A 46,945-nucleotide genomic window follows, 5' to 3' on the forward strand; every position below is an offset into this window, starting at 1 on the left:
GCTGAGCAGCTCGGATTTTTCAATTGAAATTGTACCAATTAGAATCGGTTGTCCGGTTGCATGGCGTTTCTTGACGTCTTCCGTAACGGCCAGGAATTTTCCTTTTTCGCTTTTATAGATCAGATCATTCAGATCCCGTCTGATCAATGGTTTATTCGTAGGAATGGTGATAACATTGAGGTTGTAAATCGTCTGGAACTCATCTTCTTCTGTTTTGGCAGTCCCGGTCATACCGGAAAGCTTTTTGAACATTCTGAAGTAATTTTGGAACGTTACTGTCGCCAGTGTTTTTGATTCCCGATTAACTTTTACGTTTTCCTTTGCTTCAATGGCTTGGTGCAAACCGTTGGAATAGCGACGCCCCGGCATTAATCGTCCGGTAAATTCGTCAACAATAATGATTTCGCCATCTTTTATCACATAATCTTTATCTTTTGACATTAATGTGTTGGCATGAAGCGCCTGGTTAAGATTATGAGCGATTTCCATATTTTCCATGTCGGCCAGATTCGTCAGATTGAAATATGTTTCTGCCTTGACAATTCCCTCATCCGATAACATGACCGATTTTGCCTTTTCATCTTTGATGTAGTCATCTTCTTTTAGGGTTTTTACAAAGCTATTGGCTAAAGCATACAGCTTGGTACTTTTATCGCCACTGCCGGAGATAATAAGCGGTGTTCTCGCTTCATCGACTAAAACACTGTCGACTTCATCGATAATGGCATAGTTTAATTCCCGTTGAACCTGCTGAACTTTAGTGCCCGCCATATTATCTCGCAGATAATCAAACCCAAATTCATTATTGGTTCCATACACAATATCACAGGAATAAGCATCGTTTTTTTCCTGGAATGACAAACCATGAACAACAAGACCGACTCTCAGGCCTAAAAATTCATGCAGTTTTCCCATCCACTCGCTATCTCTTTTGGCGAGGTAATCATTGACGGTAACAATATATACCCCATGTCCATTCAATGCATTAAGGTAGGCTGGCAATGTTGACACCAGAGTTTTTCCTTCCCCAGTTTTCATTTCTGCAATGTTTCCCTCATGCAATGCCATTCCGCCAAGCAGCTGTACCGGAAAATGCTTCATCCCAAGTACTCGGTCTCCGGCTTCACGGACCGTTGCAAAAGCTTCTACCAACAAATCATCCAGGTCTTCTCCCTGGGCAAGACGTTCTCTGAGTATCAGCGTTTGGCCCTTTAATTCATCATCGCTCATCGCTGCATAATGACTCTCAAGTGCTACGATCTGATCCACTTTTTTTTGCATGTGTTTTAATTCTTTTCTGTTACTATCAAATATCTGGTCTAAAATTCCCAATCTATTCTCTCCTTCTTAACTTTCTGTCAAATAATCATATATTTTAACAATACACTAATCTTCATTATAACATACTCCCTTAAATGATACTTTATAAAATTTAAAAAGGGACTGTATTTTTTTATATACAGTCCCCATCGTTTATTTATAAATGTTCAATTATTACTTTTTCTTTCGCCAAAACGCAACATCTTTGCCATCTAATTTCAATTCAACTAACTCATATCCCGCTTTTTTTCGTTCTTCAATCGTTTCCTGAAAAGTCCGTCGCTGTTCATCATTCATATTTGCCAGGAGTTTTTTTTTGTCCTCTTCTGAACTTTTATAAACTTTTCCCACAACCGGCTCTGTTACCTCTTCAATCTCCTTGAAGGGGATAGCCATTTCCTCATCATGGGTTGGAACTAATAAGCTTTCCGTTTCCTTGTTGCTTTCTTTAATGGACTGCTTTCGTCGCTGAGCTTTGCGTTTTTCATCCTCGATATTGAGCCGTTGCCAAACACTGAGCATTTCAACTTCAGAAAATTCTTCTTCCTCTGCGCCTTTACTCATAACAATACTTTGGTCTTCATTTTTTTCACTGCGTAATAAAAATGGTTGATCCAATTCGGTCAGCTTAAAACTCTCAACAATTCTTAAATCTGATCCCGGTACTGATTGCGGTGAAGTTAATGGATCATGGAGTGATTGAGCCGTCCGGTTTAATTCCATTTCCCGCATTTGAAGTTCTAGTCGTTCTTTTTCAACAGCTAGTTTTTCTTCGTAATACTTCTTTGTGAAAAATCCAGCATCTTCGCTGTTGAGAATCTCTTCCATATCAGCTGCTTCTAATTCATTATCATCTTTACCTGAAACGTAAGTGCCGACTTCTTGTATATTACTGATTACCTTTGTGCTGCCATCATCAATAACATCCATGATTCGTGTTTCCTGAGTCATTTCGTCATTCACAATAATTTCTTCGGTTTCAGTTCCAATCTCTGACTCAATTTCACTTAAGTTGGCTGGAACAATACCTGTTTCATAATCACCAACGGGAAGAACCATCGTTTCATCTGGACTGGCAATCGCTTCATTTGGCAGGACCATCGTTTGATCCGCACTGGCAATCGCTTGATTTGGCAAGACCATCGTTTGATCCGCACTGGCAATCGCTTCATTTGGCAGGACCATCGTTTCATTTTCATCACGATCCCCGTGAATAGCACCAGTCGCTGCCATATCCCGGTAAAAATCTTCAATATCCGTATCCTCTTGACTATCATGCAGGGTAACGCCTTCAATATCTTTTTCGTCATCGCCGAATATTCCTTCATCGTCAGCATTTTCCATGCTCTCATCGTGAATGAAGGATACCTTTTTATTCATAACATACTGAATAAAGCCTAACAGCCCTAGCAATGCTACAATTGTTCCAGCACTGACACCTGCAGCTGTTCCATAAAGACTCATGACCATCGGCACATAGGGTACTGGTAAAGGCAGATTAATTCCTAAAAACCACAATAGCGTATTTGGTTGGATTAATGAATAGATTGGACTTATTCCCTGCGTAATCTGCTGACCAAAAGCTGTTGGTAAAAGATCTATCACACCTTGAGAAACCGGCATATGTCCGCCATTAATAAAAATGACCACAAAATTAGCGGTTACGCCCATCGCCATAAGGATGACCCAAAAATCGTCTAAATTAAAGACAAGCATCACTAGAATCAGTATATAACTCGCAAAATTTACAATTTCCAGATACGGTTCAATGACTGGAATTCCACCCGTGTAGATATAAAACCGTAGAGCAATTTGTAACACCAACCCTAAAATTCCTACCGGTAATAAAGAAATTTTTCTTACCTTAAAACCATGGAGACTTCCTCTTCGTATTTTTCCAATTAAAAAGCCTAAGATAATTGCAATAAGTATTAACATATTTGTTTCAACCCCACTATTTATTCATAATTCTTTCTATTATATTATTAGGTATACTTCATCTGCTTTTTTTAATGAAATAAACAAACCCTGTTATACGCATAGGTCTATTTTAAAGCAAAAGAAAAGTTCTGTCAAAACTTTATGCCCAAATTCGAAAATAATTTTCTATTTTTAAATTAACATCATCAAAAGCACCCCTTAAAACAACTTTTCAAGGGGTGCCCATCATTAATTTCAATTTTTTTCTTAAGAAAGCTTTAGAAAGTGGGCTCGATTAAACCGTAATTCCCATCTTTACGCATATAAACCACATTAACATCATCAGTATCTCCATTTAGAAATACAAAAAAGTCATGACCAATCAGCTCCATCTGTAATGTGGCTTCATCCACACTCATTGGTTTAACTGCAAATTTTTTCGTTCGCACAACTTTTGCTTGAAATACATCCTCTTCTTCAAGGGATTCAATTTCTTCAAAATTAAGTTTTACCGCTTCATCCTGATTTCGTTTTTGTAATTTTGTTTTATGTTTTCTGAGTTGACCTTCCAGTTTATTAACAGCATTCTCTATGGAAGTGACCATATCCTCGGATCTTTCTTCCGCTCTCAAAATTGTTTTCCCAACCGGAATCGTAACCTCTAACATTTGATAATTTTTTTCCTTGCTAAATGTTGCATACACTTCCGTCTCTTGTCCAAAGTAACGATCAAATTTTTCGAATTTTTTCTTTAATGTTTCTTTTAAACCTTCTGATACATGCATATTTTTCCCGTAAATTGTAAATCTCATAACGACAACTCCTTTCAAAAGGTCAATCTCATTCGTTTATACGACACCATATCGTGGTATACGAATTCTATTCTTATTATACCTAATTATATCCCCTTTAGTCAAAATCATTTGTGTCAAATTCTTGTCACAAAATATCATCAAAGAATACGCTTTCATTCATTTAACAAAAAGATCTTGTCTCAGTTGACCTGGTCTTTTCCCCCACACTCGCCAGCAGGAAGTTTAGCTCAGTGTTAGCATCACAACTCCTCCTCTCGGCATTCGCCGGCTGGACTTACTTCTAAGATGCACCATGATCAACAATTCGCTATTGAATTGTCTTACGTGGATCGCTTCGCCTGCATCTGGCTTCGACTTTCAACCACAAACCTGAGACTTCATATATTATAAGATTAGATTCGCGAAAATGTCAAGTGAAATCCATACCGTAGTAAAATACCGTTCGATTGCATTGCAGCTATCAAACGATCCATAACCTGAAGAACCGCCGATCCTTGGTAATTTGCCACTCATGATCTCTAAAACCTGCGATAATCTTAAATTTATGTTATAATGTTAACCATTATATTTGAGGAGGTTTCCTGATGTCTTTTGGTTTATCAGTAATCATTTATTTGCCTATTTTTGTTATTAATATTTCACTAACCTTTACCATTATCTTTTTAGAACGAAAGAATCCACAAAGCACCTATGCGTGGCTACTATTTTTATGGATGTTTCCGATTATCGGATTCCTTTTCTACCTATTTTTTTCACAGAATCTGACTAAGCGAAAAATTTTCAGGTATAATACCCCTGAAAACATTCGATATCATCATTTGCTGCGGCAACAGCATGATTTACTTTCAGAAATTATTTCTATTAATCCTGAAAGTCCTATTGAAAAGTATCAACATTCCATTGAGTTTCATTTACGTGTCAGTCAGTCACTCTACACAAACAATAATGATGTTGAGATTTTTACCGATGGGCACAAAAAATTCGAGGCGTTATTTAATGCCATGGAATTAGCCACTTGCTCCATCCATGTCGAATATTATATTATTAAAAACGACTCCCTTGCTCTGAGAATGATCGAAATTCTGACGCGTAAAGCATTGGAAGGCGTCGAAGTCCGACTTCTTTTTGATGCGATGGGCGGCCGATATCTCCCTCATTCAATCATTGAAGCTTTTAAATCTGCCGGCGGACAAATCGGGGCATTTTTTCCGTCGCTATTTAAAATGCTCAATCTGCAAATCAATTATCGTGATCATCGAAAAATTGTGGTCATTGATGGGAACACCGGTTTCGTCGGTGGTTTCAATGTCGGGAATGAATATTTGGGCCTTAACTCCAAAATGGGATATTGGCGGGATACCCATCTGAAAATAACCGGCTCTGCCGCCTACGAACTGCAACTTCGTTTTCTTTTGGATTGGCGCGCAAGCTCCTGTGAAGAATTGCTCATTGACGATGAAAAGCTCAGTGCCTATTTTCCTCAGATCGCCCCAAAATCTGGCGTCGGAATCCAGATTGTATCCAGTGGACCTGATAAAGTCAACCAGCAGATCAAACAAGGTTTTTTAAGAATGATCACTAATGCCGAAAGCTATATTCTCATCCAGTCCCCCTATTTTGTACCAGATGAAAGTATTCTCGAGGCCTTGAAAATAGCTTTATTGTCAGGCATTGATGTGCGCATTATGATTCCCAACAAACCTGACCATATCTTTATTTATTGGGCAACCCTCGCCTATGTAGGTGAACTGATTGAATATGGAGCTAAAGTTTTCATTTATGAAAACGGATTTTTACATGCCAAAACCATTGTCGTGGATGACGCTGTCTGTTCTGTCGGTTCCTGTAATTTTGATATTCGCAGTTTCAGGCTCAACTTTGAAACCAATGCTTTTATTTATGACCGGAAAGTCGCGACTCAACTAAAAAACATTTTTGTTAATGATATTAAACAATGTACCTATTATGACAAAGAACTTTATCACCACCGCAGCAGAACCATAAAAATAAAGGAGTCTATTTCACGATTATTTTCACCGCTGCTCTGATCTTAGCAGCCAGCACTCTGTATTGCCTTCTAAGCTATCAGTAAGGCTTCGCACTTCTTCAACTTAAAATATTGGTAAGCGCCTGCATTCAGAAATAAAGCCACTTCACAATTCACCTCTAATCAATATAAGGCCAGTTATTTATCTAATTGTATGCAAGTAGTAATGACCTACATACAACCAGAATGAATAACTGACCTTGAATTTTGTGTGCCGTTAGGATCTAATTAGAAGCGGAAGTCTCGTTTACCTTCATTCAACTCCGTTAAATGAGCCGATGCAATACCACGAACTTTATCATTCGGAATCGATGCGAGCTCTCTCTGAATCGTTATTTCACCCTTTGCTTTTGTGTCAGGAGAAGCGTAGTCCTCCAAATATTCCTTCAATGTCATAATGGCATTTGGCTGACAGCAATTGGCAATCTGTCCGGATTTTACCAATTTCATGAAACGGTCTCCGGTTCGTCCCTCTCGGTAACAAGCGGTACAAAAACTTGGTATATGTCCCATGTCTAACAGCCAGTTGACAATTTCATCCAGTGTTCTGCTATCACTGACATCAAATTGAGCTGAATTTTGATCTTCCGGTTCCGGTACATCGTAACCGCCGACACTGGTACAGGAAGCCCCACTGATTTGAGAAACGCCCAATTTTAAGACTTTTTCTCGAACGGCCTGGGATTCTCTTGTTGATATGATCATTCCGGTATAAGGTACCGCAATACGAATAATGGTCACAATTTTCTCAAATATTTCATCCGAAATAGCATTGGAGAAATCAGCGGTATCAATATCCTCTGCCGGGCAAATTCGGGGCACACTGATGGTATGAGGTCCAACACCCTTGTATGCTTCCAGATGCTCAGCATGCATCAGCATTGACACAAAATCATAGCGATACATATTAAGTCCAAAGAGAACGCCAATCCCGACATCATCAATTCCGCCTTCCATGGCCCGATCCATGGCCTCAGTATGCCAAGCGTAATTATGCTTAGGACCGGTTGGATGAAGTTCCTCGTAATTTTTTTTGTGATAGGTTTCCTGGAAAAGGATATAGGTGCCGATACCTGCTTCTTTAAGCTGATGATAGTCTTCCACAGTTGTCGCCGCAATATTGACATTGACTCGACGAATATCGCCATTTTTATGATGAACACCGTAAATTGTTTTGATACTTTCAAGTATGTACTCCAGAGGATTGTTCTTTGGATCTTCTCCAGCTTCAATAGCTAAACGCTTGTGACCCATATCCTGAAGTGCGATAACTTCCCTTTTTATTTCTTCCTGGGATAATTTTTTACGTGTGATGGTTTTATTTTTACGATGATAAGGACAATAAACACACCCGTTTATGCAATAGTTTGATAGATATAAAGGGGCAAACATAACGATGCGGTTTCCATAGAAATTTTTCTTGATATCTTGTGCCAGCGTTACCATGCGTTTGTTTTGATCCTCAAGTTCACAGGCTAATAAGACTGCTGCCTCGCGATGACTGACACCTTTGAAATCATAGGCACGGTCGATAATACCGCTGATTAAAGCTTCATTTGTTTTATTTTCTTCTGCATAAGCTATTGTATCCAAAACTTCCTGATCATCAATAAATTCTTCAGCTTTGCTTGATTTTACGTTATACATTTTTTCTCCTCTTAAATTATATTTTATTAGGATAATCGCCACGATTATTAACGATTTCATAACCAATCGATTTCATTCTTCCACTTAAACAGACTCGGCATTCAGCTGCCTCATCACCGGTGCAAATTTTATTATCATATAGACTATAATCTTTTCTAACCTCTACTGGAGATAAATTAGGCATGACAACATTGGCTCCGGCCAAAATACCAAATTCCCGGCCTTGCGGGTTAATAGTTCCCAACGCGGTGGTTGCCGGAATAAGTGCTTTGGGCAGCATCAGTCTGAGGATTGAAATAAGTAACAGCGTTTCTTCTAAAGTACCAGGCTTAATATCCTTGTAAGGTGTTTGCTGATGGGGGATGAACGGACCGATGCCGATCATCTCAGGATCTAATGCTTTAATGAAAGCTAAGTCCTCAATAATATTTTCCACTGTTTGATGCGGAGATCCAACCATGAATCCGGTACCAACTTGAAACCCGATCTCTTTAAGATCTTTTAAGCATCTTTTCCGATTGGCTGAGCTCAGCTCTTTAGGATGGAGCTTCCGATAATGCTCTTCATTAGCTGTTTCATGACGAAGCAAATAACGATTCGCGCCTGCTTTGAAAAAGGCCTGGTAAGTTTCTTTTGATTTTTCGCCAATTGATAACGTGATTGCACAATCAGGATATTCTTTTCTGATCTTTTGGATAATGTCAACCATTTGATCATCTGTAAAATCCGGGTCTTCCCCGCCTTGCAGCACAAACGTCCGAAATCCTAATTCATATCCGATTTTACAGCATTCTAAAATTTCAGTCTCTGTCAATCGATACCGATGTGCTTCCTGATTGCTTTTTCTGATTCCACAATAATAACAGTCATTTTTACAATAATTAGTAAATTCGATTAGTCCCCGGGTATAAACATCATTACTGTAAGTTTTGGTCGAAACCTGTCGCGCTCTTTGCGCTAGTTCCTGTCGCAATTCTTCGGTGTTGTTTTCCAATAGCCACTTCAGTTCATCACTTTCCAGGTTTCGCTGTTCTTCCAGCTTTTCGATAATCTTATTCATTTTTATCATCTGCGGCTTCTTTTTTCGGTAATTTTGAATAAACTGTTTTTATACTGACACCATCGATCATTCCTAATTTACCGGACAGAGAGCTAATCACATCTGTCGAAGCATCAATCACAACACTGATCACTGACACATTACGCTGATGGTATGGGATTCCCATTCTTCCGACAATATATTCGCTATAGTCATGAAGAATGCTGTTTAATTTTCCGGCTGCCTCTTTTTTTTCTACCACTATCCCGATAAGACCAATTCTTGTTTCCATTGTTTCCTCCTTCTTCTCGACAAGTCACCTTCTCTTCAAAAGCCACCATAAGAAACACGCTTAGCGAACTTCTTATGGTCCGTGGCCATTCACCAATTGAGTGCAAACACTCGTTTGGTTCATTGCCTTCACGAAAAAAATCCCTGCACCGCAAGGGCACAGGGAAAACACGTAAACACCTAAACCACTGTCTATAGTGGCTTTGTGTGTAATGACACATGATTCTCTCGCCTTTCCAATAGGGACTAACCCTCATGGTATCAGTACGATAGCTTTTTAATTATTTATCAATTTTTGTTTGCTGTCTGAATCAGGGTCGCCCTCATCTTCCAACGCACTTTACATGAAAAGGATATCATATTTATCTTTATTGCACAATCACTATGTAGGATAAAATTTTGTATAAAAAAAGAGGTGCGCGATTTAGACACCACCTCTCAGTCTGTTTTATTTACAAATAATTATCTTTTTAACACCTTATTTAAGAAAGTTTATGGATAAACAATCCACTTCTTAATTTGGGCTCAAACCAGGTTGATTTTGGCGGCATCAGCAAATCAGCATCGGCAATATTCATCAGCTCTTCAATGGATGTTGGATACATCGAAAAAGCCAAGGTCATGTCGTCATTCACACGGCGTTCCAGCTCTTTCAAGCCGCGAATCCCGCCGACAAAATCAATCCGCTCATCCGTCCTGATATCACCAATTCCTAAAATTGGAACAAGAACATTATTTTGAAGGATTGCCACATCCAATGAATTTACCGGATCAGCCAAATCATAAACACCTTCTTTAGCCGTCAACAAATACCATTTGTTATCAAGAAAAAGGCCAAAGCTCCCTTTTTGCTGGGGTTTGACTGCTTCTGCCCCACGGTCTTCAATATCAAATTTTTCGGAAAGGGCGGTTAAAAACTCATCAATGCTCAATCCATTTAAATCTTTTACCACGCGATTATAGTCCATAATATAAAGCTGCTCATCCGGGAATAAAACTGAAAGGAAGTAATTGAATTCCTCTTTTCCGGTATAATCCGGGTTTGCTTCGCGTCGCATTAAACCCACTTTTACCGCCGAGGCTGAACGGTGATGCCCATCTGCTATATATAAACTTTTCACATCTTTGAATTTTTTGACAAGTTTATTAATCATCGCATCGTCATCAATCACCCAGGCGCGATGGATAATCCCATCTTCTGAAACAAAATCATAAACAGGAGCATTCTCTTTTCGCCATTTATCCACAATGACATTGATCGCATCTTCTCCTCGATAGGTCAGAAAAATAGGGCCAGTATTGGCATCGCAGGCATTCACATGCTTGATCCGGTCTTCTTCTTTATCCGCTCGGGTTAACTCATGTTTCTTGATCGTGTTATTTAAGTATTCATCAATGGCGGTGCAGACGACCAAGCCGACCTGACTTCTTCCATCCATGATCAATTCATAAATATAAAGGCAATCCTGATTATCCTGAGTCAGGGCGTTTCGATAAAAAAGCTTATCCAAATTTTTCCTTGCCGTTTCATAAACAAAAGGATCATCCATTTTCATTCGATCATCCAAAGTGGTTTCCGGGCGATCGACCCTTAGAAAAGAGTCTAACTTCCCTCGAGCCGCAGCTGCCGCTTCTTTTCGATTATACACATCATAAGGAAGTGCTGCTACGTCCTGAGCCTTTTCCGGGAAAGGACGAACAGCTTTAAAAGGTTTTATTGTTGCCATTTTTTCCTCCGTTTTTTAATAAAGAAGTGGTCTTCATTGATCTGAAGCCACTTCTTTGTTAACTGTTTTTATTTATCATCTTGATTACTTAATAATACGAACTCGGGTAACGCCCTCAATGCCTTTTAAAGCAGTCTTCACATTTTCCCCAACATTACTGTCAACATCCATCATGGTATAAGCCCATGATCCTTTATTTTTATTGGTCATAACCGAAATATTAATATCATTGTCTGCCAAAACTTTTGTAATTTGTCCTAACATGTTTGGAATGTTGGCATGATTGATCGTAAGACGGTTGGTTGTTTCACAAATGCCCATACTACAATCCGGATAATTGACTGAATTGATAATGTTCCCATTTTCCAAATATTCTTTCATTGAATTGATCGCCATGTCTGCACAATTTTCTTCACTTTCAGGGGTTGATGCTCCTAAATGAGGAATACAGATGACATTTTTCATTTTAAGAAGACGTTCATTTGGGAAATCAGCGACATAGGTATCAACAATGCCTTCTTCAATAGCCAATTCCAATGCATCATAATTTACAAGTCCGCCGCGGGCAAAGTTAAGTAATCTCAACCCTGGTTTTGCATCTTTTAATAAATCAGCATTGACAAAATCTTTTGTTTCATCCATATAAGGAATATGAAGCGTAATATAATCACAATTTTTAAAAATGGCTTCTTTGTTTACCGAACGTTTTACTTTTCGGCTCAAGCCCCAGGCATTGTCAATGGAAATAAATGGATCAAAGCCATAAACCTTCATTCCAAAATCAACGGCCATATTCGCAACAAGAACACCAATAGCACCTAAACCGATGACGCCTAATTTTTTACCGTACAATTCAGGACCTGCAAAAGTACTTTTTCCTTTTTCTACCAGTGCTGGTACATCATCACCTTTATCAGCTAAAGTCTTGGCCCATTCGATGCCATCCACAACTTTTCGTGAAGACATCAGCATTCCGGCAATGACTAATTCTTTTACTGCATTGGCATTGGCTCCAGGAGAGTTACAAACAACGATTCCTTTTTTTGAACATTCTTCCAATGGAATGTTGTTTACTCCGGCTCCGGCTCGTCCAATAAATTTCACACTATCCGGAATATCCATATCGTGCATTTTAAAACTTCTTAATAAAATAGCATCTGGATTTTCTGGCTGATCCAGCACTGAATATTTTTCATTCAATGCTCTCAACGCTTTTTTAGATATATTATTGAGTGTCTGTACTTTATAATTCAATGTATTATTTCCTTTCTAAGCGAAAATGCCTATGCATTTTCTTTTTCAAATTTCTTCATGAAATCGATCAATGTATCGATTCCCGCCATCGGCATTGCATTATAAATACTTGCGCGCATCCCACCAATGCTTCGATGACCTTTTAAGTTTTCCATACCAGCTTTCTTACTCCCTTTAACAAATAACGCATCTAATTCATCAGAACCGGTAACAAAGGTTACGTTCATGATTGAACGGTCTTCTGGTACAACCGGTGCTGTGAAAAGTTTACTGTTATCGATAAAATCATATAATTTTTTTGCTTTTTCTTTATTTATTTTTTCCATTGCTGCTACGCCGCCCTTTGCTTTAACCCATTCATAAACGAGTTTACATATATATATGCTATAGCATGGTGGTGTATTGTAGCAGGAATCGTTATCTGCATGGATCTTATAATTAAGCATCGTTGGTGTAATATCTTTGGCATGGCCGATGAGGTCTTTTCGAATGATCACAGTTGTTACCCCTGCAGGTCCCATATTCTTTTGGGCACCGGCATAAATTAAGCCAAATTTTGACACATCATATACTTCTGATAATATATTTGAAGACATATCCCCAACTAATGGAACATCTCCGGTATCCGGTAAATTATCCGGTCTGAACCGTGATCCATAAATTGTATTATTAACACAAATATGGAAGAAATCAGCATCTGGCGTAAAATCTTTAGAATCTACCTTTGGTATATAAGAAAAGGTTTTATCCTCGGAAGATGCAATAACCTTTGCTTCTCCATAACGAGCGGACTCTTGGTAAGCCTTCTTTGCCCAGCTACCGGTAATCATAAAATCAGCTTTATTGCTTTTAGACAAAAGATTCAATGGAACCATTGCAAACTGTGTTGAAGCTCCGCCTTGTAAAAATAAAATTTCGTAATTATCTGGAACATTCATCAGTTCTTTATAAAGACTTTTTGCTTCTGCAAGAATATCCTTAAAATAAGACGAACGATGGCTCATCTCCATTACGGACATTCCTGAATCCCCATAAGATACCATTTCATCGGCAGCTCTTTGCAACACTTCTACTGGTAGACATGATGGACCAGCTGAAAAATTATAAACTCTTTTCACGTTTAATTTCCTCCTTAAAATAATGTTTTGGTGTGAGTAGCCCTTTTCTTAAAAAACTACTTCGGACTATTATATGTTAAATTAATATCAATTGCAAGATCCTGATGTAATTTAATGCAAATTTTTGCAATTCTCTTTTTTTATTCGATCGTTACCGTTGTTTTTGCTGGCGTGATTGATTTCACTAAAGCTTGCGATAAGTTAGTCTGAATTGGCAACTCATATTCACCCGGGCCGAGATTGGAGCAGTCAACAAATGCATCCATCTGAGAGGCATTTTGACTATTTATGATACTGTTTGCTCCTTCCAATTTCAGTACGACCTTTGTATCTTTAATTTTTGAAACAACTAGGCCTGCGCCTAAATTAGTCACATTTACTTTATCCAAGGTGAAACTTTTTGCTACTGAGCTTTCAATATTTACGGTTACTTTCACTTTACCGCTGCCATCTAAAAAATAACATCCCGTTGGCGGCGTCAAATTAACATCTTTGGTAAATGTTTTCGATTGTTCGGATACATCAATGGCATCCATCGGAATCGACTCAATCGAAGTGAGCAGATCTTCTTTTGCACCAATCACTACCTTTGAAGGTTCTACCTGAACTCCAGCAACACTATAGCCACTGGCAGGATTTCCGGATATTGATGGACTGATGCTGATGGATTTTGTTTTTCCGAGAACAATCTCCACCGGAACAACATTTGGTAATATATCCACATCATCAATGGCATTTCCCGAAGCATCATAAGCTGTAGCCGTCAAGTGTTGCGTTGTATCCTTGGTTAAGCCATTAACATCGGCGGTTCCCGTTATTTTATCAATTCTCGCCAGTGAATCTTCTGGGCCTTCCACTTCAACCTTTTCAGTAGATTCTGCCGATATGACCGAAAGATCATTTGCCGGAGTTCCTTCCAGCACAATCGCAACGTCCAGATCCTCTTTGATAATATTGTCTACCTCAATTTGAAGCGTTGTCGGATTCATACTGGTGACGATGACTGAATTCGGCAAACCCTTTACAGCAATTTCCAACTCATAGGTGCCTTTTGCACCAATGTCACTTAAGTCTGCCTCTGCTGTTATATCTTTCATGCTGATGTTTCTAAGGTTTTTATCCGTTCCTTTTACCTGCAAATTAAGATAATAATTTTTATCTTCTGCTAGAACCAGGTTTTTTCCAGTTAATGTATCCACATTTGTGAGTGTTATCGGTATGCTATTGTACTCCTGGGTGATCAGCATATCTGAATTTCCATTAACTATGAACCAAAGTGTAATTGCAATCCCGATTGCAATAAAAAGACGAATGAGTTTTTCATATAACGGGATTTTCTTTTTATTTACCATCTTTTTTCTCCCATAATTTATAAAACCATCCGTAGTTATTGCCTTCTTCTTTTACGCTAAAGTTTTCTAAAATAACCTGTTTAAGCATATCCGGGATAACATCCTGATAAAGTGTCCCTTTTAGAGCATAGGATATATGGCCCGTTTCTTCAGACACAATAACAACAATTGCATCTGATTTTTCCGTCATTCCCAAACCCGACCGATGTCTCGTTCCAAGTTCACTTCCAAGGTCCCGATTATCAGAAAGTGGCAATAAACACCCGGCAGCCCGAACTTGACTGGACCATAATTTAAGAATCACAGCTCCATCATGCAATGGGCGATTGGGTGTGAAAATATTTTCAAGCAACTCGCTGCTGATGTCGGCATCCAGTTCAACGCCCGTCTCCACAATATTGTTAAGGCCCGTATTTTTCTCTAAAACAATCAGTGCACCAGTCTTTTCTTCTGCCAGGGCTATAACTGATTTAATCACCTTATTAACGTCTTTAATTAAAAAATCCATCGATGGCTTTTTTAACAATCCCTTGAATAGTCGGTTATTACCCAGTTGTTCCAAAGCTGAACGAAACTCAGGCTGAAATACAACCACAACCAAAATAAAAGCCCACGTAAATGCACTTGTGATAATTAAATTTAAAGTTGTAAATCCCAACCATGAACTGAGCGGTGCACAAAAAAGCAACAGGATCAAGCCTTTAAATACTTGTTCTGCCTGTGTTCCTCTAATCCACAGCAATAGCTTATATACTATTAAGGTGATGATAACCACTTCTATGAAACTGTTGATTGTTATTCTTGATTGTATATATAATAAAAATTCCTGCATATTGTATTCCCCATTTATTCGTTATGTTAATTATACACTAACCATCCCTTCACGCGAAAATAAAAATATTTTTTTTCATATTATTACAGTCATCGTTAAGAAAAATCATTAAGGGATTTTTTAAAGAATCATGTTAGAATGTTTGAACAACATATTTCTAAAAATATTTAGTAAAGAATAAGGAGCTCTTTTCTATGAAAAACCATTTATTCTATTTATTACCAAAAAGTGATACTGTCTTTTTAACCAATACCGATTCATTTCAGCAAGCGTATAACATGTTTATTATTACCAATTATACTGCGCTGCCAGTCATCAACAAAAAAGGACAGTATATTGGCACCATTTGCGAAGGTGATCTCTTAAGATCCTTAAACTTAAGTTTAACACACCCTGAAATTGATTTAAATTCTTTTAGAATTAAAGATGTTGAATTCAAAACAAAAGTTGAAGTCGCTCGAATCAATGAAAGTTATGAACATTTAGTTGAACTCGCGGTAAGCCAAAACTTTATTCCTTTGGTTGACGACTTGGGTACTTTTATCGGAATTTTACGCCGTCAGGAATTAATTAAAGAATTAATCACTTTATTACCAAATAATGATTCCACTCTTGAAAAAGCTGAATAAAAAAAGGCTGTCGCCTTTTTTTATTCTATCAAGCTTTTCATTTTCTTTATAATCTCCTTACAACTTCTCGGACAGGGCAACGCTTCTACTTTCAATATCTTTTCCAGGCGGTTGCAAAACTTCATTTGGGTCTCTTCATTTAACAAACTTTGCTTTAAGCTTGCTTCTAAACCAAAGCATGCCAATACTTTGTAAACATCCTCGTTTTTATCTTTTTGTTCATTTATAGCGGGAAGAATCCTTTGCCGGATTGCCAGATCAATGACTTCTTTTTCACTAAACAAACTTTCTACACCACTATTTATCCCAAATGCTAAAATCTCATTTTTCCCGCGGTACCCCATTGGATGATCAAAGTTTGCTAAAATATTTTGAAGTTCATTCAATAAATACATGAGTTTTTCGATGATTTCCGACAAACCTTGAGCTTTGTTTTGAAGTTTAAACTGATTGTTATCCCAATTACTTTCCCCGACTGAACTTCCAAAATTAGGAAAAGCACTTATTTCAACCATTGGCATTTCAAGGGTATTTCCGCTATCAATAACTCTGGCCTCTATCGGAAAGCTAGCAGGCCCCCCGTTAATCGTTCCAACAACATATAGATTATCAGGGAAATGAAGCTCGCCATATTCTCGATACGCAGCAACATCCGCCCCAAAATCTTCCCGTGACAGAAATGGTTCATCATTTCCATTGATACCTTCCAGTAATAATCGCATATAATTTTCCGGCAAAGATCGATCCATTTCATCAAAAAGAAAAAAATGCGGTTTCTCGGGGTTTTCTTTTGAACTTTTTAAAATCATCATGATCGGCCTTGGAATAAAATGCCCTCGACTATCTAAGGTTCCGAAAATACTTTTTTCGTCCTCCCAATTTTTCCCAACTAATACCCTAAGGAATCGTCCATTTTCAGCATTAGCACCAATGGATTCAGCAAATAGACGCGGCAAGCTTGTTTTTCCACTGCCGACATATCCCTTAATCATCACGAAAGGTTTTGATTTTAAAGAAAGATAATAGCTTTTTACGAGTTCTGAAGGATAAATGAACCCCTTGTTTGCCATTTTTGCCAATATTAATTGAAGATAGGATGTCAGGGTTTCATTTTTTACTGGATAATGTTTCAATTCTTTAATAAAATCTCTTTCATCCTGAACGCTTTTTTTCACATTTTCTTTTTGATACTCACTACCTTCATTGGGTTCATTTACAATATTATCATCTTCCTTTTTTTCTTCAAAAATAAAGTTTTCTTTCGATTTTATCGATCCTGACTCTTTTTTTATTTTTTCTGTTTGTCCTACTTCTTCAATATTAGGCATCTGAATTTCTAAATCCATTGCATCTGATTCATCATCAATTTCGTTGTATGCTATTCCCTTTTTGAAAATCCGTTGGTCTTTTTGTTCCGGCTCTGCCACTTCATTTTGAAGCAACTCCGAAGTATTTTCTTCCACCAACTCTTGATGATTTTCTATTGACGCTTCCATAAATTCATCATCGCTGGCGATTTCCATCGGTTCTGAATCCATTGCTAAACAAGCAGCATATATTTTTCTAAAATCTTCGAATTCGGTTTCCAACACATTATCTTCCGGCATATCCTCTGTGTATTCACGATAGCAAAGAATCCCTGAAACCAATGTCGCATTCGCCAACAGCACTTCTTGATGATTTGTTTTATAATTTTTAGTATCAACTTTCTCTTTCAGTTCATTCACTTTCTCCGAAAGACTTCTTATCCCCAGACCGCTTTCTGTGTAAATAATTGATAAATATAATTTTCTGCTATCCATTGCCAGAAAATAAACGAGATGAAGGCCATTATCAATACTGTTTTCGATCCGTTTATCCGTCACCATAACCCAGGGAATTTCTGCCCACTGTGTATCTCCGGCAAATCCTTGAATATTGTAATTTCCGGTTTTAATATTTTCAAGTCCTTCCAAAGCACTTGGTATTTCTTCATTAATAACGTCCTTAAATGAAAATCTAAAGTCTCTGGGATAGTAATTCGGGTAGTCGATAATCCACTTTTTTAACAAACCTTGTAATCTTGATTTTTTTTGTTTGGGTTCCTCCTTTTTTTCTTCAATAATTTCCTCTTTATTACCGTTCATTTCTTCATTTTCAATTAGTAATCTTATATTATAGTGATCACTTTCTTTTGTTATTTCAATACATGGGGTCTTTTCCGAATCTTTAATATCCTGAAACCAAGAATTATATTGCGGAAATACTTCTCCAAATTTTCGGATCAGTACTTTACTCAATTTTAGTTTTGGGTTTCCGCCTTCAGTTTCAACATATGCCGGATATTCACGACCATTAAACATTAATGCCAGCCGTTCTCCTTCTTTTCCAAAGAAATTCAAAAAATCATCCGGCACATAAGACTCTGTATTAATAAAATCAGACAATTCTGTCGTTTTTATTATTTTATCGGTTTCCAAGAATTTCCAGCTCATTTTTTACTGCCTTTCTGTTTTTTTCATCGTTCATCCCTTGTTTTTACACCATTTATGTATCTATCCGCACTATTTATTATTCTTCTGATTGCTCTATTTCCTTTTCCTTTTCCTTTTCCAGCAATAATCGTTTTTCCTCACAAAGCTTCCATTCATTACGCATTTCTTCTTTAATTTTTTCTTGTTCGGCTTCAAATTTTTCGCGTGTTTTATATAGTATCTTCAGATCGTTTGGCATCTCTGGTTTTTCATTTTCTAACAATGTCGTCCCCACGGAGCTCATAAAATACTGTCGTTCTCCCGGACCCTGAAATTCAACAAAATAAATACTTTGATTTTTATCGAGTATCAACGTTCCATCCTGAACCATGATTTGAATCGTCATGCCAAAAATGCTTGCTTTAACATTTGCAGTTGTCCAACCGGTAAATTTCATGCCATCATACTTCGGCAATAGATGATTGATCTTATTGAAGAATTCCTTCTCCAAACGCCAATTATCGTTAACCGAAAGGGAAACCGCTGATGTTCTTTCCGGAATTTGAATATGGACAAAGCCATCTTTTAACCGTATTTCAGAGATATAATCTCTGACGCTTTGGGTAATATCAAGCAGTTGTTCATTGCTGGTAATTTCAATATGAGTTGTTTTCATTTTATGGTCTCCCTTTATTATGTTAATTAGTTTTATTTACACCATTATAAGTGTTTGTTGACGACTTATTTCTTTTATTATAAACGATATCGTCTTAAAAAACTAAAACATATCCATTGATCTTGGATAAATATTTGTATTTAACAACTATTTATCCAGGAAAACAGATTTATCTATGAGACATCAATTTGATATGTTAAAATGATTTAATAATAGCAGCCGGAAAGGAAGTATTTATGTACTATGCACTAAGTCTTCTCTTTATTTGTTTTATCCTCTATTCCTTCATCGGTTGGGTCTGTGAAGTTGTTTATTGCTCAATCCTTGAGAGAAAAATTACCAACCGCGGTTTTTTAATCGGACCTTATTGTCCCATATATGGTGTTGGTGCTCTATTTATTGTTATGTTTCTGCTGCCCTTCACCAGCGATGCCCCGGTAGTATTTTTACTGGGTGTTGTTTTTACCAGCATTCTAGAATACATCACTAGTTGGGGGATGGAAAAACTATTTCATGCCAAATGGTGGGATTACTCAAATAAAAAATATAATATTAACGGTCGCGTCTGTTTGCTTAATTCATTTTTCTTTGGCATCATGTCCCTAGCCCTGATGTATTTTATTTATCCTTTTGTCCAGGGAATTATTACCAGTTTTTCTTCTTTGTGGATTCAAATTATTGCAACCGTCATGGCTGTTTTTTTTCTCTGCGATGTGGTTGAATCAACCCATGAAACTCTCGTCTTTAATAAAAAACTGGTCAGCATTTATGATGCCACGATCGAATTCAAAGACAGTTTAAAAGATAAAGGAATCTCAACCGCTCATGAATTTACTGCGAAGATTCAGGAATTAAAAGATGGTACGCTGGCAGATGCCATCGATTCCGCCCAAAGCAAGGTCCAGGAATTAAAAGATAGTACCCTTGCCGAGACCATGGATTCCGCCCAAAATCTGGTCATTTATCTGGTTAATCGTATTAATGAAACCAGAAAAATCAACCGTTATGCACATAAACGTATTATGAAAGCATTTCCCGGCATGTCCCACCATAACTTTCAATCATCATTAGAAATATACAAAGCAATTTTAGCAAAAAATAAGACCAAAAACAATCCTGATTCAAACCAGAAAAGCGTTAAAAAATAATTATTTTGAAAACATAATTAATAGGAAGTAAAAGACATGTTATATCACAATGAGCTCAACTTACTCAGTCAACTTGCGGCATTGGATCTTCCAATCGCCGCATCGGCACTTCATGATTATACGGTTGGTGAAATGGTTACAGCGCTCTTAAAAAGGGTTAAATTCTTAGCAGGAGATTGTGCCATGTCTTCAACCGAGTGGTCAAATTCCCTACATTTAATTCAAACGAATTCGCATCTCACTTCTTTAAAGGTCCTTGCTTATACCAATCATCCAAAAAGTGCTCTTGTCGCATATTGCTTTTTTGAACAAGCTGAGAATACTGGAATCATTGCTTTTCGCGGTACCACAGGTACTGGATGGCTTGATAACATTAAGGGCGGTTTTCTTTGTGATACCCCGCAACAAATAAAGGCACTGGAATTTTTTCATGAGGTAAATGATACCTTTAATATTAACGACTACATCATCACCGGCCATTCCAAAGGCGGAAATAATGGACAATATATTACCATTGTTGATGGCAATAAGATATCTCATTGTATTACTTTTAACAGCCAGGGCTTTTCGGCCGAATTCATTCGCAAATACACTCTCCAAATCAAAGAAAACCAGGACAAAATAATAGCTTATGAATGCGCCTGGGATGTCGTCAATATACTATTCATTAACATTGCCACAAAACGAATTGTTGTCGGGACAGAATCAAGACTTCCCCATCGTAATCACCCACCCAATCGATTATTGAATCAAAATGGTGATATTCGTGATTTTGACAATCGTCATCCTCTTTATTCTGGAATTCAAAATTTCACTGCAAGCCTTTCTCTGCTTGTCTCTAAGGTAAAACAACGAATTGAAAAAAATAAATTTAAAAACAAATAAATTCAACTTAAAAAAGGACTTCGGCAAAACTGCCGGAGTCCCTTTTTATTTTACTCAATATCACTCATAGTCTTCTTGATAATGCGTTCGTTTGTTATTTTTCTAAATACTGCATAAATAACAGCAAAAGTAGGTATTCCTAAAATAGTCCCCAGAATACCGAACAGACTTCCACCGATAATCATTCCGATTAGCACCCAAAGACCTGATAGGCCAACTGAACTTCCCACGACCCGTGGATATATCAAATTGGTCTCAATTTGCTGGAGTACAACAATATAAATTACAAAAATCAGACAATAGAATGGATTGACCACTAATAATATAAAGCCACTGGGAACGGCACCAAGAAATGCTCCAAATACAGGAATAACACTGGTCATCCCGACAAGAACCCCGATGAGCAGGGCATAGGGAATTTGCAGAATCGCCAACCCGATAGTGCAGAGAGTTCCCAGAATAAAAGCTTCTGTCAATTGGCCTGCAATAAAGCCATGAAAGACCTGATTAGCAGTAATGCTCACATCTTGTATAAAATCGGCTCGATCCTTTCGGATATAAGCATAAATGAGTTTGTCCTTTAAAGCCAAAAGTTTTTCCTTGTCTGCAAGAAGGTAGATTGAAATTACGATCCCCATTATGATATTAACGATCCCGGTTGTGACGCTTTTCGTAACATTAAATATTTCTGGTACTGAATTGATCACCATCCCTCCAAATTGACCCCATAGTTCATCCCATTGAATCGTGAGATCATTCCACAATGTTGCCGGCAGTCCAAAGAATGCTAGTCCCTGATCTACCAAAGTATTAAATGAATCAATATATCCTGGTAATTTATCAATAAGTGTATTTACACTTTCGCTTACTTGTGGAACAATAAATGTAATAATAGCGGCAATAATTCCCAGCACCATAACAAATGTAATGGTTATCGCAATAATACGTTTAGTCTTACTTAAGTCTTTATTTTTCTTATTCTTAAATTTTCCCATAAAAGTCAAGAAATGTATTTCGATAAAAGACATGGGAATATTTAAGACAAATGCTATTCCTAATCCAATCAATACCGGTGTAATGATGTTCATAAATATGCCTAAATAACCGACTAAGTAATTAATGTTTAACAACGCAACAAAAAGACAAATGGCGAAAGAAATCAAAAACAGATAATTTCTAAATGTCATTTCACTCATCTCCGGCTTATTTTTTTTTCCCTTATCACTATTTTCCATTTCTTTACCACCTTTTTTAATGTTATAGCATTCACAAACAAATTTTGCTAAATACCTTTTGCTTCATTTCTATAATACAGTTGTATTTATAGCCAACTTTCCAAAATTATTATGTAAAGTAAAAAAGCACTACTATTTTAGTAATGCTTTTTATTATGATCAACTTTTAAATGAATGACTAGTAGGATTTTATTAATGTAATACTACCAAGAACGGGAAGAGGTTTTGCATCAAGATTCACGACATTTATTATTCCAATAATCATAAGTGCCAAAATTCCCAATGAAGCGACAAGATAAACTAATCCGATGATCATGCTAAGAATACCGCCTAAAATCCCGAAGGGTAAAAAGAGCAAATTTAAAATTGAATACACAATCCACATTGCGAAAGATGCCAAACACAATACCAAGCCCTGATTTGCATGAAACTGTGCAAATTTATTATCTTTTCCGGCCAACAATGGAATTAAAAATAAAATACCAAGGTATGCAAAAATAGAAATTACTTTGCCTTCTTCAGCTTCCTGCTTATCAATATCAATCATTTGTTGTTAACCTCCTAGCTAAGATTTTACTCATCATAGCACATAAAAAGTTTAATGGTCAATCTATTTTGATTGATTATTTAAATTAATATGAATTTCTTTTTATTCCCTTATTTTAACAACCTCAGAAACACCGATCGTGCGTTCCTGAGGTTGTCGATACAAACATAGAATTCAAAATTATTTTGAAGCAATTAACCTGCTTAGCGTTTAGTTCTTTTCCGGTCTAATTCAGATAGTACTTTCTTTCGGATTCGAATATCACTTGGCGTTACTTCTACCAACTCATCATCATTAATAAACTCTAAAGCCTGCTCTAACGTCATTATCTTGGGTTCAATTAATTTCAAAGCTTCATCTGTTCCTGAAGAACGAACATTTGTCATCTTTTTATTCTTAGTTGGGTTAACGGTCATGTCATCGCTACGATTATTAATCCCAATGACCATACCTTCATATACCTTGGTTCCTGCAGCAACCATCATTTCCCCACGATCACTTAAATTGAAAAGTGAGTATGCCATGGTTTCGCCATTGAATTGTGAAATGAGTACGCCATTTTGTCGTTGCGGAATATCCCCTTTATGCTGTTCAAAAGAAGCAAAGCGGCGAACCATGGTTCCTTCACCATGGGTATCATTGATAAATTCACTTTGATACCCTAATAAGCCACGAGTTGGCACTAGAAATTCCATTTTCGTCCAGCCTTCATCAGAGTACATAGTTTCCATTTGTCCTTTTCGAACATTTAGTTTGGAAATAACCGCACCAGAATATTTTTCAGGAACAGAAATAATGACACCTTCAACCGGTTCCATTAGTTTTCCATTTTCATCACGATGCATAATGACTTCCGGTTTTGATACGGCAAGTTCATAGCCTTCACGACGCATATTTTCTATCAGAATCGACAGATGCAGTTCCCCTCTGCCGGAAACCTTGAATCCATCAGTCGTATCATCCATTTCTTCTACCTTTAATCCAACATTTACTTCCAGTTCTTTTTCAAGACGAGCTCTAATATGACGAGTCGTAACAAATTTTCCAACTTGTCCTGCAAATGGCGATTTGTTTACCATGAAGTTCATTGACAGTGTCGGTTCCTCAATTTCAATCATTTCCATCGGTTGAACCTGGTTAACTTCACCAATGGTCTCACCAATCGAAATATCTGAAATACCGGAAATTACAACAATATCACCGGCTTTTGCCTCTTTGACTTCAACTCTAGCCAAACCCTTGTAAACAAATACCTGATTAATTTTTTCTTTTTTAAACGTGCCGTCTTGTTTACAGACTTCTACTTGATCCCCGGCATGAATGGTACCAGTGTATATTTTTCCAATTCCCAAGCGGCCAATGTAATCATCATAAGCAAGTGATGAAACCTGAATTTGCAAAGGTTCCAGACTCATATCATCGTGTAGTCCAACGTGTTCAACGATGGTTTCAAAAAGTGGTTGTAAATTGACTCTTTCATCACTCATATCCCGAATTGCAATGCCCTCTTTTGCGATACCATAAAGTACCGGAAAATCCAATTGTTCGTCAGTCGCTTTCAATTCTACGAAAAGATCAAAAACCATATCGACCACTTCTTCGGCACGTTGATCTTTTTTGTCAATTTTATTGATAAACAGAATTGGGTTTAAGCCCTGTTCCAATGATTTGTTTAATACAAAACGTGTTTGAGGCATCGGCCCTTCACTGGAGTCGACTAAAAGAACGACAGTATCGACGGTTTTTAAAATACGTTCAACTTCTGATGAAAAATCGGCATGCCCTGGTGTATCGACAATGTTGATTTTAATATCCTTGTACATGATTGAACAGTTCTTTGAATAAATAGTGATACCACGTTCACGTTCCAGGTCATTACTGTCCATAACACAGTCTACAACCTCCTGATTATCCCTAAAAACATGGCTTTGTCCTAAAAGGGCATCTACTAGCGTAGATTTCCCGGCATCGACGTGGGCGATGACAGCAATGTTTATAATGGGCTGTTTGTTGTTCATAAATTCCTACTTTCTTAATTAACTATTGTAACACTTAAAAGTCCTGCAACATTGAATGTCGCAGGACCCTGTGAAAAGTCTGTTATTAACGTTTTGAAAACTGTGGTGCACGACGGGCTTTTTTAAGACCGTATTTCTTTCTTTCAACCATTCGAGAATCTCGGGTTAAGTAACCGGCACGTTTAAGTGCAGGTCTCAGGTTGATATCCGCTTCAAGCAATGCACGGGAAATCCCATGTCTGATTGCTCCAGCTTGTCCTGTAAATCCGCCGCCATGAACATTAACGATCACATCATATGTATCCAGGGTTTCAGTTAATTTTAAAGGCTGTCTTGCGATTACTTTAAGTGTTTCCATTCCGAAAAATTCATCAATATCACGTCCGTTAATTGTAAATTTTCCACTCCCGGGTAATAAACGAACTCGGGCAACCGAGGTTTTTCTTCTTCCAGTTCCAAAATATTGTACTTTAGCCATTCTCTATATCCTCCTTCTCAGCGTTAAAATTCGTAAACTTCTGGCAATTGCGCAGCGTGTGGATGTTCACTACCAGCATAAACTTTAAGTTTTGTAGCGACCTTATCCCCTAATTTGTTATGAGGGATCATACCCTTTACTGCTTTGAAAACCAAAAGTTCTGGTTTCTCAGCTAAGAATTTTCTGTAAGTCATTTCCTTTAACCCTCCGGAATAACCGGAATATGTTTTGTATAATTTCTGATCCAATTTGTTTCCTGTCAATACAATTTTTTCAGCATTGATAATAATTACAAAATCACCGCAATCCATATGTGGTGAATAAATCGGTTTGTTTTTACCTCGCAAAATATCAGCAACTTCTGTAGCTAATCTTCCTAATACCTTACCTTCTGCATCAATAACATACCATTTACGGTCTATTTCATGAGATTTGGCCATTTTTGTAGCATTCGCATTCATCTCAAAAGTCCTCCTCAGTTTATAATTTCTTATTTGTTTTATTTTTGGTTTTCCGATAAGTGGGAGTTATCGGAAATCGTATTTTCTCGTATCTGGGCTAAGGATACATTAACGTCCATCATTAATTTTATAGCATCTTCCCGGGTGTGTCAAGTTATTTGTTCTCATTTAAGTCTAATTTATTCTCATAATACACTTCTTTAAGATAAAGCCCGTATGCAGGTGCTGTAATCCCCGCTAAACTTCGATCCTTGCTTAAAATGATCTTTTGTATATCAAGGGCGGCAATACGATGACGTCCAACTTCATAGAGGGTTCCCACCATAATCCGAACCATGTTGTATAAAAAGCCATTTCCTTTAAACGTAATTTCTCGAAGACTGTCATTTTTCTCAAAAGAAATCTCTTCAATTGTTCGCACCGTGCTTTTGACCGAACTTCCACTTGCCATAAATGATCTAAAATCATGTTCACCAATAAAATGCGCTGCAGCTTCTTTCATCGCTTTCCAATCAAGGGAATCGGCAACATGAAATGCCAAATCTGTTGTAAAAGGACTAACCACCTGGTCTTCACATATTTTATAAATATAGCTCTTTCCTTTTGCATCATAACGGCTATGAAAACTTTGATCACACCACTGGCTTTCAAGAATACGAATATCATCCGGCAGCTTTGTATTAAGCGCTTTATAAAAAGCATCCGGAGGGATTGTGGATTCAGTTAAAAAATTCGCACATTGTGCAATTGCGTGAACTCCGGCATCCGTTCTTCCGGAACCGATAAGGTTTATTCGTTCACCAGTTAATTGTTTAATCGCTTTTTCAATAGTTTCTTGAATCGTAATGCCGTTGGTTTGAACCTGCCATCCAGAGTAATGGGTTCCGCGATAACTGATAATCAATTTTATATTTTTCATTTTTTCTCTCTATATAGGAAATATCAGCGGCATCTTTATCATCGTTGTTAAGATCAAACCACCGATCATCATAAACATTAGGACAAAAGAGACGCGATCTCTATTTTCAAATATCAGCTGGTTCATCCGCGTTCTGTTTTCACCGCCTCGATAGCACCGGGCTTCCATTGCTGTTGCTAGTTCATCGGCTCTTCGAAATGCCGAAATAAATAGCGGTATCAGAATCGGAATAAGATTTTTTGCTCTTGAAATAATGTTGCCTGTTTCAAAATTTGCACCTCTCGCTTTTTGTGCTTTCATGATCCGATCAGTTTCTTCCATTAAAGTTGGGATAAATCGCAGTGCAATTGACATCATCATGGAAAGCTCATGCGCATAACGACGAACAAATGGAATAAATCGCATACACCATTCCATGCCATCGGTTAAATCTAGCGGCGACGTGGTTAGTGTCATGATACTGGTTCCAACAATTAGAAATATCAATCGCAAAGCCATAAATGTCGCAATCTTCAATCCTTCCAAAGTTATGTTAAAAGGACCAAGTGAGGCAATCACGTTTCCAGGTGTCATAAACAAATTTAACGTCACCGTTAATAATATAATGAGTACCAACCCTTTAATTCCACGGATAATATATCCCACAGGAATTTTTGATATCAGCGTAACAACAACTAATACTAAAAAAGTAGCTAAATAGCCCCATAAATTGTTAATACAAAATAACATCACAATATACGCGGTCGTAAACAATAGCTTAGTCCGGGGATCCAATTTATGAATAACCGATCCGGTTGGATAAAACTGTCCAATAGTAACATCTTTTAACATCTTGTTACCCTCTTATGACTTTGAGAATTTCGTCTTTTGCTGCTTCCACGGTAAAAATATCTTCTCGTATTTCGGGATATTTTGTTTTAAGTCGTTTCATAAGGTATGTCACCTCCGGTACAGCTAGTCCAATGCTCTCAAGTGTCTCTATTTCCGTAAATACACGATTAGGCGAGTCATAAAATACAACTTCACCGGCATTCATTACTAATATTTTTTCAACTAATCTTCCAATGTCTTCCATGCTGTGTGATACTAAAATCACCGTCATTTTTTTTTGTGTATGCAGCGATTTAATTTGTGCCAGTATTTCTTCCCGGCCTCTTGGATCAAGACCTGCTGTTGGTTCATCAAGGATTAATACCGATGGTTCCATAGCCAAAACACCTGCTATGGCAATTCTCCGCATTTGTCCTCCTGAAAGTTCAAAAGGTGATTTATCCTTAACTTCATCATAATTCAATCCAACCATTTTTATTGATTGCCGGACTCGGTTGTTCACGTCTTCTTCAGATAAGCCTTGATTCTTCGGACCAAAAGCCACGTCCTTTTGGACAGTTTCTTCAAACAGCTGGTGTTCCGGATACTGAAAAACCAAACCGATCCGATGACGTAGTTGAATCATTTCTGATTTTTTTTTATTGAAGATATCCTCGCCATCAACCAATACAGTTCCTGATGTCGGTGTTAACAATCCGTTAAGGTGCTGTATCAATGTCGATTTTCCTGAACCGGTATGCCCAATAATCCCGATGAAACTGCCGTCTTCAATCGTAACATTGATATTATTGAGTGCCTGAAATTCAAAAGGCGACCCTTTTGAATAAATGTGTGAAAGATTTCTAATTTCTACCGACATAAAGCATCCACCATTTCATCAATACTGAGAATATTATCTCTGATGTCCATTCCCGCATTTCTCAGTTCATAAGCAAGTTCCGTCATCTGCGGAACATCTAAACCTATTTTTTTAAGGGCGCGAACATTTTTAAATATTGATTCCGGTGACCCTTCCATTACGATTTTACCTTGATCCAAAACAATAATACGATCTGCATTTATAATTTCACTCATATAATGTGTGATATGAATCACTGTCATATTTTTATCCCGATTCAATTTCTTGATGGTTTCCATAACTTCACGTCGTCCTGAAGGATCTAGCATTGCAGTCGGTTCGTCAAAGATAATGCATTCAGGTTCCATCGCTAAAATTCCGGCAATTGCGACACGTTGTTTCTGGCCTCCAGATAATTGATGTGGCTTTTGATGTGCATATGCCTGCATTTCCACTGTTGCTAGTGCCCGATCAACTCGTTCTCTGATTTCCAAAGAAGGAACTCCAAGATTTTCTGGGCCGAAAGCAACATCGTCTTCCACAATAGTAGCGACCAATTGGTTGTCAGGATTTTGAAATACCATTCCAGCCGTCTGGCGAATATCCCACAAATGTTCATGATCCTTTGTGTTTAATCCATTGACAATTACATCGCCTTTTGTGGGAAATATAATGGCATTAAGTAATTTAGAAAGTGTTGATTTTCCAGATCCATTATGACCAATAATCCCAACAAACTCGCCTTTATCAATATGAAAATTCACACCACTTAAAGCATTAACAGATTCGTTTTCGTTGTTACCAGGATATACAAATTGAACATCCCGTACTTCGATCATTTTTACTTTTTGTTCCATAGTCACTTGTTTATTCCTTCTTTGGTGTTAATCATGAGAATTTTACAGGTCGAAACTACACGCTTGTTTCGACCTGTTCCCGGACAGTTGCCAAAATGCAATATCTGCTTCTTCTCTTTATTGACCTGCAAATGCAAGAAAGGGACTAAGCATAAATAACATCTTAATCCCTTTCTTTTGCATCATAAATTATACTAATTCAATTATAGCCATTTCTGCGCCATCGCCGCGACGTGGTCCAACTCGATAAATTCGAGTGTACCCACCGTTTCTTTCAGTATATTTAGGTGCTATTTCGTCAAACAACTGTTTAACTACAACTTCTTGTGTTATATATGCAATTGCCTGCCTTCTGGCATGTAAGTCGCCTCTTTTACCTAATGTGACCATTTTATCTGCTAATCTTTTAACTTCCTTCGCTCTGGTTACGGTAGTTTCTATTTTCCCGTGTTCTAGAAGGGCTGTGGTAAGATTACGCAATAATGCTCTTCGCTGATCAGAGGGACGGCCTAGTTTTCGATATCCCGCCATAGTACTATTACTCCTTTGCCTTTTCTTCTTCTTGACTCAAGGACAACCCAATTTCTGCGAGTTTGTGCTTGATTTCATTAAGAGATTTACGTCCGAGGTTACGTACTTTAATCATATCCTCTTCACTTCTTTGTGTTAATTTTTCGACTGTATCAATATTCGCACGTCGCAAACAATTACTGGATCTCACTGAAAGTTCCAATTCTTCAATCGACATTTCACGAATACGTTCTTTTTCACTTTCTTCTTTTTCAACCATGATTTCCACAGTTGTAGCATGTTCGGTTAAATTGATGAACAAGTTAAGGTGTTCACTTAATACCTTAGCTGCCAAAGACAAAGCTTCTTCCGGTGTTGTCGTTCCATCCGTCCATATATCGATCGTTAGCTTATCAAAATCGGTGATTTGTCCAACGCGGGTATTTTCCACTAAAAAATTAACTTTTAAAATGGGAGAAAAAATTGAATCCATTGGAATTGTCCCAATCGGCATTCCTGGATACTTGTTTTTATCTGCCGCTACATAACCTCGACCTTTTTCGATCCGCATTTCCATATTGAGGGTTCCACCCTTAGCTAAAGTAGCTATATGCATCTCAGGGTTAAAAATATCTACATCAGAATCTGCTATAATGTCTCCTGCTGTAATTTCGCCTTCTTCTGATGCTTCAATATAAATTACTTTTGGTTCGTCTGAATATATTTCCGCCGCTAGACCCTTGAGATTTAAAAGGACTTCAATAACGTCCTCCTTAACTCCTGGGATGGTAGAAAATTCATGTAAAACGCCTTCTATTTTAACTGATGTTACTGCCACACCCGGTAAGGATGATAACATAATTCTTCTTAGACTATTACCCAGAGTTGTTCCATATCCTCTTTCTAAAGGTTCAATGACAAACCGCCCATAGGTTTCGTCGTCTTTTTTATCAACAATTTCGATAATTGGTTTTTCGAATTCGATCATTTATCAAGACCCTCCTACTTATTTATAATCCATTCATTAACATGAGGGTTAATTGGTTCCCGAACATGTAGCCTATTTAGAATACAATTCAACAATAAGATGTTCAGCAATTTCGACATCAATGTCTTCTACTGCCGGTCTTCCAATGATTTTACCTGATAGAGTTTCAACATCTTTAGACAACCAAGGTACAACTGTTCTATTTTCGGTCACTTCTATAATGTCTTTGAATTTTTGAGACTTTTTACTCTTTGGTCGAACTTCAATTGTATCTCCTTCTCTGGTAATGTATGAAGGAATATTTATTTTTTTACCATTAATAAGGAAATGCTCATGATCTACTAATTGTCGAGCTTCCTTACGAGAAGTAGCTAAACCCAATCGATAAACTACATTATCTAAACGTGACTCTAAATGGATTAATAAATTATGACCTGTAATTCCCTTTTGTTTTTCAGCAATTTCAAAATATGATCTAAACTGTTTTTCCAATATTCCGTAAATACGTTTTGCTTTTTGTTTTTCACGTAATTGAAGTCCATATTCTGATATTTTTGTTCTTCTTTTTCCATGTTGGCCAGGTGGTGTTGGACGTCTCTCAAACGCACATTTATTCGTTGAATAACAACGTTCTCCCTTAAGGTACAATTTTGCACCTTCACGTCTACACTGTCTGCATGAAGCTTCTATATTTCTTGACATTTCTTCGCCCTCCTATTATACTCGTCGTCGCTTAGGTGGTCGACAACCGTTATGTGGAATAGGCGTAACATCTCGGATAAGGGTAATTTCCAATCCGGCCGCCTGTAAAGCACGAATAGCTGCCTCACGTCCTGAACCAGGGCCTCTGACTAAAACCTCAACAGTTTTTAATCCATGCTCCATGGCTCCTTTAGCAGCTTCTTCTGCTGCCATTTGGGAAGCAAAAGGCGTACTCTTACGAGAACCTTTAAAACCTAAACCACCAGAACTAGCCCAAGATAAAGCATTCCCGGACATATCTGTAATGGTAACAATTGTGTTGTTGAAAGAAGATTGAATATGGGCTTGACCACGTTCGATATTCTTTTTAACTTTTTTTACTTTTCTTCTCGATTTTTTTACTGCCATTATTAAGCCCTCCTATTTCTTTCTTCCAACTGTTCGTTTAGGGCCCTTACGTGTTCTGGCATTTGTCTTTGTCTTCTGTCCTCTGACTGGAAGACCTCGACGATGACGCAACCCTCTGTAAGATCCAATTTCGATCAATCGTTTAATGTTTAAGTTTACTTCTCGACGAAGGTCTCCTTCAACAGTGTATTTTTCATCCAAGATATTTCTAAGATCATTGACTTCAGTTTCAGTCAAATCTTTAACTCTAGTATCAGGGTTGATATTCAAAGCTTTTAAGATCTGTAACGATCTAGAATGCCCAATACCATAAATATAAGTTAATCCAATTTCTACCCGCTTATCTCGGGGCAAATCGACTCCGGCAATTCTTGCCATAGGGTGTGTACCTCCTAAATTGTTTTCTAAATACTGAGGATTAAGTCGTGTTAGTGACGTAACTCATTAACTCTCAGCGATTTGTTTCACTTTATCTCATGAACATGACTAAAATTGCCGCGGCCATGTTCTTTTTTTCTGGTTTCGACGGATTTAACCTTGTCGTTGTTTGTGTTTTGGGTTTTCGCAAATTACCATAACACGGCCATTCCTTTTAATGATTTTGCACTTTTCACAAATTTTTTTTACTGATGATCTAACTTTCATTTAAATGCCTCCTTTATGATTTCCCTTTCCCACGCCATACGATACGCCCGCGGGTCAAATCATATGGGGATAATTCAACAACTACCTTATCGCCAGGTAAAATACGAATATAATTCATACGAAGTTTTCCCGAAATATGTGCAGTTATCTGATGTCCATTTTCCAATTCTACTAAGAAAATAGTGTTAGGTAATGACTCCACAACAGAGCCTTCAACCTCGATAACATCTTTTTTGGCCATTGATCAAACCTCCTCACGATTCTCATCCCCAACACCATTAGGCATGTGATAGGACTCGAGTATTTTTCTAATCTCAGCGTTACTTATCTTTTTTCCATCTAATATTTTATCACGAATATCTGTGGCAATGTGATTCGTCTTCGCTAAGTGTTTGATCTTCTTTTTTTTTGGATTACTCACTTTACGAAGTTTTCCATTGCATACATAGATGAACTGATCATCCAACACTTCAATAACCACCATAAACTGACCCTTATCACGACCAGCTACGGAACGAACCACTTGTCCAACTATAAAACCATTCATTTGTTCACCAACCTAGATCACTGTTAAAAGCTCAGGTTCGGCAGTTCCAGTTATCAATATCGTATGCTCAAAATGTGAAGAAAGTTTGCCATCTGTGGTGACAACCGTCCAGTCATTATCAAGCACAACGACATCATAGGTTCCAACATTCACCATTGGTTCAATAGCTAATGTCATTCCCTGACGCAAACGCGGTCCGTGTCCTTTTAATCCATAATTGGGGATCGGGGGATCTTCGTGCATTTTCTTTCCAACGCCATGTCCAACATAATCGCGAACGACTGAGAAACCATTTTCTTCAACATAAGTTTGTACTGCATTTGATATATCGGATAACCGATATCCTTCTCTTGCATAAACTATACCTTTGAAAAAAGATTCTCTGGTAACATCAATTAGTCTTTGTGCCTCTTTAGAAATATTTCCAACCCCATGGGTCATGGCTGCATCTCCGACGTAACCCTTGTAAGTTGCCCCAATATCGATACTGATAATATCACCTTCCAGTAGCTTGCGCTTGCCTGGAATACCATGAACGACTTCTTCGTTAACTGAAGCACAAATTGATTTTGGAAATCCTCCGTAACCCTTGAAAGTTGGAATCGCATCTGCATCCTTAATGAATTTTTCAACAGCGTGATCCAATTCCAGAGTTGTTATTCCCGGTCTTATCAATTTCCCCACCAAGGCATGGGCACCGGCGACAATACTGCCTGCATGCCTCATAAGTTCAATTTCCTTGTGAGATTTTATGGTTATCATATTGTATTAACTCCGTCTAAAACTCTCTTTATGTCTTCAAAAACATCATTCATATTTTGGAGTCCATTAATATCAACAATCTTTTGTTTTTCTTTATAAAATGCTATCAGTGGTTCTGTTTGTTCCTGATATACCTGAATTCGTTTTTTCACCGTCTCAACCTTGTCATCTTCTCGTTGATACAAAGAAGCACCGTCTAAATCACAGACTCCTTCAACCTTGGGAGGATTAAAAATTACATGATAGGTTGCCTGACAGCTTGGACAGATTCTTCGTCCAGAAATCCTCTCGACTAAAACATCTAAAGGTACTTCTAAATTAATCGCAAAATCCAATTCCAAATCTCTTTTCCTGCTGATTCCATCTAAAGCTTCAGCCTGAAAAACGGTTCGTGGAAATCCATCCAGTAAAAAACCATAACCTGCACTCACAACGTCGTCATGAGTGAGACGATCCTCTACCATATCAACTACCAGGTCATCCGGCACCAAAAGGCCCTTTGCCATAAAATCTTTTGCTTTTTTCCCGAGGGGAGTATCATTGTTCATATTTTCTCTAAAAAGATCACCGGTTGAAATATGAGGGATATTGTAGGTTTCACAAATAAGTTTTGCCTGCGTCCCCTTACCAGCCCCCGGAGGTCCTAATAATACAATTCTCATTTCTCATTCATCTCCAGTTTATACTATGATTTTAAAAATCCCTGATGGTTTCTCATCATCATTTCCGACTCAAGTGTTTTAACTACTTCAAGAGCTACACCAACAATAATTAGAAGACTAGTTCCTCCAAATTGAAGATTGACTCCCATAACATTGCCTACAAAAATAGGAATAATGGCAATAATCGCTAAAAATGCGCCACCAAATAATGTTAATCGATTCGTAATTCTTGACAAATAATCAACCGTTGGTTTTCCCGGTCGAATTCCTGGAACATAACCACCTTGTTTTTTTATATTGTCCGCTACATCATACGGATTAAATGTTACAGCCGTATAAAAATAGGTAAACGCAATTATTAATACAACATAGATGATCGTTGCTGCAACTGATCCCCATGAAAAATAGGTTGTTACCCAATTTGCAAAAGCCGATGTCGGAAAAAAGCTTGAAATTGTTGCTGGAAATAATGTTAATGAACTTGCAAATATTACTGGAATAACTCCTGCCATATTTACTCTTAGTGGAATGTGAGTACTTTGACCACCATACATTTTTCTTCCCACAACACGTTTTGCATATTGTACGGGAACTCTCCGTTGACCTTCATTAACTGCAACTACTCCAAATACAACAACAACTATAAAAACAAGGAATAATATTAAGCTAATGGCGGTCATGGTTCCAATTGTAATATAATTATACATCTCAGAAATTCCTGACGGAATTCTAGAAATAATACTGACAAAAATAATCAGTGAAATACCATTACCAATGCCATTTTCGGTGATCTGTTCACCTAAGTACATAAGAAAAGCTGTTCCTGCAGTGATACATAAAACAACTGTAAAGACAGTTAGTGTTGTCTTCTCAGTCAGTAAATTACCAAAGGATAAACTCATTCCCAGAGCCTGGATTATTGCTAATAATATTGTTAAAAAGCGCGTGTACTGTGCTAGTTTCTTACGCCCTTCTTCACCTTCTTTTTGCAATTTTTCCAAAGCCGGAATAGCAAATGCCAGTAGATTCATGATGATCGATGCATTAATATAAGGAGTTATACTCATCGCAAAAATTGTGAAATTTTTAAAGTTACCTCCAGAAATAATGTTAAACAATCCAAACATTCCATTGTCATTGACAAGTGAGCTTAACTGTGTAAGATCAACAAACGGGACCGGTATGAAGGATCCCAATCGATATACAAACAGCAATGCTAGGGTAAATAATATCTTCCGTCGCAGATCTGGTATTTTCCAAGCATCCTTCAAAGTAGAGACCATATTAGATCACCTCTACCTTTCCTCCTCCAGCGAGAATCTTCTCCTCAGCCGATTTGCTGATTTTATGCGCTTTTATTGTAAATGCCTTTTCAACTTCTCCGTTTCCAAGGATTTTCACGCCGTCTCTTAATTTTCTAACAAAGCCATATTCCATTAATAACTCTGGCGTAATAACTGTGTTTTCATCAAATGCATTAAGATCTCCAACATTTACGATAGCAAATATTTTTTTGAATCGAGCATTTGAAAATCCGCGTTTAGGTAAACGTCTTGCCAACGGCATTTGTCCACCTTCAAAACCGACTCTAACACCACCGCCAGAACGAGATTTCTGTCCATCAGATCCACGTCCAGCTGTTTTTCCAAGACCAGAACCGGTACCACGTCCTTTACGCTTGGGTGCTTTTTTAGAACCTGGGGCTGGACTTAAAGTATGTAACTTCATATTGACGCCTCCTATACTTCTTTTACGTCGAGCATAAAATCTGTTCGATGAATCATGCCGCGAATTTGAGGGGTATCATTATGCGTTACGGTCTGTCTAATTTTCTTTAAGCCTAAAGCCTCAATTGTTGCACGTTGTTTTTTATTGCGCCCAATCAGACTTTTCTTAAGTGTAATTTCTAATTGTTTAGCCATAATGACTCCTCCTAATCTATTATTTCTTCAGGTTTCTTACCACGTTTTGCTGCGACTTCTTCTAGTGTCGTTAATCCAGCCAGGCCTGCCATTGTAGCATTAACCATATTACGTGCGTTGTTTGATCCTAAAGATTTAGTACGAATATCTCTTACTCCAGCTAATTCTAGAACTGCTCGAACGGGTCCACCAGCGATAACACCAGTACCTTTTCCAGCAGGTTTTAGTAAGACATGACCAGCGCCAGCTTCACCATTAATTGCATGTGGAATGGTTGTTCCAACCATTGGCACTTTAATTAATGATTTCTTTGCTTCATCAATGCCTTTACGAATAGCATCTGGAATTTCCATTGCTTTTCCTTTACCGACGCCAACATGACCGTTTTCGTCTCCAACAATCACAAGACAGCTGAATCTGAAGTTACGACCACCTTTTACAACCTTTGTAACTCGGTTGATAGCGACTACTTTTTCCTTCAATTCTGGCAACGTACTTGGATCGATTTTTTTGTTTTGCATCAAATGACCTCCTTTACTTAGAATTTCAGGCCGGCTTCACGAGCGCCATCAGCCAATTCTTTTACTCTACCATGATATACATAACCGCCTCTATCAAATACAACGGCTTCGATTCCTTTTTCAAGGGCACGTTTTGCTACTGCTTGTCCAACTACTTTCGCAGCAGATTTATTTCCTCCATTTGATAACTGACCTTTAAGATCAGAGTCATTGGAAGAAGCGGAAACCAATGTGATACCTTTTGTATCATCAATAATTTGAGCATAAATATTTTTATTACTTCTAAACACGTTCAAACGTGGTTTCATTTCAGTTCCAGAAATCTTATTTCTGACCCGATAATGACGTGCGACACGTAATTTATTTTTAATCGGTTTCTTGATCATCGAGTTTCACTCCCTTCATTATCTTTGACGGGTTAGCAGGCTATTTCCCTGTTTTACCTTCTTTACGTCTAACTACTTCATCAGCATATCTTACGCCATGACCCTTATAAGGTTCAGGTGGACGTTTTGCTCGAATGTTGGCGGCATAAGCCCCCACTGCTTCTTTGCTAATGCCTTTGATGACGACTTTTGTATTCGTCTCCGGAACAGATTCGACTCCTTCAGGATCTTCCATCTCTACCGGATGTGAGAATCCTAAATTCATAACCAACTTGTTCCCTTTTTTTTCTGCTCTATATCCTACTCCACTGATTTCCAATGTTTTTGTAAAGCCCTTGGTAACGCCTGTAACCATATTTTGAATTAAAGCACGTGTTAAACCATGAAGCGATTTATGCAGCTTACTTTCAGATGGACGTGAGACAACAACTTCGCTCTCTTGAACATCGATGATGATATCAGGATGAAATGTTCTAACCAGTTGTCCTAACGGACCTTTGACCGTCAAGGTTTGACCATCTTTTTGAATGTCGACTCCCTGGAGGATCACAACGGGTGCTTTCCCAATTCTTGACATCTTTTTACCTCCTGTCTTAATTTGTTACCAAACGTAACATATCACTTCGCCGCCAACACCGGCTTTTCTTGCTTTTTTATCTGTCATAACACCTTTTGATGTGGATATGATAGCAATGCCAAGACCATTTAAAACCTTTGGCACTTCATCTTTTCCTGCATATACTCTTAAACCGGGTTTAGAAATTCTTTTAATGCCTGCTACGACACGACTTTTATTTTCTCCGTATTTAAGAGCAATTTTAATTATTCCTTGTTTTTCATCTGTGATGTAATCGACTTTATTAATATAACCTTCTTCTAAAAGAATTTGAGCAATCGCTTTCTTTTCTTTAGAAGCAGGCATCTCAACCATTTTATGACCTGCATTGTTTGCATTTCTAATGCGTGTTAACATATCCGCAATGGGATCAGTCATAACCATACTCGGTACCTCCTTTTCTGTGCTGGTTTGTTTTTACCAGCTTGCTTTTCTTACGCCAGGAATCTCGCCTTTATATGCTAATTCTCGGAAACATATACGACAAACACCGAATTTTTTTAAAACAGAATGTGGTCGTCCACAAATTCGACATCTAGTATATTCCTGAGTTGAATACTTTTGTTTTTTTTGTTGCTTTACTTTCATTGATTTTTTTGCCACTTTAACGTCCTCCTTATGCTCTACTGAATGGAATGCCAAGCAGTCTTAACAGTTCATGAGCTTCTTCATCTGTTTTTGCCGTTGTGACAAACATAATATCCAAGCCTCTGACCTTTTCGACCTTGTCATAATCAATTTCAGGAAAAATGAGTTGTTCCTTAATACCAAAAGCATAATTACCACGTCCATCAAAGGATTTGTTTGATAAACCTCTGAAGTCACGCACTCTAGGAAGGGCAACATTAAATAACTTATCCGTGAATTCGTACATGCGATCACTTCTTAAAGTTACTTTCGCTCCAATGTTCATGCCTTCTCGGACTTTAAAATTAGCAACTGACTTTTTCGCTTTTGTAATTATTGGTCTTTGACCAGCTATTATTCCAAGGTCAATCACTGCTGCTTCTAAAGCTTTAGAGTTATCTTTGCAATCTCCTAAACCCATGTTAAGTATAACTTTTTCAAGTTTAGGAACTTCCATGATATTTTTATATTGAAATTTTTCCATTAAAGCTGGAATCACTTCAGTAAGATATTTGTCTTTTAATCTGGGCATATTGATCCTCCTTCCCGAAATTAATTATTAAATGTTTCATTGCATTTTTTACAGTATCTAACTTTTTTGCCATCACTCAACACTTTATGTCCGGTTCTTACACCTTTATCACATTTAGGACAATATATCAAGACGTTAGAAGCCTGAAGGCTTCCTTCTTGTTTAACAATACCACCTTGTTGCATTTGTTGTGTTGGTTTTTGATGCTTAGTTACCATATTTACATTTTCCACAAGGACTTTTCCATCTTTAGGATAAGATTGAATCACTTTTCCTTTTTTTCCTTTGTCCTTACCGGAAATAACCACTACGATATCATCTTTTTTAATATGCATCTTTCATTTCCTCCTTAAAGTACTTCAGGAGCCAAAGATACGATTTTCATGTATTTCTTGTCCCTTAGCTCTCTTGCGACAGGTCCAAAAATACGAGTACCTTTTGGGTTTTTATCATCTTTTATAAGAACCGCTGCATTTTGGTCGAACTTGATGTAACTTCCATCGTCTCTTCTGATTCCACTTTTTGTTCTTACGACAACGGCTTTAACAACGTCGCCTTTTTTAACATCGCCACCGGGTGCAGCACTTTTAACAGCACACACGATAACATCCCCGATATTTGCATATCGACGACCGGAACCACCAAGAACTCGGATGCACAATAATTCCTTTGCACCGGTATTATCTGCTACTTTTAGTCTCGATTCTTGTTGAATCATCCGAAATACCTCCTTCCGCACATTAACTTATAGTGCTTTTTCTACGATTTCTACTAATCTCCAACGTTTGTCTTTGCTCAATGGTCTTGTTTCCATTATTTTTACGGTATCACCGATTTTACATTCGTTTTGTTCGTCATGGGCTTTAAACTTTACAGTCTTTTTGACTCGTTTTTGGTATAAAGGATGCTTTCCAAAGCTTTCAACTGCAACAACAATTGTTTTTTCCATCTTATCGCTGACAACTTTACCAACTCGAGTTTTTCTGTAATTTCTTTCTTCCATAAGCTAAACCTCCTTATCTATTGGTTTATTATGCTTCGTCTGACTTCATTGCACGTTCTTGCATAATTGTTTTGATGCGTGCATAAGTCTTCTTGACATCTTTGATGCGCATTGGATTTTCCAACTGGCCTGTAGCATGTTGAAATCTCAAATTGAATAACTCTTCTTTAAGGTCACCCAATTTTTCGGTAAGTTCTAAATTCGATAATTCTCTTAATTCACTTGGTTTCATGACTCATCACCCACTTCTTGCGCTTCCTGATCTTTGCGAGTGATAAATTTTGTTTTAATTGGCAATTTATGCTGAGCAAGACGCATAGCTTCCCGAGCAATCTCCTCAGGAATTCCGGCAATCTCAAACATTACTCTACCTGGTTTTACCACTGCAACCCAATACTCTGGCGAACCTTTACCGGAACCCATACGAGTTTCTGCTGGTTTCTTTGTAACAGGTTTATCTGGAAATATTTTAATCCAGACCTGACCACCTCTTTTAATATATCTGGTCATAGCAACACGAGCAGCTTCTATCTGATTTGCAGTAATCCATGCTGGTTCTAGTGCTTGAATAGCGTAATCTCCATAGGTAATTTTATTACCACGAAGTGCTTTTCCTTTCATACGACCTCTATGTACTTTTCTACGTTTTACACGTTTAGGCATTAACATATACGTTGTCCTCCTCTCTTAGTTTTCTGTCCTGTTAGTAGGAGCTTTACGACGAGTATTTTTTTTAGCTTTCGCATCATCTTCAGCAGTAACCGCTAAAACATCTTCACGTCCCGTTAAAATTTCACCTTTATTGACCCAAACCTTCACGCCTACTTTACCGTAGGTGGTGTCAGCTTCAGCAAAACCGTAGCTAATATCAGCTCTTAGCGTTTGAAGTGGCACTTGGCCTTGAGCATAATGCTCATTACGTGCCATTTCAGCACCATTCAAACGTCCTGCTACTGCAGTTTTAATACCCTTTGCTCCAGCTCGCATGGTTCGTTGCATTGTTTGTTTCATTGCACGACGGAAAGAAATTCTTCTTTCTAATTGTGCTGCGATATTTTCAGCAATAAGCTGCGCATCCATATCGACATTTTTGACCTCTACAATATTAATAAACACAGTTTTTTTGGTCATTTTTTCAAGTTCAAGTCGTAAAGTATCGATACCTGCACCACCACGACCTATAATCATGCCTGGTTTAGCAGTAAAGATATGAATCTTGACCTTGTTACCAAAACGTTCAATAACTATTTTAGAAATACCCGCCTGGTATTGATTTACTTTTATATATTTTCGAATATCGTGATCTTCAATTAAACAATCTGCAAAATCTCTGTCGTTAGCAAACCATTTTGCATTCCAGTCCTTAATAACGCCAACTCTAAATCCGTGAGGATTGACTTTTTGACCCATCTATGCCCTCCTTACTCTTTTTCTTTTAATACGGCTGTAATATGAGACGATCTCTTTCGAATAATCATGGCACGTCCCTGTGCACCCGCTCTGAATCTTTTTAGTGTAGGACCCTGATTAGCATATACTTGATCAATATATAAATTTTCAGGATTCATATTAAAATTGTTTTCAGCATTTGCTAAAGCAGATTTTACAACTTTATCAATTATTTTCGCTGCTTTATTTGGTGTTAATGCTAAAATACTTAATGCTTCTCCAATGCTTTTGCCTCGAATTAAATCAGCCACTAACTTAGCCTTTCTGGATGAAACACGTACATATTTAGCTGTCGCTCTTGCTTCCATTCGTATACCTCCTTTTGGCTATTTTAATTTAGATTTCTTTTCTCCAGCATGACCTCTGAAGGTTCTGGTTGGCGCAAACTCACCGAGTTTGTGTCCTACCATATCTTCGGTAACATAAACTGGAACATGTTTTCTTCCATCATGAACTGCGATGGTATGCCCTACCATTTGTGGAAAAAGTGTGGAGCTTCTTGACCATGTCTTTAATACATTCTTTTCATCTTTTTCGTTCATTGCTTCGATGCGTTTAAGTAACTTTTCATCACAAAAAGGTCCCTTTTTTAATGATCTACTCATTGTTCATCCTCCTCTCGATTCGTCATCTTATGGTTGAGTGTTTATTTTTTATTTCTTGATCTTACAATATATTTATCGGAAGGTTTATTTTTCTTACGTGTTTTATAACCCATCGCTGGTTTACCCCAAGGAGTAACTGGACCAGAACGTCCGATTGGTGCTTTTCCTTCACCACCACCATGTGGATGGTCATTTGGATTCATTACCGAACCACGTACAGTTGGTCGAATGCCCATATGTCTTTTACGACCGGCTTTACCAATTCGCACATTTTGATGGTCTAAATTTCCGACTTGACCAATTGTAGCTCGACATTCAATTCGAACCATTCTCATTTCTCCAGAAGGCAATCTCAGTGTCGCATAATTCCCATCTTTCGCCATAAGTTGTGCACTTGTTCCAGCTGAGCGAACCAATTGTGCGCCTTTGCCTGCTTTTAACTCAACATTATGAATGGTTGTACCAACTGGGATGTTTTTCAATGGCAAACAATTACCAATGGTGATATCTGATTCAGGTCCTGAAACGATAACATCGCCAACTTTTAATTTTAATGGTGCAACAATATAACGTTTTTCACCATCTGCATAGTGAATTAATGCTATGTTTGAGCTTCTATTTGGATCGTATTCAATTCCTGCGATTTTTCCAGGAACATTATCTTTATTTCTTTTAAAATCAATAATTCGATATTTTCTTTTTGCTCCACCACCATGATGTCTAACGGTGATACGACCGTATGCGTTACGGCCTGCGTGTTTTTTTAGTGGTGACAATAAAGATTTCTCAGGCACAGTTTTAGTGATTTCCTCGAATGTATTGACACTCATATTTCTACGCCCAGGGGACGTTGGTTTATACTTTCTAATACCCATTATTCGCTACCTCCTTTTTGTATGCTTCTCGGGTTGTAGTCTCGCTTATGTGATTATACGCCTTCGAAGAATTGGATGCCCTTACTTCCAGGTGTTAACTTCACGATGGCCTTTTTCCAATTAGATCTTCGGCCAACGAAACGTCCGGTTCTTTTTATTTTACCATTCATATTCATTGTGTTTACTTTTTCAACTTCAACACCGAATATTACTTCAATTGCATTTTTTATTTCAATTTTATTCGCTCTTTTATCTACTTTAAATGTAAACTTTTTTTCTTCTGCATCTGCCATACTACGTTCTGTAATAATTGGCTTGATGATAATATCACGAGGATTTTTCATTATGCGTATACCTCCTCAATTTTTTCTAATGCTTCCTGAGTCATAATCAATATATCATACTTCAACATATCATATACATTCAATTCATTGACCGTCGTGGTTGCGACTTTAGGAATATTGCTTGCTGAACGAATAACTGCTTCATTGTTTTCTGGAAGTACAATCAAGGCTTTTTGAACATTGATATTATTCAGTACGGCAATCATTTCTTTTGTTTTTGGGACATCCATCGCTAATTGATTTAATACGCGAATTTCATTGTCCTGTGCTTTTGCCGAGAAAACTGATTTCATAGCTAAAGCTTTAACTTTTTTATTAACTTTTTTACTGTAGTCTCTTGATTTCGGTGCAAACACCACACCGCCGCCCTTCCACAATGGAGATCGGATTGTGCCGGCACGAGCCCGACCTGTTCCCTTTTGTCTCCAAGGTTTTCGACCGCCGCCACGTACTTCCGAACGTGTCAAAGCTGAGCGTGTTCCTTGTCGTCTATTTGCAAGCAGTGCTACCACTACTTCATGTACTACATACTCGTTGGGTTCGATTCCGAAGATTCCTTCGCTTAACTCGACATCACCAACAACATTTCCTTTTACATCTAAAATGTCAATTTTAGGCATTTAATTTCCTCCTTTCAGGCTTGATTTTTTTATGCTTTAACGCTGCTTTTAATTGTAATAAGTGCTCCTCTGATGCCTGGTACCGCACCCCTGATTAAGAGTACATTGTCTTCAACATCAACTTTAACAATTTCTAAATTAATAGCAGTCACATTTTTGTTTCCCATTTGGCCAGGAAGCTTCTTTCCTTTAAAAACTCTTGAAGGAGAAGAACACGCTCCCATGGAACCTGGTCTTCTGTGATATTTTGAACCATGAGCCATCGGTCCTCTGGATTGGCCATGTCGTTTAATGACCCCCTGGAATCCCTTACCCTTTGATTTGCCTGAAATATCAACATGATCTCCAGATTCAAACATATCAGCCTGAATCAATTGTCCCGTTTCATAGCTTGCATAATCATCAAGCTTAAATTCACGGATTACTTTTTTATATTCCACACTGTTTTTGTCATAATGACCCTTTAAAGGTTTTGTCATTCGACGTTCCTTCACTTCACCGAAAGCCAATTGAAGAGCTTCATATCCATCAACTTCAATGGTTTTCTTTTGAAGCACAACACAAGGTCCTGCTTCAACTACAGTTACAGGAATAACAGTGCCATCTTCTGTGAAAATCTGTGTCATTCCAATTTTTCTACCAATAATCGCTTTTTTCATTGTTTCCTCCTAAATATCATTGGATTGCTGAGCAATCATAATACCATTGGGGTCTATAGTTTAATTTCTATATCAACGCCTGCTGGTAAGTTCAATCGCATTAATGCATCCACAGTTTTTGGTGTTGGATTTAAAATATCAATCAACCGTTTGTGTGTGCGCATTTCAAATTGTTCTCTGGAATCTTTGTACTTATGCACTGCACGAAGAATCGTAATGATTTCTTTGTCTGTTGGCAGTGGCACCGGACCAGATACGCTAGCACCTGTTCTCTTTGCTGTTTCAACAATTCGTTCAGCTGATTGATCCAAAATTTTATGATCAAACGCTTTCAACCTGATTCTAATCTTTTGTTTTGCCATACCTAAATTTTACCTCCTTATTTATTTCTAATCGTCATTTAGGTACTCCAATCACGTGTCAACCCATCCGGGTGTTTCATCATTATTTTTTTCAAAATGACTAAAGTCATTCTGATGGAATTGTATGATATTCGTGATTGTCGTCCGATTCTTAGATCGTGACATACTCCGTGAAAATTAACCTGTCTAAGGCGACAGCAACCTCTCACTTCATCGCAGAGTGTCAACCTTCCCTATTATACAAGAAAAAAACGCCCTTAGCAAGCGTTTTTTTGATTTTTTTTTATTTATTTTAATATTTTTTCCGGAGGCATGTCCAGAAAATATATTCCTGTACCTTGAAGTCCTAAATGGGCTGCTAAAACACAGCCAATCGGTACCGGTTCAATTTTTGTAACGCCCATTTCTCGCAAAGCACTTTCATACTCTTCAACGGGTTTCATGGAACCAGTATATGCTATACCAACGTTCTGGTCAAGATAATCCTTAATATTTTGAGCGGTTATTTCGACAACTGTTCGTTGCGCTTTTTTACTTCCCCGAGATTTGCCAATGACTTTTAATTCTCCATTTTCAACCGATACGATGGGATGAATTTTCAGAAAGCCACCGACAACTGCTGTCCCCTTGGATACTCGACCACCCATGTATAGCCAATTCAAATCTTCGATACTAAAATAGAAATGAGCATGAGGAATGAATTTCTTTGCTGCATCAGCCAAATACTCAAGATTTTTCCCCTGTTCAATGAGTTTCAAAAGTTCTACTGCTATAATGGCTATACTTCCCCCGCTGTGAAGACTATCAACTATTTTACATTTAAAATCCGGATATTTTTCTAAAACATCTTTTAAAACAAAGCCCGCTGTTTCATAACTTCCTGACAGCTTTGAAGAGAATGTAAGATACAGACATTCTTCGTTATTTTTTGCGCAATTTTCGAAATATTCGATAAAATCTCCTGGATTTACTTGGGACGTGGTAGGCACGATCCCCTGTTCCATAAATTCATTCATCCTTCTTAAATCAATTTCTCGTTTATCCCGATATGCTTTTCCTTCAATAATTACATTTAATGAAACCATATCTAAATTCGGATGGTTTACATAATCTTTAGGTAAATCACACATACTATCAACCAAGAGTCTAATCATTTCTTACTTCTTTCCAATTCCGTCTATTAGAATCATTGTATTTTTTCTGATAAATTTCTTTTATCTGATCTAAGCTTTCAAATGCTTCTTCTCGAGAATAATTTTGTTCCCGTAAATATTCATCGCTCATTTTAAAAACTTCCGAATAAAATTTTTCTGACAATTTCAGATGTTCAAGTTTAGGATCTTTTTCAATTGTTTCAAACAAAGCATTCTCAGCTTCATTTATTTTTCCATTATAAATCATTTCCTGGAAATGATAAAACAAGTAATCATCTTCGATCATTGCAACTTGTTCTTTCTCAATTTCAAATTTCTCTTTTCGGAATATTTCGATTACAAATTTAGAAAAGCTCTCAATTTCTCTCATGAGGAAATCATTTTTTAACATCTTATTCTCTTATCGCTTTCTTCGTTATTTGTTATTTGTTATTTGTTATAGATGATACCACAAATCATATCCCTTTTCCTATCAAATATTGTTTTTGTGAATTTTTCACGTTAATAAGACCGCCTCTCAGAATGAGAGGCGGTCTTTTATTCATTAAAATTTTACATATTTTTCGAAAACTGGCTGCAACTTTAGTCTACGATAATTTTCGCAACAACTCCGGATCCAACTGTTCTTCCGCCTTCACGAATAGCGAAACGTAAGCCTTCTTCAATCGCGATTGGGGTAATCAAGGTGATTTCCATTTGAACGTTATCT

61 protein-coding genes (1 of these 61 running past the window's edge) are annotated in these 46,945 nt (G+C 37.6%); 4 read left to right on the forward strand and 57 right to left on the reverse strand.

What is annotated here, in order from left to right:
• From secA to hpf, 3 genes are all read right to left on the reverse strand, one after another.
• Nucleotides 1–1,332 carry the 5' portion of a preprotein translocase subunit SecA gene (gene secA, locus FZC40_RS11560; RefSeq protein ID WP_148604508.1) on the reverse strand. 1,176 nt of this gene lie to the left of the window's left edge, so the window shows 1,332 of its 2,508 coding nt (coding positions 1–1,332); it begins with the start codon at nt 1,330–1,332; its stop codon lies beyond the left edge, outside the window.
• Nucleotides 1,333–1,494: 162 nt separating this feature from the next.
• Nucleotides 1,495–3,258: a DUF5317 domain-containing protein gene (locus FZC40_RS11565; RefSeq protein WP_148604511.1), complete on the reverse strand. Its 1,764-nt coding sequence runs from the start codon at nt 3,256–3,258 to the stop codon at nt 1,495–1,497.
• Nucleotides 3,259–3,518: 260 nt separating this feature from the next.
• Entirely contained in the window at nt 3,519–4,052 is a 534-nt protein-coding gene (hpf, locus tag FZC40_RS11570) for a ribosome hibernation-promoting factor, HPF/YfiA family (protein WP_148604513.1), read from the reverse strand.
• 587 nt (nt 4,053–4,639) lie between these two features.
• Between hpf and cls the strand changes: the two genes are divergently transcribed.
• Entirely contained in the window at nt 4,640–6,103 is a 1,464-nt protein-coding gene (gene cls / locus FZC40_RS11575) for a cardiolipin synthase (RefSeq protein ID WP_148604515.1), read from the forward strand.
• A 227-nt stretch (nt 6,104–6,330) separates the two neighbouring features.
• Here the strand turns inward: cls and hydG are convergent, their stop codons facing one another.
• From hydG to cdaA, 8 genes are all read right to left on the reverse strand, one after another.
• Nucleotides 6,331–7,749, reverse strand: coding sequence for a [FeFe] hydrogenase H-cluster radical SAM maturase HydG (gene hydG, locus FZC40_RS11580; RefSeq protein WP_148604518.1), 1,419 nt, complete (start codon nt 7,747–7,749; stop codon nt 6,331–6,333).
• A 16-nt stretch (nt 7,750–7,765) separates the two neighbouring features.
• Nucleotides 7,766–8,809 (reverse strand): [FeFe] hydrogenase H-cluster radical SAM maturase HydE, encoded by a 1,044-nt coding sequence (gene hydE / locus FZC40_RS11585; protein ID WP_148604520.1) that lies wholly within the window; start codon nt 8,807–8,809, stop codon nt 7,766–7,768.
• Nucleotides 8,802–9,080, reverse strand: coding sequence for a TM1266 family iron-only hydrogenase system putative regulator (locus FZC40_RS11590; RefSeq protein ID WP_148604522.1), 279 nt, complete (start codon nt 9,078–9,080; stop codon nt 8,802–8,804). The genes hydE and FZC40_RS11590 overlap by 8 nt, the downstream gene beginning before the upstream one ends.
• Before the next feature lie 481 nt (nt 9,081–9,561).
• The gene (locus FZC40_RS11595) at nt 9,562–10,806 is read right to left on the reverse strand and encodes a DUF1015 domain-containing protein (protein ID WP_148604525.1); all 1,245 of its coding nucleotides are present in this window, start codon (nt 10,804–10,806) and stop codon (nt 9,562–9,564) included.
• A gap of 84 nt (nt 10,807–10,890) precedes the next feature.
• On the reverse strand, nt 10,891–12,060 hold the full coding sequence (locus FZC40_RS11600; RefSeq protein WP_148604527.1) for a phosphoglycerate dehydrogenase: 1,170 nt from the start codon (nt 12,058–12,060) through the stop codon (nt 10,891–10,893).
• A gap of 29 nt (nt 12,061–12,089) precedes the next feature.
• A complete protein-coding gene (gene serC / locus FZC40_RS11605) occupies nt 12,090–13,178 on the reverse strand; it encodes a 3-phosphoserine/phosphohydroxythreonine transaminase (RefSeq protein ID WP_148604529.1) in 1,089 nt (362 codons plus the stop codon).
• Between the two features lie 140 nt (nt 13,179–13,318).
• Entirely contained in the window at nt 13,319–14,530 is a 1,212-nt protein-coding gene (locus tag FZC40_RS11610; protein ID WP_148604532.1) for a CdaR family protein, read from the reverse strand.
• Nucleotides 14,520–15,362: a diadenylate cyclase CdaA gene (gene cdaA / locus FZC40_RS11615; protein ID WP_148604534.1), complete on the reverse strand. Its 843-nt coding sequence runs from the start codon at nt 15,360–15,362 to the stop codon at nt 14,520–14,522. The genes FZC40_RS11610 and cdaA overlap by 11 nt, the downstream gene beginning before the upstream one ends.
• A gap of 194 nt (nt 15,363–15,556) precedes the next feature.
• Here cdaA and FZC40_RS11620 point away from each other — a divergent pair, with 194 nt between their 5' ends.
• Nucleotides 15,557–15,991 (forward strand): CBS domain-containing protein, encoded by a 435-nt coding sequence (locus FZC40_RS11620; protein ID WP_148604536.1) that lies wholly within the window; start codon nt 15,557–15,559, stop codon nt 15,989–15,991.
• A 20-nt stretch (nt 15,992–16,011) separates the two neighbouring features.
• Here FZC40_RS11620 and FZC40_RS11625 read toward each other — a convergent pair whose 3' ends face one another.
• Both FZC40_RS11625 and FZC40_RS11630 read right to left on the reverse strand, forming a co-directional pair.
• Nucleotides 16,012–18,465: an MrcB family domain-containing protein gene (locus FZC40_RS11625; RefSeq protein WP_148604538.1), complete on the reverse strand. Its 2,454-nt coding sequence runs from the start codon at nt 18,463–18,465 to the stop codon at nt 16,012–16,014.
• Between the two features lie 76 nt (nt 18,466–18,541).
• Nucleotides 18,542–19,120: a YjbQ family protein gene (locus FZC40_RS11630; RefSeq protein WP_148604541.1), complete on the reverse strand. Its 579-nt coding sequence runs from the start codon at nt 19,118–19,120 to the stop codon at nt 18,542–18,544.
• A gap of 236 nt (nt 19,121–19,356) precedes the next feature.
• Here FZC40_RS11630 and FZC40_RS11635 point away from each other — a divergent pair, with 236 nt between their 5' ends.
• Nucleotides 19,357–20,268: a putative ABC transporter permease gene (locus FZC40_RS11635; RefSeq protein ID WP_148604543.1), complete on the forward strand. Its 912-nt coding sequence runs from the start codon at nt 19,357–19,359 to the stop codon at nt 20,266–20,268.
• Nucleotides 20,269–20,304: 36 nt separating this feature from the next.
• Nucleotides 20,305–21,153, forward strand: a complete 849-nt coding sequence (locus FZC40_RS11640) for an Mbeg1-like protein (protein WP_148604545.1) — start codon at nt 20,305–20,307, stop codon at nt 21,151–21,153.
• Between the two features lie 50 nt (nt 21,154–21,203).
• Here FZC40_RS11640 and FZC40_RS11645 read toward each other — a convergent pair whose 3' ends face one another.
• From FZC40_RS11645 to FZC40_RS11860, 44 genes are all read right to left on the reverse strand, one after another.
• The gene (locus FZC40_RS11645) at nt 21,204–22,388 is read right to left on the reverse strand and encodes an AI-2E family transporter (RefSeq protein WP_148604547.1); all 1,185 of its coding nucleotides are present in this window, start codon (nt 22,386–22,388) and stop codon (nt 21,204–21,206) included.
• A 178-nt stretch (nt 22,389–22,566) separates the two neighbouring features.
• On the reverse strand, nt 22,567–22,935 hold the full coding sequence (locus tag FZC40_RS11650) for a hypothetical protein (RefSeq protein ID WP_148604549.1): 369 nt from the start codon (nt 22,933–22,935) through the stop codon (nt 22,567–22,569).
• 203 nt (nt 22,936–23,138) lie between these two features.
• The gene (gene typA, locus FZC40_RS11655) at nt 23,139–24,953 is read right to left on the reverse strand and encodes a translational GTPase TypA (RefSeq protein WP_148604551.1); all 1,815 of its coding nucleotides are present in this window, start codon (nt 24,951–24,953) and stop codon (nt 23,139–23,141) included.
• An 85-nt stretch (nt 24,954–25,038) separates the two neighbouring features.
• Nucleotides 25,039–25,431, reverse strand: a complete 393-nt coding sequence (gene rpsI, locus FZC40_RS11660) for a 30S ribosomal protein S9 (protein WP_148568151.1) — start codon at nt 25,429–25,431, stop codon at nt 25,039–25,041.
• Nucleotides 25,432–25,454: 23 nt separating this feature from the next.
• Nucleotides 25,455–25,892 carry a 50S ribosomal protein L13 gene (gene rplM / locus FZC40_RS11665; RefSeq protein WP_148568150.1) on the reverse strand — a complete coding sequence of 146 codons (438 nt, stop codon included), beginning with the start codon at nt 25,890–25,892 and terminating at the stop codon, nt 25,455–25,457.
• Between the two features lie 154 nt (nt 25,893–26,046).
• Entirely contained in the window at nt 26,047–26,811 is a 765-nt protein-coding gene (gene truA / locus FZC40_RS11670; protein WP_148604553.1) for a tRNA pseudouridine(38-40) synthase TruA, read from the reverse strand.
• 9 nt (nt 26,812–26,820) lie between these two features.
• Nucleotides 26,821–27,642, reverse strand: a complete 822-nt coding sequence (locus FZC40_RS11675) for an energy-coupling factor transporter transmembrane component T family protein (RefSeq protein WP_148604555.1) — start codon at nt 27,640–27,642, stop codon at nt 26,821–26,823.
• Nucleotides 27,643–27,646: 4 nt separating this feature from the next.
• Nucleotides 27,647–28,501: an energy-coupling factor transporter ATPase gene (locus FZC40_RS11680; RefSeq protein ID WP_148604557.1), complete on the reverse strand. Its 855-nt coding sequence runs from the start codon at nt 28,499–28,501 to the stop codon at nt 27,647–27,649.
• Nucleotides 28,492–29,337, reverse strand: coding sequence for an energy-coupling factor transporter ATPase (locus FZC40_RS11685; RefSeq protein WP_148604559.1), 846 nt, complete (start codon nt 29,335–29,337; stop codon nt 28,492–28,494). The genes FZC40_RS11680 and FZC40_RS11685 overlap by 10 nt, the downstream gene beginning before the upstream one ends.
• A gap of 189 nt (nt 29,338–29,526) precedes the next feature.
• The gene (rplQ, locus tag FZC40_RS11690) at nt 29,527–29,868 is read right to left on the reverse strand and encodes a 50S ribosomal protein L17 (protein WP_148568146.1); all 342 of its coding nucleotides are present in this window, start codon (nt 29,866–29,868) and stop codon (nt 29,527–29,529) included.
• Between the two features lie 7 nt (nt 29,869–29,875).
• The gene (locus tag FZC40_RS11695; protein WP_148604561.1) at nt 29,876–30,835 is read right to left on the reverse strand and encodes a DNA-directed RNA polymerase subunit alpha; all 960 of its coding nucleotides are present in this window, start codon (nt 30,833–30,835) and stop codon (nt 29,876–29,878) included.
• A 72-nt stretch (nt 30,836–30,907) separates the two neighbouring features.
• The gene (gene rpsD / locus FZC40_RS11700; RefSeq protein WP_148568144.1) at nt 30,908–31,537 is read right to left on the reverse strand and encodes a 30S ribosomal protein S4; all 630 of its coding nucleotides are present in this window, start codon (nt 31,535–31,537) and stop codon (nt 30,908–30,910) included.
• A gap of 15 nt (nt 31,538–31,552) precedes the next feature.
• Nucleotides 31,553–31,945, reverse strand: a complete 393-nt coding sequence (gene rpsK / locus FZC40_RS11705; RefSeq protein ID WP_148568143.1) for a 30S ribosomal protein S11 — start codon at nt 31,943–31,945, stop codon at nt 31,553–31,555.
• 12 nt (nt 31,946–31,957) lie between these two features.
• A complete protein-coding gene (gene rpsM / locus FZC40_RS11710) occupies nt 31,958–32,323 on the reverse strand; it encodes a 30S ribosomal protein S13 (RefSeq protein ID WP_148568142.1) in 366 nt (121 codons plus the stop codon).
• 153 nt (nt 32,324–32,476) lie between these two features.
• On the reverse strand, nt 32,477–32,590 hold the full coding sequence (rpmJ, locus tag FZC40_RS11715; protein ID WP_148568141.1) for a 50S ribosomal protein L36: 114 nt from the start codon (nt 32,588–32,590) through the stop codon (nt 32,477–32,479).
• A gap of 13 nt (nt 32,591–32,603) precedes the next feature.
• Nucleotides 32,604–32,831: a translation initiation factor IF-1 gene (gene infA, locus FZC40_RS11720; RefSeq protein ID WP_026393614.1), complete on the reverse strand. Its 228-nt coding sequence runs from the start codon at nt 32,829–32,831 to the stop codon at nt 32,604–32,606.
• 3 nt (nt 32,832–32,834) lie between these two features.
• Complete coding sequence (locus tag FZC40_RS11725; RefSeq protein WP_148604564.1) at nt 32,835–33,137, reverse strand: KOW domain-containing RNA-binding protein; 303 nt, start codon at nt 33,135–33,137, stop codon at nt 32,835–32,837.
• A gap of 12 nt (nt 33,138–33,149) precedes the next feature.
• Nucleotides 33,150–33,899 carry a type I methionyl aminopeptidase gene (map, locus tag FZC40_RS11730; protein WP_148604566.1) on the reverse strand — a complete coding sequence of 250 codons (750 nt, stop codon included), beginning with the start codon at nt 33,897–33,899 and terminating at the stop codon, nt 33,150–33,152.
• On the reverse strand, nt 33,896–34,561 hold the full coding sequence (locus FZC40_RS11735) for an adenylate kinase (protein WP_148604568.1): 666 nt from the start codon (nt 34,559–34,561) through the stop codon (nt 33,896–33,898). The genes map and FZC40_RS11735 overlap by 4 nt, the downstream gene beginning before the upstream one ends.
• Before the next feature lie 23 nt (nt 34,562–34,584).
• Nucleotides 34,585–35,844, reverse strand: coding sequence for a preprotein translocase subunit SecY (secY, locus tag FZC40_RS11740; protein ID WP_148604570.1), 1,260 nt, complete (start codon nt 35,842–35,844; stop codon nt 34,585–34,587).
• A 1-nt stretch (nt 35,845) separates the two neighbouring features.
• Entirely contained in the window at nt 35,846–36,289 is a 444-nt protein-coding gene (rplO, locus tag FZC40_RS11745; RefSeq protein ID WP_148604572.1) for a 50S ribosomal protein L15, read from the reverse strand.
• 11 nt (nt 36,290–36,300) lie between these two features.
• A complete protein-coding gene (gene rpmD / locus FZC40_RS11750; RefSeq protein ID WP_148604574.1) occupies nt 36,301–36,483 on the reverse strand; it encodes a 50S ribosomal protein L30 in 183 nt (60 codons plus the stop codon).
• An 11-nt stretch (nt 36,484–36,494) separates the two neighbouring features.
• Entirely contained in the window at nt 36,495–37,004 is a 510-nt protein-coding gene (rpsE, locus tag FZC40_RS11755) for a 30S ribosomal protein S5 (protein WP_148568134.1), read from the reverse strand.
• Nucleotides 37,005–37,021: 17 nt separating this feature from the next.
• A complete protein-coding gene (gene rplR, locus FZC40_RS11760) occupies nt 37,022–37,390 on the reverse strand; it encodes a 50S ribosomal protein L18 (RefSeq protein ID WP_148568133.1) in 369 nt (122 codons plus the stop codon).
• A 40-nt stretch (nt 37,391–37,430) separates the two neighbouring features.
• Nucleotides 37,431–37,967, reverse strand: coding sequence for a 50S ribosomal protein L6 (rplF, locus tag FZC40_RS11765; RefSeq protein ID WP_148568132.1), 537 nt, complete (start codon nt 37,965–37,967; stop codon nt 37,431–37,433).
• A gap of 24 nt (nt 37,968–37,991) precedes the next feature.
• Complete coding sequence (gene rpsH / locus FZC40_RS11770; protein ID WP_148568131.1) at nt 37,992–38,390, reverse strand: 30S ribosomal protein S8; 399 nt, start codon at nt 38,388–38,390, stop codon at nt 37,992–37,994.
• A gap of 33 nt (nt 38,391–38,423) precedes the next feature.
• Nucleotides 38,424–38,609: a type Z 30S ribosomal protein S14 gene (locus tag FZC40_RS11775; RefSeq protein WP_148568130.1), complete on the reverse strand. Its 186-nt coding sequence runs from the start codon at nt 38,607–38,609 to the stop codon at nt 38,424–38,426.
• A gap of 13 nt (nt 38,610–38,622) precedes the next feature.
• Nucleotides 38,623–39,165 (reverse strand): 50S ribosomal protein L5, encoded by a 543-nt coding sequence (gene rplE, locus FZC40_RS11780; RefSeq protein WP_148568129.1) that lies wholly within the window; start codon nt 39,163–39,165, stop codon nt 38,623–38,625.
• A 20-nt stretch (nt 39,166–39,185) separates the two neighbouring features.
• Nucleotides 39,186–39,500 (reverse strand): 50S ribosomal protein L24, encoded by a 315-nt coding sequence (gene rplX / locus FZC40_RS11785; protein ID WP_148604576.1) that lies wholly within the window; start codon nt 39,498–39,500, stop codon nt 39,186–39,188.
• A gap of 14 nt (nt 39,501–39,514) precedes the next feature.
• Nucleotides 39,515–39,883 carry a 50S ribosomal protein L14 gene (gene rplN / locus FZC40_RS11790; RefSeq protein WP_148568127.1) on the reverse strand — a complete coding sequence of 123 codons (369 nt, stop codon included), beginning with the start codon at nt 39,881–39,883 and terminating at the stop codon, nt 39,515–39,517.
• A 27-nt stretch (nt 39,884–39,910) separates the two neighbouring features.
• Nucleotides 39,911–40,168 carry a 30S ribosomal protein S17 gene (gene rpsQ / locus FZC40_RS11795; protein WP_148568126.1) on the reverse strand — a complete coding sequence of 86 codons (258 nt, stop codon included), beginning with the start codon at nt 40,166–40,168 and terminating at the stop codon, nt 39,911–39,913.
• Nucleotides 40,169–40,196: 28 nt separating this feature from the next.
• Entirely contained in the window at nt 40,197–40,400 is a 204-nt protein-coding gene (gene rpmC, locus FZC40_RS11800) for a 50S ribosomal protein L29 (RefSeq protein ID WP_148568125.1), read from the reverse strand.
• On the reverse strand, nt 40,397–40,837 hold the full coding sequence (gene rplP, locus FZC40_RS11805) for a 50S ribosomal protein L16 (protein WP_148568124.1): 441 nt from the start codon (nt 40,835–40,837) through the stop codon (nt 40,397–40,399). Before rplP ends, rpmC begins: the two co-directional genes overlap by 4 nt.
• A gap of 18 nt (nt 40,838–40,855) precedes the next feature.
• On the reverse strand, nt 40,856–41,578 hold the full coding sequence (gene rpsC, locus FZC40_RS11810; protein ID WP_148568123.1) for a 30S ribosomal protein S3: 723 nt from the start codon (nt 41,576–41,578) through the stop codon (nt 40,856–40,858).
• A gap of 11 nt (nt 41,579–41,589) precedes the next feature.
• Nucleotides 41,590–41,925 carry a 50S ribosomal protein L22 gene (gene rplV / locus FZC40_RS11815; protein ID WP_148568122.1) on the reverse strand — a complete coding sequence of 112 codons (336 nt, stop codon included), beginning with the start codon at nt 41,923–41,925 and terminating at the stop codon, nt 41,590–41,592.
• An 18-nt stretch (nt 41,926–41,943) separates the two neighbouring features.
• The gene (gene rpsS / locus FZC40_RS11820) at nt 41,944–42,222 is read right to left on the reverse strand and encodes a 30S ribosomal protein S19 (RefSeq protein ID WP_148604578.1); all 279 of its coding nucleotides are present in this window, start codon (nt 42,220–42,222) and stop codon (nt 41,944–41,946) included.
• A 41-nt stretch (nt 42,223–42,263) separates the two neighbouring features.
• The gene (gene rplB, locus FZC40_RS11825; RefSeq protein WP_148604580.1) at nt 42,264–43,097 is read right to left on the reverse strand and encodes a 50S ribosomal protein L2; all 834 of its coding nucleotides are present in this window, start codon (nt 43,095–43,097) and stop codon (nt 42,264–42,266) included.
• Nucleotides 43,098–43,150: 53 nt separating this feature from the next.
• A complete protein-coding gene (gene rplW / locus FZC40_RS11830; protein WP_148568119.1) occupies nt 43,151–43,441 on the reverse strand; it encodes a 50S ribosomal protein L23 in 291 nt (96 codons plus the stop codon).
• On the reverse strand, nt 43,441–44,061 hold the full coding sequence (rplD, locus tag FZC40_RS11835; protein WP_148568118.1) for a 50S ribosomal protein L4: 621 nt from the start codon (nt 44,059–44,061) through the stop codon (nt 43,441–43,443). Before rplD ends, rplW begins: the two co-directional genes overlap by 1 nt.
• Before the next feature lie 29 nt (nt 44,062–44,090).
• A complete protein-coding gene (gene rplC, locus FZC40_RS11840; RefSeq protein ID WP_148604582.1) occupies nt 44,091–44,720 on the reverse strand; it encodes a 50S ribosomal protein L3 in 630 nt (209 codons plus the stop codon).
• Nucleotides 44,721–44,773: 53 nt separating this feature from the next.
• The gene (gene rpsJ, locus FZC40_RS11845; protein ID WP_148568116.1) at nt 44,774–45,082 is read right to left on the reverse strand and encodes a 30S ribosomal protein S10; all 309 of its coding nucleotides are present in this window, start codon (nt 45,080–45,082) and stop codon (nt 44,774–44,776) included.
• A 287-nt stretch (nt 45,083–45,369) separates the two neighbouring features.
• Nucleotides 45,370–46,236 (reverse strand): DegV family protein, encoded by an 867-nt coding sequence (locus FZC40_RS11850; RefSeq protein WP_148604584.1) that lies wholly within the window; start codon nt 46,234–46,236, stop codon nt 45,370–45,372.
• Entirely contained in the window at nt 46,229–46,627 is a 399-nt protein-coding gene (locus FZC40_RS11855) for a DUF6483 family protein (protein WP_148604586.1), read from the reverse strand. The genes FZC40_RS11850 and FZC40_RS11855 overlap by 8 nt, the downstream gene beginning before the upstream one ends.
• Nucleotides 46,628–46,818: 191 nt before the next feature.
• Nucleotides 46,819–46,945, reverse strand: a 127-nt coding sequence (locus FZC40_RS11860) for an EF-Tu C-terminal domain-related protein (RefSeq protein ID WP_475638846.1), incomplete at its 5' end; no start/stop codon positions are given.

It is taken from the genome of Acetobacterium tundrae (assembly GCF_008086615.1).
GTDB classification, from domain to species: Bacteria; Bacillota; Clostridia; order Eubacteriales; family Eubacteriaceae; genus Acetobacterium; species Acetobacterium tundrae.

What these genes read in the sequence shown, in the direction of transcription:
- FZC40_RS11565 (WP_148604511.1), bottom strand. Translation starts at nt 3,258, where the DNA reads ATGTTAATACTTATTGCAATTATCTTAGGCTTTTTAATTGGAAAAATA.
- hpf (WP_148604513.1), bottom strand. Translation starts at nt 4,052, where the DNA reads ATGAGATTTACAATTTACGGGAAAAATATGCATGTATCAGAAGGTTTA.
- cls (WP_148604515.1), top strand. Translation starts at nt 4,640, where the DNA reads ATGTCTTTTGGTTTATCAGTAATCATTTATTTGCCTATTTTTGTTATT.
- hydG (WP_148604518.1), bottom strand. Translation starts at nt 7,749, where the DNA reads ATGTATAACGTAAAATCAAGCAAAGCTGAAGAATTTATTGATGATCAG.
- hydE (WP_148604520.1), bottom strand. Translation starts at nt 8,809, where the DNA reads ATGAATAAGATTATCGAAAAGCTGGAAGAACAGCGAAACCTGGAAAGT.
- FZC40_RS11590 (WP_148604522.1), bottom strand. Translation starts at nt 9,080, where the DNA reads ATGGAAACAAGAATTGGTCTTATCGGGATAGTGGTAGAAAAAAAAGAG.
- FZC40_RS11595 (WP_148604525.1), bottom strand. Translation starts at nt 10,806, where the DNA reads ATGGCAACAATAAAACCTTTTAAAGCTGTTCGTCCTTTCCCGGAAAAG.
- FZC40_RS11610 (WP_148604532.1), bottom strand. Translation starts at nt 14,530, where the DNA reads ATGGTAAATAAAAAGAAAATCCCGTTATATGAAAAACTCATTCGTCTT.
- cdaA (WP_148604534.1), bottom strand. Translation starts at nt 15,362, where the DNA reads ATGCAGGAATTTTTATTATATATACAATCAAGAATAACAATCAACAGT.
- FZC40_RS11620 (WP_148604536.1), top strand. Translation starts at nt 15,557, where the DNA reads ATGAAAAACCATTTATTCTATTTATTACCAAAAAGTGATACTGTCTTT.
- FZC40_RS11625 (WP_148604538.1), bottom strand. Translation starts at nt 18,465, where the DNA reads ATGAGCTGGAAATTCTTGGAAACCGATAAAATAATAAAAACGACAGAA.
- FZC40_RS11630 (WP_148604541.1), bottom strand. Translation starts at nt 19,120, where the DNA reads ATGAAAACAACTCATATTGAAATTACCAGCAATGAACAACTGCTTGAT.
- FZC40_RS11635 (WP_148604543.1), top strand. Translation starts at nt 19,357, where the DNA reads ATGTACTATGCACTAAGTCTTCTCTTTATTTGTTTTATCCTCTATTCC.
- FZC40_RS11640 (WP_148604545.1), top strand. Translation starts at nt 20,305, where the DNA reads ATGTTATATCACAATGAGCTCAACTTACTCAGTCAACTTGCGGCATTG.
- FZC40_RS11645 (WP_148604547.1), bottom strand. Translation starts at nt 22,388, where the DNA reads ATGGAAAATAGTGATAAGGGAAAAAAAAATAAGCCGGAGATGAGTGAA.
- FZC40_RS11650 (WP_148604549.1), bottom strand. Translation starts at nt 22,935, where the DNA reads ATGATTGATATTGATAAGCAGGAAGCTGAAGAAGGCAAAGTAATTTCT.
- typA (WP_148604551.1), bottom strand. Translation starts at nt 24,953, where the DNA reads ATGAACAACAAACAGCCCATTATAAACATTGCTGTCATCGCCCACGTC.
- rpsI (WP_148568151.1), bottom strand. Translation starts at nt 25,431, where the DNA reads ATGGCTAAAGTACAATATTTTGGAACTGGAAGAAGAAAAACCTCGGTT.
- rplM (WP_148568150.1), bottom strand. Translation starts at nt 25,892, where the DNA reads ATGAATGCGAATGCTACAAAAATGGCCAAATCTCATGAAATAGACCGT.
- truA (WP_148604553.1), bottom strand. Translation starts at nt 26,811, where the DNA reads ATGAAAAATATAAAATTGATTATCAGTTATCGCGGAACCCATTACTCT.
- FZC40_RS11675 (WP_148604555.1), bottom strand. Translation starts at nt 27,642, where the DNA reads ATGTTAAAAGATGTTACTATTGGACAGTTTTATCCAACCGGATCGGTT.
- FZC40_RS11680 (WP_148604557.1), bottom strand. Translation starts at nt 28,501, where the DNA reads ATGTCGGTAGAAATTAGAAATCTTTCACACATTTATTCAAAAGGGTCG.
- FZC40_RS11685 (WP_148604559.1), bottom strand. Translation starts at nt 29,337, where the DNA reads ATGGAACAAAAAGTAAAAATGATCGAAGTACGGGATGTTCAATTTGTA.
- rplQ (WP_148568146.1), bottom strand. Translation starts at nt 29,868, where the DNA reads ATGGCGGGATATCGAAAACTAGGCCGTCCCTCTGATCAGCGAAGAGCA.
- FZC40_RS11695 (WP_148604561.1), bottom strand. Translation starts at nt 30,835, where the DNA reads ATGATCGAATTCGAAAAACCAATTATCGAAATTGTTGATAAAAAAGAC.
- rpsD (WP_148568144.1), bottom strand. Translation starts at nt 31,537, where the DNA reads ATGTCAAGAAATATAGAAGCTTCATGCAGACAGTGTAGACGTGAAGGT.
- rpsK (WP_148568143.1), bottom strand. Translation starts at nt 31,945, where the DNA reads ATGGCAGTAAAAAAATCGAGAAGAAAAGTAAAAAAAGTTAAAAAGAAT.
- rpsM (WP_148568142.1), bottom strand. Translation starts at nt 32,323, where the DNA reads ATGGCAAGAATTGCCGGAGTCGATTTGCCCCGAGATAAGCGGGTAGAA.
- rpmJ (WP_148568141.1), bottom strand. Translation starts at nt 32,590, where the DNA reads ATGAAAGTTAGATCATCAGTAAAAAAAATTTGTGAAAAGTGCAAAATC.
- infA (WP_026393614.1), bottom strand. Translation starts at nt 32,831, where the DNA reads ATGGCCAAAAAAGATGTTATCGAGGTTGAAGGCTCTGTTGTGGAGTCA.
- FZC40_RS11725 (WP_148604564.1), bottom strand. Translation starts at nt 33,137, where the DNA reads ATGAATGGTTTTATAGTTGGACAAGTGGTTCGTTCCGTAGCTGGTCGT.
- map (WP_148604566.1), bottom strand. Translation starts at nt 33,899, where the DNA reads ATGATAACCATAAAATCTCACAAGGAAATTGAACTTATGAGGCATGCA.
- FZC40_RS11735 (WP_148604568.1), bottom strand. Translation starts at nt 34,561, where the DNA reads ATGAGAATTGTATTATTAGGACCTCCGGGGGCTGGTAAGGGGACGCAG.
- secY (WP_148604570.1), bottom strand. Translation starts at nt 35,844, where the DNA reads ATGGTCTCTACTTTGAAGGATGCTTGGAAAATACCAGATCTGCGACGG.
- rplO (WP_148604572.1), bottom strand. Translation starts at nt 36,289, where the DNA reads ATGAAGTTACATACTTTAAGTCCAGCCCCAGGTTCTAAAAAAGCACCC.
- rpmD (WP_148604574.1), bottom strand. Translation starts at nt 36,483, where the DNA reads ATGGCTAAACAATTAGAAATTACACTTAAGAAAAGTCTGATTGGGCGC.
- rpsE (WP_148568134.1), bottom strand. Translation starts at nt 37,004, where the DNA reads ATGCAAAACAAAAAAATCGATCCAAGTACGTTGCCAGAATTGAAGGAA.
- rplR (WP_148568133.1), bottom strand. Translation starts at nt 37,390, where the DNA reads ATGATCAAGAAACCGATTAAAAATAAATTACGTGTCGCACGTCATTAT.
- rplF (WP_148568132.1), bottom strand. Translation starts at nt 37,967, where the DNA reads ATGTCAAGAATTGGGAAAGCACCCGTTGTGATCCTCCAGGGAGTCGAC.
- rpsH (WP_148568131.1), bottom strand. Translation starts at nt 38,390, where the DNA reads ATGGTTATGACTGATCCCATTGCGGATATGTTAACACGCATTAGAAAT.
- rplE (WP_148568129.1), bottom strand. Translation starts at nt 39,165, where the DNA reads ATGCCCAGATTAAAAGACAAATATCTTACTGAAGTGATTCCAGCTTTA.
- rplX (WP_148604576.1), bottom strand. Translation starts at nt 39,500, where the DNA reads ATGCATATTAAAAAAGATGATATCGTAGTGGTTATTTCCGGTAAGGAC.
- rplN (WP_148568127.1), bottom strand. Translation starts at nt 39,883, where the DNA reads ATGATTCAACAAGAATCGAGACTAAAAGTAGCAGATAATACCGGTGCA.
- rpsQ (WP_148568126.1), bottom strand. Translation starts at nt 40,168, where the DNA reads ATGGAAGAAAGAAATTACAGAAAAACTCGAGTTGGTAAAGTTGTCAGC.
- rpmC (WP_148568125.1), bottom strand. Translation starts at nt 40,400, where the DNA reads ATGAAACCAAGTGAATTAAGAGAATTATCGAATTTAGAACTTACCGAA.
- rplP (WP_148568124.1), bottom strand. Translation starts at nt 40,837, where the DNA reads ATGTTAATGCCTAAACGTGTAAAACGTAGAAAAGTACATAGAGGTCGT.
- rpsC (WP_148568123.1), bottom strand. Translation starts at nt 41,578, where the DNA reads ATGGGTCAAAAAGTCAATCCTCACGGATTTAGAGTTGGCGTTATTAAG.
- rplV (WP_148568122.1), bottom strand. Translation starts at nt 41,925, where the DNA reads ATGGAAGCAAGAGCGACAGCTAAATATGTACGTGTTTCATCCAGAAAG.
- rpsS (WP_148604578.1), bottom strand. Translation starts at nt 42,222, where the DNA reads ATGAGTAGATCATTAAAAAAGGGACCTTTTTGTGATGAAAAGTTACTT.
- rplB (WP_148604580.1), bottom strand. Translation starts at nt 43,097, where the DNA reads ATGGGTATTAGAAAGTATAAACCAACGTCCCCTGGGCGTAGAAATATG.
- rplW (WP_148568119.1), bottom strand. Translation starts at nt 43,441, where the DNA reads ATGAAAAATCCTCGTGATATTATCATCAAGCCAATTATTACAGAACGT.
- rplD (WP_148568118.1), bottom strand. Translation starts at nt 44,061, where the DNA reads ATGCCTAAAATTGACATTTTAGATGTAAAAGGAAATGTTGTTGGTGAT.
- rplC (WP_148604582.1), bottom strand. Translation starts at nt 44,720, where the DNA reads ATGAAAAAAGCGATTATTGGTAGAAAAATTGGAATGACACAGATTTTC.
- rpsJ (WP_148568116.1), bottom strand. Translation starts at nt 45,082, where the DNA reads ATGGCAAAACAAAAGATTAGAATCAGGTTGAAAGCGTTTGATCATAAA.
- FZC40_RS11850 (WP_148604584.1), bottom strand. Translation starts at nt 46,236, where the DNA reads ATGATTAGACTCTTGGTTGATAGTATGTGTGATTTACCTAAAGATTAT.
- FZC40_RS11855 (WP_148604586.1), bottom strand. Translation starts at nt 46,627, where the DNA reads ATGTTAAAAAATGATTTCCTCATGAGAGAAATTGAGAGCTTTTCTAAA.